This is a genomic window from Peribacillus sp. TE19612, from assembly GCF_056279465.1.
On sequence record NZ_JBWCCL010000011.1, the window covers coordinates 1 to 57,671 of the forward strand.

Genomic DNA, 57,671 nt, shown 5'->3' on the forward strand with positions numbered 1-57,671 from the left:
GGAGACCCCGCAGGCCCGCCGAGGAGGCTCCCCGACCGCCCGCGGAAAGCGAGTGCCTGAAGTGGAAATCTAAATTTTACACCGCCTCAAAAAAAACTCTGGACAAAAGGATTTCTATCTTTTAAAACAAAGTAGATTGGAACGGAAGGTACGAGACTCCTGCAGGAAAAGCGTGGCAAGGGGAGACCCCGCAGGCGCAAAGAGCGCCGAGGGGCACCTGGAACGCCCGCGGAAAGCGAGTGCCTGAAGTGGAAATCAACGTTGAACTATAAAATATATCCTTGTTTTAAATGAGGCCATTCCAAACTCCCTTTTCGACATACGGTACATCATGTTTCGGCACATCCATCTTTGGATGTGTTTTTTCATTTGCTTCCACACACTCAGTATTTCCTTAATTATCCTTTTCTCATCAAAAAGGTTCTCTTTAGCTCCTTTAAAACTCACTTGTTATTACAGCCATTTTTCGGTTATGCCATTTGGCTTTATCCGATCGATTTATTTATGGTAGAAGCACCCGGGAATACAGGAAAGTGCACTTTCTAAAGGTGACTTGCTTAATGAAAGATTTCTCAGCGCTAACGGAAGAATTCACCCCGATGATCCATCATATTATCCGCTCACTTTCCATCTATAAAAATAAGGAAGAATATTTTCAAGTAGGGTTGATCGCTTTATGGGAGTCATTACGGAATTTCAATGAAGAATACGGACAATTCTCCAACTATGCCTATACGGTAATCAAAGGCAAAATTCTGAACGAATTAAAGCATCATCATAAATATGAAATCCGTACCGAACCCTTTGATTCCTTCCTATTAGAGATGATTAAAGATCCTTTTTCAATGCATGAAGAGGCCTTTGCCATCGATAATGTATTAACCTACACGGAAGGATTGACACTGAATCAGCAACGCTGGCTTTTACAGACATACCTTGAAAATAAAACCGTGACTGAAATCGCTGAGATATATCAAGTTACTGCTGCAGCCGTCAAATCATGGAGAAAGTCCGCCTTAAATAAATTAAGGAAACAATTGATTTTTCCAATATAAATAATTTGGGGTGGCTCAATCATGAGCCACCCCAAATTATACATCCATCAACTTCTCGCTTCTTCTAAATACGTATAAATTATCACACCGTTATGTTGAGCATTCCCCCGAAAATGTTTAAAGTCATCCCTATTGACAAGAACCTCACGAAAAGCTAAAAATTCTTCTTTTGTTATCCGGAACTCTTCCATTTCCCGATTTGCCAATTTATCGAGTACTTCTTTTGCTTCCTCTGCATTCATATATTATCCTCCTTAATTATCGAATGTTCCATCATTTTCAGACAGGAGAAATTCCGTTTTCATTTTAACATAAGCTTGCCACTTAATATAAATTAGAATTTTTTGTTGCCCACTCACTACATTATTCTTTACGAATGCTTTAAAATAGTGCAAACTGTATATTAAAATATCATAATGTAAAATGATTGGCATTTTTTGTACATATAATTACATACTGGTACGCATAACTGCGTTTGCAAGATATACCAAATTATGCCACATTTTCACAACGCTCCATTACAAGAATCGTACCTCCTTTTAAAAGTTTAGCTTACTGTACCGACATAAGAGATAACTAATTCTCTTACTAGCACTTCCCACGTCAAAATCTAAACGGCAAGATGTTCGAATAATCCAATTACTCCATTGTTACTTTTTGATCATTGGAAACAAAATGGGAAAGGATGATTACCATGAAGAAAGCGGAAGTTGGAAATATCATTGAATTTAGAGAAGGCTTAAAAGGAATCGTCGAGAAAGTGAACGAGAACTCAGTAATCGTGGACGTCACGTATATGGAAAATTATCGTGATTTGGAGCTTGAACAAAAAACAGTCGTAAACCATAAAAATTATAAAATCATAGGATAATTCAATTTATCAAACGGGATGGTTACTAGATGACCATTCCGTTTTTCACTTTTTAGCAATCTTCCCATTCGATTCCCCCGCTTTTTGTAACCATTCCCATTTCACGCCGTCTAATTCATTAAAGGGCAAAGCACCTGTATGTGATGCAGGAATAACCAGTTTGAAATTTCTATCAGAAAGATGAGGGAAACACATGACTTGTTGGACACGTTATATTGGCAGTGTCGCATTCGCCGCTTTTCTGCTGACTGGCTGCGGTACGGCCACAGACGAAAATGCAGATGAGCCACAGGAAGATTCAATAAAAGAGGAGAACGGAGGCAATACTTCTCAAAGAGGCAACCGTAATAACCGAAGCGATAACAAAATAAGACTGATGGAGCAAAACCTGCAGTATACAATGAACGGGGAAGCAAAAGAAAAAACAGCATTCCTAAAAAAAAGCGATAATCAACCGTTCAGCCTCTATGTTTTGCAACAATTCAAGCTAAGTGCCGAAGAACCAGGAAAAGATATTGTGTTCCTGATTGAAGATGACTCCATTTATATGAGAATCGAATTGTTGAAGGCCGATGTCAGTTGGGATGAGGTGGAAGAAAATGTTCAAGCCCAGCTGAAAAGCATTTCAGAAACGATTAGGGATCCTTCACTCGATATCGAGAGCGGCACAGGATTTGAAGTGGAAAGTGGGGATGATGTCATCACTTCCATTTTGCTCAAGGATGAAAAAGCACCCGTCCGCTTAACTATGTTCACGAAAAAAGATAAAGATTACCGGGATGCTTTTCTAGAGATGGCTAAGACGCTGATGAAAGGGTGACCATTGATTTCCCCCCTGGTACGGAGGGCTAGGGGTCAGGCCCCCCGTTCTCCATTACTCCTTGCCCGCCTTGCTCTTCCAGACCAGCACTAAAAAAAGGAGGCTTATGTATCCAAAAACCGGATAAATATATCCTAGTAACCTTCCATATCCGAATTCACTAATGATTAAAGCTATTAAAAAGATCACGGCTATGATCAGCATGCTTGGCAATTTAATATAACTGCTGATTTGCCTCTGTAAGCCATATATGTTTCCGATGACCGAAGTGAATATCTCGCCGTATATCACCAAAATGAACATCCAATACAACTGACTGGCCGCCGTTCTCATAATAACTGCTGAAGGAATTTCATAACGATTCACGTCAGGAAGTGTCATAAGTGAAAAATGCCCCGTCAATAAAATGATGGTCAGGAATATCCCTCCAAGAATTGCTCCATGCTTAATGACCTTCTCATCTCGAACTTCATACGCAACCGGAACCAGCACAGCCTGTGCCAAAGCCAGGTTAAAGGCTGTATAGGCAAAGGGGGACAAAATCATTTTCACGGTGATCACTTCATCCGGAACTTTTGTAAGGGTCTTAAAGAAATCCACATTACCTAAAGTCGAGAAAAAAAGAATCACGCTAAAGCAGATCATGATTGGTACAACAAACGAGTTCACAGTGAAAACACCGCGCATGCCCATCATCAGGACCAAGGATGCCAGTATGATCGTAGACCAACTTCCAATACTTTTAGGCACGCCAAGTTGTTCTTCAAAAACGGCTCCTGAACCCGAAATCATGACAGCCGTCACCCCTAACAGCATGATAAGGAAAAAGAAGTTGATGATTCCTGCTATTTTCTTGCCAAAAAGAAATTGATTGAACTCCTCATAAGAAGATGCTCTGATCCTTGCGGAAATGAGCATGATTTTCGTGCCGGTGAAAATGAAAATATAACCTGCTATTAAAATCCCGATAAAGCCATAAAAACCATAACGGGTAAAAAACTCGACAATCTCTTTTCCAGTTGCAAATCCTGCACCGACGACTGTGCCTACATAAACCGCTGCAATCTGAAAACTCCCTGACCACCTTGACAGCATACTCTCCCCTCCTCCCTACATTTATATGTAAGGAAGAGACATTTAAGACAAGCCGAGCAATATTCCTTTCGTCAGCTGTTTTTTCCCGGGTTACATTCTCTCATCGTGCAGTCTGAAACCCCCTATGCATTTCACTGTGAAGCATCATTCCGAACGCATGAAAGATTTTAAAAAAACGCTTGGAATAATCTCCAAGCGTTCAGACTGTAAACTAATTAATAAACGCACCAGTTTATTCCAGAAATTAGCTCCCTTTCCGCTGACTGTCTTTCATGCCGCATAATTGCAAGCGCCTGTGAGGTCTCGGCTAGTCAGTGATTCGGCAGGAGTATCGCAAATTTCTTCAATCCAATAATGTTTCTTTCTATAAAAAAAGTGTTCATGAAGGATAACCAAGTCTTCTTTTATAATCATGGTTCGGAGTTAGATCATTTCATAATGCTTTATCATCAACAGTGGAGAGCCATTCGTCTATCACCTTCACAACGGACTGTACAGTACCGTCAACAAACGGGGATTTTAGATTCGCAGATTCAACGAGATCAAGGAAGGACTTGCTGCCTCCAAGTTGGCACAGATTCAAATAATCCTCCCAAGCCGTTTCATCTTTTTCAGTCGACCTTTTCCAGAATTGGAAAGCACAAATCTGGGCCAATGTATAGTCGATATAATAAAAAGGTGATTGATAAATGTGGCTTTGCCGCTGCCAATACCCGCCATTCTCCAAGAATTCGTTTCCTTCATAATCACGATGCGGCAAATATTCCATCTCGATCTTACGCCAAGCCTGCTTCCTTTCAACGGGGGAGGCATTAGGATTTTCATAGACAAAATGCTGAAATTCATCAACAGCTACCCCATACGGGAGGAATATGAGGGCACCGCTTAAATGGGAAAACTTATACTTTTCCGTATCTTCCTTGAAAAATAGCTCCATCCATGGCCAAGTTAAAAATTCCATGCTCATCGAATGGATTTCACATGCTTCATATGTAGGCCAATAATACTCAGGAATGTCAAGATCACGGCTGCGATACACTTGGAATGCATGACCTGCCTCATGTGTCAAAACATCAATATCCCCTGAAGTACCGTTGAAATTAGAAAAGATGAATGGAGCTTTATAGTCTTCTATAAAAGTACAGTAGCCACCGCTTTCTTTTCCTTTTTTCGCCACAAGGTCCATCAGGTCATTATCAATCATATAGTTGAAAAACTGATTCGTTTCAGGTGATAGTTCCTGGTACATCCTTTTCCCATTATCGATGATCCACTCAGCATCGCCTTTTGGAATGGCATTACCCGTTCTGAAATGAAAATTCTCATCATAATAGTTCAGGTTCTCCAATTCAAGACGTTCCCGCTGCCGTTCCTTCAGCCGGGTGACAAGCGGTACCACTTCCTCTTTCACCTGCTTGCGGAATGCAGCAACCATATCAGCATCATAATCAGTCCTTGTCATTCGATAATACCCAAGTTTCACGAAATTCCCATAACCCAGCGCTGTCGAAATCCCAGTCCTCACCTTGACAAGTTCATCGAATATACGATCCAATTCATCCTGCTTTTCTTCAAAGAAACCGTAATATGCCTCACTTGCATTTTTCCTTAACTCACGGTCCGAGGACTCCATAAAAGGCTGAAGCTGCGCAAGTGTTAATTCTTTTCCATCAAAGTGAATTTTTGCAGAGGCAATTAATTGTGAATACTCACTTGATAATTTATTTTCTTTTTGCATTTGTGGTATGATTTCGGGCGAAAAGGTTTTGAGTTGGGCCTCTGCCAGGTCAAATAGTTGAGTTCCCCATTTCTCCTCAAGCTCCTTACGGAATTTCGAGCGAACGAGTTCATTGTAAAATTTCGAGGTCAATTCTTCCATTTCAGGGGAGAAGTCATCTAAGTAATCATTCTCCGCTTTATAAAAAACATCATTGGTATCTATGGAATGCCGGATATAGACCAAATTAAACATCGTACCTACATAATTTCGAATTCCGTTTATTTCTTCCATGGCTTTTATTTGTGCATCGGCGTTTGCAGCGTCCGTAAACTTTTCCAAAGCTTTCATGAACCGGGTTTTAATTTCATCCATTTCAGGACGTTTATATTGATACTCATTAAATTTCATATGTAGGCTCCTTTTCGAATATAAAACATTTTTTCTGTATAAACCAGAGTGACGTTATCCAATCGGATTCGTTTCCAAGAAACATTCACCATTATCTTAATGTAATTTAATTCGCCACTGCGTTATTAAAAACCTTTTTATGTCGCTAAAACAAATTCATGTTTTATCAGACATAAAAAAACAGCACCTGTAGTCAAATCAAGGTGCTGGTTCTTTAGCTAATTTTGAGCGGAATACCCAATCTTTTTAAGCAATTCAATCACGGTCGCCTTTTCATCTTGCGTAAGTACACTCATGATATCATCGATTCTTTTTTCATGCTCAGGAAAAACTCCTTCAATAAAGGCCTTTCCTTTATCGGTTATCTTTGCAAAGGTTACACGGCGATCCTCTTTACATGCTATGCGCTGCAGATATTCCTTCTGTTCAAGTTTATCCACGACATAGGTAATGCTGCCGCTAGCTAGCAGGATCTTTCCGCCTATTTGCTGAAGAGGCTGATCCCCTTTATGATAAAGCAATTCCAGTACTGCAAACTCAGTTGGATTCAAACCCTCTTCAGCTATATGTTTATTAACCACATCATTAATGGATCGATGAGCTCTAGACATCACAATGAACAGTTTCAAAGACTGTTGGATGTTATTATTCTCCATAACTTCACAACCTTAAAAATTTTTAATTAAAATATCTTGAATTAAAAGTTATTATATGACATAAAGGATTTTTTGTCAATCTGCCCTGTTAGTATGCACTATTGTTTAATCAATCATTTTGATATACTTGAAAAAAAAGCTAAAGTAGTGACAAACATGAAAACGAGGCATAAATTCACCACATATCTACTTATTGTTATTTTACCATTAATTTTTCTCTCTATCATTTATTGGATGCATTTAGAACGTTCCCTTCTAAAAGAAAGACAGGAACAAGCTGAATGGGCGGGAACGGTTTATCAAGAATACATAGATCAAGTTATAAGGGAAACGAAGGAAAACCTTGAGCTGCTTAGCCTTAGCAGTTCCGTGCTTTATATGGATGACAAAAAAACCGAACTGCTTATGAACTGGATCAAAGATACAGATTCCAGGTATGCCGGAGTATATTGGCTAAATCGCGACGGTGTTTCCATTTCGGGTACGAATAAGAATTTCCATCATTACAATTTAATCGAACAAAATGATATGGAACGTGCAGTAAAAACTCAAAAAGCAGTTGTTGCAGGAACAAAGGAGCTTTATAACGCTCATTTTAATTATTTTTCCATTTTTGCTCCCATACTGGATCAAGATAAAAAAGTGCAAGGGTTTTTATTGGCACATATCAGGCTGGATCATATGGAAAAAATATTAAAAATGCTCAGCCCAGGTCATACCTTTATATTGGAAACAAAGGACAAAACCCGAATTTTAGATATAAATGCCGAGGGATTCAATGGACATTCAACATGGGTGGATGTTCCTTTGACCGAAGTCGATTGGACACTGTCCGTCAAAGTGCCCGACAAGATTAACACAAATAACATGAATGTTTTTTTAATGTTTGTTTTTTTCACCTTCTTTATTACTCACATGATTTATATCATCATGGATGAAGTGATCGTTCGCAGGCATGCCAAAAAACAAAAATTACTAAATGAAAATCAAAAAATAGATTTTGTCGGTACATTGGCTGCAAGTACTGCACATGAAATAAAAAACCCACTTACCGGCATAAAGGGGCTAGTGCAGTTACTGGTTGAAAAACACCCTGAGGAGCAAGATCAGTTCTATTACTCTGTCATCATGAAGGAAATTGAACGGATCAATAGCATCGTCAGCGAATTTTTGATTTTAGGAAAGCCAATGGTACAAACTTTATCCTTATATGATATTCGCAGTATCATTGCTGAATTGAGACCAATAATAGAATCAGAAGCACGTCACTTCAATATTGAAGTGGAATGGAATATCATAAAGGAGCCAATCCTGGTTCATTGTACAAAGGACCAACTCAAACAAGTCATTCTCAACATTGCCAAAAACGGTTTCGAGGCCATGGAAGTTGGGAAAAAGTTAAGGATTCGTATTCACCATGAAAATGAATGGGCTAAAATCATGATCATCGATAACGGGCAAGGATTGAATGAAAAAGATATAGGGAAAGTGTTCGATCCCTTCTATACATCGAAAAAAGAAGGAACGGGATTAGGGCTATTTGTGTGTAAACGAATCATTGAATCTTTTAACGGCACCATCGAGTTTTCAAGTAAACCTCTGGTCGGTACAACCGTTACAATCAGCTTGCCGCTTATAAAAGACCGCACTTAGCAATACTTTGAAGAGTTTTCGATTTTTTCATGAAGACTAGTAACGATCCCGATTTATTTAAGGTGTCATGCATACGGTGCATGCTTCTTGAAACTATTTATGGAATAGGTAAAAATCTTAATCAGGAAGAAGGATATATACAGATGGGAAGTATCGCTGCCATTAAAACAAAACCGCAAAAACAAGATATGACTCTGAAAATCATGATCATCATAGGCATATGCCATTTAATGAATGATTCTCTTCAGGCCGTCGTACCGGCCATGTTCCCAATCCTCGAAAAATCAATGTCGCTTTCGTATACACAGCTTGGAATGATTGCATTCTGCCTGAATATCGTCTCATCGCTCCTGCAACCGGCAGTTGGGTTCTATACGGATAAAAAACCATTTCCATATGCATTGCCCATTGGGTTGACCAGTACTTTAATCGGGGTCATCATTCTCGCAATTGCCCCAAACTATACCATTATCCTTGGTGCAGTCATCCTGATGGGCTTAGGGTCGGCCATATTCCATCCTGAAGGCTCCAGGGTTGCCTACATGGCAGGCGGACCAAAGAGGGGCCTGGCACAATCCATTTATCAGGTCGGCGGGAATAGCGGGCAGGCACTTGCCCCACTCATCACAGCCATCGTACTTGTTCCATTTGGTCAGAAAGGCGCACTCTGGTTTGCCCTGGTTGCCTTAATGGCCGTTATCCTATTGCTGTATATTGCCAATTGGTATTCCCAAAAATTAATTCACTTCCAGCCAAAGAAGCTTGCTGCAAAAATAATCAATAAAGAGCGGTCCCATAAAGTGGCCAAAGCCCTGGTATTGATTTTATTCATTATCTTTGCCCGTTCCTGGTATGTATCGTGCATGACGAACTTTTATAGTTTTTATTTGATCGATCAGTATTCATTCACGATAAAAGCCGCACAATTTTTCCTATTTGCCTTTTTGGCAGCTGGTGCTGTAGGTACATTTTTCGGAGGCCCGCTTGCTGATAGATTCGGACGTAAAAACATCATTTTCTTTTCTTTCGCTGCCAGCATGCCAATAACCGCACTTTTACCATTCGTACCTCCTACAGCCGCTTTTATCTTATTATTGATAGCGGGATTCATTATCATGAGCAGTTTTTCCGTCACGGTAATATACGCACAGGAATTGGTTCCGGGAAAAGTCGGTACGATGGCAGGCTTGACAGTAGGTTTAGCCTTCGGAATGGGTGCCATTGGATCCGTTTCATTGGGAGCCATTGCAGATATAATTGGAATTGAATCCATGATTAAGCTAGTGGGATTCCTGCCATTACTGGGGATCATCAGCATATTGCTACCGTCTGATCTAACATTGAAAAAATGGTATGCAGAAGATTGATGCAAAATGGTTTTTTCCAGGAACATATTCTTTATGTCTAAATACAATGAATTATTGTTTCACCCAAAAATTCGCAAAGAAGTAACGATAAGTACCTTACAAAGGAGAAATTTATGAGTGGAGTTTTATTAGGCAGCATCCTATCTGCTATGTCTACAGGGTTTGGTGCGTTACCGATCTTGTTCATTCAAGGTTCAATCACACATCGATTCAGAGACACGCTACTGGCATTTACCGCTGGAATCATGATGGCAGCTTCGTTATTGAGCCTGATCCCGGAGTCTCTGGCCACCGGAGGGTATATTCAGCTAGTAATTGGGGTTTTTCTCGGGGTAATGACATTAACGATCATGGAACAAAACATTCCTCATATCGATCTCAGCCATACGAAAAGTGGTATTCAGTTCGATGAAAAGGCTTTGCTCATCATCACTGCCATTACACTCCATAATATTCCTGAGGGGCTTTCTGTCGGGGTCAGTTACGCCTCTGATACAGCTGATACAGGTAACTTGATCGCTTTTGCCATCGGCCTGCAAAATGCTCCGGAAGGCTTACTGGTCGCCTTGTTTTTAATTAATCAAAAAATCGGTAAACTCACAGCATTCCTCATTGCAACCTTAACCGGCACCATCGAAATAATTACGGGCTTACTGGGTTATTATTTAACCTCTTACATTGGGTTCCTGGTTCCATACGGCCTAGCTTTCGCCGCCGGGGCCATGCTTTTCATCGTTTATAAGGAACTGATTCCCGAAAGCCATGGGGATGGTAATGAACGCACATCCACCTATTCCTTTATTATCGGCCTTTTGTTCATGGTCATATTATTGGAAGTTTTATAATTGCGGGACTTCCATGGCTGGCTCCAACAAGTGAGTCAGCTCTTACTTTTTATTTATCAGTGTAATCCATTCAGAAAAATTAAGACTTCTAAACCAATCCGATGCATGAAGGACACCTTCTGGTGGCCTCCCCTCGATATATACCCCAAATCCAAAGGAAATTCCAAAGATATATTCTTGTTTATATAAGTCTTTCTTTATTTGTTTTCAGATATTATTCATTTCACCAGAAATCACACAAAGCTGATTGTCTCTTGCCTGTTAATATAAAAAGTCATGGGCATTCCATTTCCTTCTAAAAGGAAATGTCATCATTAAAGGGCTGCTGTACAATAACAACCATTTCTTCTCGCTTATTTCTCACTTCCACTGATGAATGATGTTGAAGGATCAGGTACTCATTTATAAGTTTGTCAAGCTGCTCACTTTGGCGAAGGGTATACTCATGGCCAAGTCCATACATTTTCGCCAACTCCATCATTTCCCAACGCTTCATTCGAATCTCAGAACAAATTTCCGTTGCACACCTAGAATTCATAACTACATTCACTACTCCTGCCCTTTTAAAGTTACATTATAATAAAGAAGTATTACAAAATATGCCTTATATGTAAATAGATTCGCAAAAAAAGACAAAACTTCTTAAATTGCGATATGGCTTTGTCCATCAGCAGACAGGATATGACGGAAATTCCTAAGCATAAGCATCATTTATTGATCAGGAAGATTTCATATGAAGACAGCTCCGAAAATCGCTTTGAAAGATCCCCCCCATTTGGATGCTATTATTAGTTTTCGCTTATTCAATTCGAGCAAATAATTTCTCAATGATTTAAAAAGCAGGACAGCTCCTTAAGTGAAGCAAAAATATTTATCATTGTTACAACCCTCATTTGTAATCCCAGGCTAATAATGATGGAACAAAAAAAGGAATCCGATAAAGAATCCCTAGTGAAATATTGATGCTTTCCGTTAACTTAAAAAGGTATAGAGCATCCCCTTCTACGTTACTCGAATGGCAAATAAATATGAAAGCTCGTCCCTTTTCCCACTTCGCTTTCCACTTCTATATAGCCATTGTGTTCTTCAATGATTTTATAGCTGACCATGAGCCCCAGCCCTGTTCCCCTATCCTTCGTCGTATAAAAAGGTTCACCCAATTTTTTTAGCATTTCCGTTGAAATCCCCATGCCTTTATCGGTAATTGAAATGCAAACGTATTTCTCTGAAAATCGGCTTGTTTTAATGTGAACAGACCCGCCATCCGGCATGACTTCCAATGCATTTTTGATGATATTAATGAACACTTGCTTTAACTGGTTCGCTTCACATAAAACCTTACATTCATCTTCTTCAAAGTTTGTCTCGAATTGAATATTTTCCAACAGTGCCTGAGCGGCCAGTAATTCCAGTGTCTCTCTCAATATGGTATGAACATCCTGTTTGAAAATTTTTAGCGCCTGTGGCTTTGCCAGTACCAAAAATTCCGTGATAATGGTTTCGATTCGCTTAATTTCGGATGTAATCACATGAAAATATGTGGAAAACTCCCCTTTAACACCGTCCTCAAGCAACTGGATAAAACCTTTTAAGGCTGTCATTGGGTTCCTGATTTCGTGAGCAATACCTGCCGCCAATTCACCAACGACATTTAAAGTATCCGATTTACGGATTTGTTCCTGCATCTCGAGATTTTTACTCACATCACGGAAAATGCTTAAATTCAGGTTCGAATATAAATTTTTCCTCGTCAAAAATTCAATATGCTTAACTCTTCCATCTTCGAATGTTATCGGAATGATGGAGGAGTATACCTCATGCTTATAAACATTTTCAATATGTGCATTCAAGACTGGAGCATTTTCAGGAATTTTTTCGATGAATCCCTTTACAGATAAAGAAAGCAGTTTGCGCTTCGAAATCTCCAATATTTTCTGACCCGCTTCATTAATATCCGTGAACCCTTCATGATTCCATAAAATCAGGCCGTCTAATGTTCCCTCAAAAATCTTCCTGAACTTCTTCTCACTATCCCTTAATTCCTTCTCAATCAGCCAGCGCTCACTGACATTTCGAAAGATCGTTACGTTATATCCGTCACCTTCATGTTTTTTTGCAGTCAATTCTAGCAATTTAATTTGGTTATTAGGCATTTTATAAATCAGCTCACCCCGCACCTGGGTGTCTCTTTCAAATGTTTCCATCATCTGACTAAAATGGTGATTGTTGCTGTAGACGTATTTCCAGATATAACTGCCAATCAAATTCTCCCTGCTGGATTCGAATATTTTACATGCTGAATGATTGACCCGAAAAATGATCCCGTCATCATTCCAGAATATGATTGCATCCATGGACTGGTCGAATAATTCCGCAAAAATCCGTTCGCTCGTCTCTAACTTTTTTTCTATTATATTTGATTCTGTAATTCTTCGAAGCACAGACATATATAGTTCATTTCCTACCGTTGAACTTATAGAAAAAGTAAAATGATGCAGTTCATCCCCGACCTTTATCTCTACCTCCCCTTTATAGTTCGACTCATCAAAGGCTCTTTGTATGCTCTCATCCCAATATCCCCTATAATCTGGGGAGATGAGGTCCCTCATATTCTTACCGACAATCTTTTTTTTCGGAATGCCCAAGGCATGGATAAAGGCATGGTTCACTTCCATTATTATTCCTGAACTGTCGAATAGAACGATGCTTTCTATGGCTGTATCGAAAATGTCCAAAAACATCTGTCTTGACATCCCTGTTTCCCTTGACGAAGAAACATCCAATGTCACATCCCCCAAACGATAGAACTGCTGTCCTTCGGAAAGTGATCCCATTCGTATAAACTCTATTTGCTTAAGGGCTCCGGTATGTAGCTGGATAATTTGCCTTTCACTTTCATTCGAGGTTTTTAGGGTGCTTGACACTTCCTGGTTATTTAAAGGGATGACATCGAGAAAATCAGTTATCCTCATGGACTCCAGTTGATCTTTAGGTGTTTCCAGCAGGGCACAAGCGGCATCATTAGCATAAGTGAGACGCAGTTCCTCATCAACCCTGATATAAGGCTCTGACATTGAATCGAACATATTCAGAAACCCTTCGATCTGTTTATTCAATTTTAAAATTTCCTGTTTATATTCCGTTTCATTCTCATAACCGATATTCATATTAACCCCCCTCATCAAAACCCATACCTACCCAACTTTATTCGACATCCATCTTGATTTTCCTCGGTATTTTTCGAAAATCAGCGCAAACACCTTTATCCAAAATTAACCTATATATCAAATGATAGTATATTGAATGCTGTAAAACTTAGCGTTAAGCTTAATTTAAGGTTTTTATAATAAATTTAATAAATAATGATTTAGTACAAGGTATTTAGGGAATAAGAAATAACAATGCTTTCTAGCTACCTTAAAATTTATTAAATGGAGGCAATAATGAAACAACGTGATTTTTTCTTCGATAACGCCAAGTTCATTCTCATGGCATTTGTCGTCTTTGGTCATTTGCTGAATACGTATATACATGACAGTGAAACGATATATGCTTTATATAAAACCATTTATTCCTTTCACATGCCTGCCTTTATCCTTGTTTCAGGATTCTTTGCGAAAGGTTTTTATCAAAAAGGGTATTTGGGTAAAATTACCAAAAAACTGATTTTACCCTACATCATTTTCCAATTGATATATACCATTTACTATTATTTCTTATATGAACGTTCTGCCATCACTGTAGACCTGCTTGACCCCCAATGGTCGCTATGGTTCTTGATCAGTTTATTCTGTTGGAACATCATGCTGCTTGGTTTCTCAAAGCTAAAGCCATCAGTAGGCATAGGTTTATCTTTAATAATCGCATTATTGATTGGTTATATAGACAATATTTCCAATTACCTTAGTCTCTCCAGGACATTCGTTTTTTTCCCGATGTTTTTGATCGGGTACCATTTAAGCAAGGAACATTTAAAAAAACTATTCACTCCCAAAGTTCGTTTGGCATCACTTATTGTCATGTTAGTGATTTTTATCGGTTTTTATTTAAATACCGATATTAATTATAAATGGCTGCTCGGTTCGAAACCATATGCCGAACTTGAAGATGCGACAATCGTGTCCATGTTTAAACGCCTGGGATTTTATGGATTGAGCATCATTTCAGTGTTCAGCTTCCTTTCGTTCATCCCACGCAGACAATATTTCTTTACGAATTGGGGTAAACAAACCCTTTATGTGTATCTGCTGCATGGTTTCTTCATTCGTTTCTTCCGCGAAAGCACCATACAGGAATACTTCAGCAATACAGAGAGCTTTATCATGCTCGCCGGACTCTCTTTCTTGATTACCGTGTTATTATCAAGTGAAATGATCGCTTCCATGGCACAGCCGATCATCGAATTGAAGGCGACCAAAACAAAACGATTCATGACTAAAACGAAAGACTATATTAAACAAGCTTTTTAAATAAAACGGATGAAGCATTTCCTGCTTTATCCGTTTTTTCAAATTCGATTTCTTATCCGACTTTCAAGCAGAAAAGATTCCCCTTCAATACCATAACTCATTTTTCAAATGGAGCACGCTATGGTAAAATTACTCGTTAGTGCTTGTTGGCTTAAAAAGACATGTACACGAAAGGAGCCAGGCGTTTCTTTTACGCCCTTAACATGAATATAATAATCAGTACTCTTAACGCAAAATATATCCATACATCGCTATCCATCCGATATTTAAAAGCTTACGCCCAGCCTGATTATGATGTACAGCTGGCAGAATATACGATAAAAGATCCAATTATGAACATAGTTGGTGACCTTCATTCCAAAAAACCTGATGTCATAGGGTTCAGCTGCTATATTTGGAACATCGAGGAAACAATGAAAGTCGTAGCCATGCTAAAAAAAATCAACCCGGAATTGGTCATCATTCTCGGCGGACCTGAAGTCACCTATGATGTTGGGGAATGGCTTGATCAGATTCCCGGGGCTGATTTCATCGTAATCGGTGAAGGTGAAGTCACCTTCAAGGCCCTTTTATCTGAAATTGAAGGTTCGAATGACTATAAGAAGATCGGCGGCATTGCGTATCGACAGGATGGAAAAAAAATCATCCAGCCTCAGAACGGCAAGGTTGATTTAAAATCCCTCCCTTCTCCATATCGTTTGGAGGAAGACCGCGGCGACCTATCTAAACGTGTCACCTATATCGAAACTAGCCGAGGTTGCCCGTTCAGCTGCCAATTTTGCCTTTCATCGATTGAAGTGGGTGTCAGGTATTTTGATCGTGAAAAGATTAAAGAAGATATCAGGTACCTTATGGCTAATGGTGCAAAGACCATTAAGTTCGTTGACCGAACCTTCAATATCAGCCGAAGCTATGCCATGGAGATGTTTCAATTCTTAATCGATGAGCATCTTCCCGGTGTGGTTTTCCAGTTCGAGATCACGGCGGACATCATGCGTCCGGAAGTTATCCAGTTCTTGAACGACAATGCCCCTGCAGGACTGTTCCGCTTTGAAATAGGGGTACAATCGACGAATGATCATACGAATGATCTAGTAATGAGAAGACAGAATTTCGAAAAACTGACCAGGACCGTAACCATGGTAAAAGATGGTCAGAAAATTGATCAGCATTTAGACCTTATTGCCGGTTTACCGGAAGAAGATTATCATTCTTTCCGAAAGACCTTCAATGATGTTTTCGAGCTTAGACCCGAAGAGATGCAGCTTGGTTTCTTAAAGATGCTTCGTGGAACCGGCTTACGGATACGAGCCGATGAACACCAATATATATACAGCGAACATGCTCCTTATGAAATATTGGGGAATAATGTTTTATCCTTCGATGACATTGTCCGCATTAAACAAGTTGAAGATGTACTTGAAAAATACTGGAACGATCATAGAATGGATCATACTACGGAATATCTTGTCAAAACGGTATTTCAATCACCGTTCGACTTCTTTCAAGATTTCGGTACCTATTGGGATGAACAAGGGTGGTCACGAATCGGCCATCAGCTTGAAGACTTGTTCAGACGTTTACAGCAGTTTTTGGCTTCCCGGGAATCTGCCGAACTGAAAAACATTATCGGACTCATGAAATTGGATTATTTCATGAATCAAAAATACAAACCACGTAAACCTTGGTGGGAAGCTTCATTAGATAAAAGTGGTCGGAAAGAGATATATGAATATATTCTCAATAAGCCTGAACAGCTTGGCTCCTCTTTCACCGCTTTGGCCCTAAATGAAAAAGAAATACACAAACACACGTTGCTCGAGGCACTTCCCTTTGATTTGGAAACGTATTTAGCAGAGGGAACAATCGTCGATAAACCTTCATTCATGCTTGCCTATTTTGATCCGAGTGGTAAGGGATCAACGATTTTCCCTCTTTCAAAATCCGGCAGCATCATGCTTTAATAATAAGGACGGACCCAAGGCTGGGTCCGTCCTTTTTTACTTATCACTTTCACGTTTTTTATTTTCTTTTGCCAAAATTTCATAAATTTTAGTTGCGTTCATATCGCCGCTGAATTCGATTCCAAATTCAGTTCGTACATGTTCACCCATCTTTTCCCCGCTGTTCCGTTTTTCTTTATCCATTACTTCTTCCTTTTCTGCCTTGCTTTGAATTGCGGTTGGCACCTTTCATTGCATTTTCCTCCATTGCGAACTCATTGGAAAATTCATTTTCAGCTTGATTTCTTTTTGGCGTTTTACTTGCTTTGACAGCTCCATCCACATTGGCTTTCCGTTTCATTTTCATCCACCCTTTTTAATATAGTTTACCTTTTAGAATGGGGTAAAAATGCCGGAAATTATTCAGGGATAATATAGGGACAGACGAGAAAAATAACCTTAAAAAGAAAAGGGAGACACTACATGAAAAAGAAATTGGATTCACCAATTGTCAACGATACACAACCACACCAAATTAACGCACCAAGTTTTAAAGGGACCGGCATAAAACCACAGGCTCCATTCGTCAATGATTATGGAGTCGTCATTGGCGACAGTAAATATGCCTCTGAAAACTCACCACTCGAAAACTGGAGCAAAGATACAGACCCGGAAATCATGGCTGGAGACGAATGGGTACACCCCACCAATGATATAGGCTGGAATTCAACTGAAAACCGCCAACTATTAGAGTCTAAAATAGCGCCGCAGCCGCCTTTCATGCATCCAGATAAAGATGTTAGCACTGATACGGATTGAGGCGTGCTTTCTTTAGGGTCAAAGGAACAAGTGAAATCCTAGAAGGGGTGCATCATACACCCCTTATTCTCATTTAACCTGCAAAATCAACTTCCCTTTCGTTTGCCGGGCGTTCATTTCCTCATGAACGGCTGCTGCCTTTTCAATTGGGTAGATGCCCCCGATAGTTAACTTAAGCTCCCCAGACGCAACGTATGCAAAAAGGTCTTGAATGCTAGGCAACAGCAAATCCGGGTGTTTCATGATCTGTGGCAGGAAAAAACCCACGACGGATTGATTGCGCCTCATTAATTGCTGCGGGTTCATCGTATAAGGCTTACGACTTGCATTACCAAAAACAACAAGACGTCCAAAGGGAGCCAAACATTTCAATGTTTTATTGAAAATATCCCCTCCAGCCATTTCCAGCGCGACGTCTACTCCCTTTCCTCCCGTGACCTCACGGACTTTCATTTCCCATCCTTCTTGCGTGTAATCAATGAGTTCATCTGCCCCCATCTCTTTAGCCAGTTCCAACTTTTCCACTGTACTGGCGGTGGCAATCACTTTTCCAGCCCCGAAGATTTTGGCTAACTGTACGGCAATCGTTCCCACTCCCCCAGCAGCAGCATGGACCAATACCGTTTCCCCCTGTTGCATGCGTCCCATTGTCTTAAGAATATGATAGGCGCTCAGACCTTGGAGGGGCAAGGCAACAGCTTCATGGAACTGAATGGCATCAGGAAGCGGAATGGCCGAGAATTCATCAGAAAGGGCATATTCTGAATATCCACCAGATTCAATTAAGCTGACGACCCTTGTACCAGGTTTGATTTTGGTCACCTTTCCACCAACTTCCACCACTACGCCAGCTACTTCCGCACCGGGAATGAACGGAAGCGGCGTAGGAACTACATATTGCCCTTCCCTTCTGGCTGTATCTGCATAATTGACGCCTACACAATCGATTTCAATCAGAACTTCATGCCCTGTTGGCACAGGTCTTTCCATTTCAGTCAATTTCAGTACTTCCGGTCCGCCGTATTCTTCAAAATGAATAGCTTTCATCTTTATCCCTCCCTTATTAATTTCCTGTAAATTCCGGCTTTCTTTTTTCTTTGAATGCTGCTACCCCCTCCAGATGATCTTCCGTGGAAGCCATCAAGGTTTGCGTAATACGTTCCTGTTCCAGTATTTCATCAAGTGTAGCCGTAAATGAATGGCTGACGAGCTTTTTCATCATCCCATATGCTTTTGTCGGTCCATTGGCCAGTTTTACCGCAAGTTTCAATGATTCCTCTTCAAGTTGATTGAGTGGATATAAATAATTAATGACACCCAGCTGATATAAGCGGTCCCCAGAAATTGGCTCGGCCGAAAAGAAGAGCTGCTTTGCAAGGTGGGGCCCTACTAATTTAGGTAAAAAATACGAACCCCCTCCATCAGAGATCAGGCCTACCTGTGAAAAACTCATGGCAAATTGACTATCATCGGAAGCCACGATCAGATCACAGGCGAGTGCCAAATTGAATCCGGCACCAGCAGCAAATCCATGGACGGCAGCGATTACGGGAACCTCGGAAGCATCCAGAGCCAATATGCATTCATTCATTCTGCCAACATGATCATACAATTGACCTGCAGAGGCCTGCCCCATTGACTTGACGTCGCCTCCTGCAGTGAATGACCTTCCCGCCCCTTTGATGATGACTGCCCTTATATACGGTGTTTGTTTTACATCCTTAATCGCTTTCGTTAAGCTTGCAATCATATCCGGACTAAATGCATTCAAGCTTTCAGGGCGATTCAAAGTCAGGATCATTACATTATCGATTACTTCTTTCAATAAGTGTTCTTTTAACATTTACCCATCCCCTTTTTCTATTTGATCAACCAGCCGCCATCCACCAATAAATCCGTCCCAGTCATATAGGAAGCCTCCGGGGAAGCAGCAAAGGTAATGACATTACTTATTTCCTCCGCTTTCCCCACTCTTTCCAGTGCCGTGTTCCGTTGAATGGACTTTACGAATTTTTCATTTTGCAGTCCATCCTCCGTCAATGGCGTTTCAATGAATCCCGGTGATACGGAATTGACCCGAATGCCGACTGCAGCGAGTTCCAGTGCCAAAGATTTCGTTAAACTGATGACTCCGGCTTTAGCGGAGCTGTAATGCGGGATGAACGCTCCTGCCTGATGTCCTGACAGTGAAGCCACATTCACGATTGCCCGATTGCTGGAACCTTCATTTCCGCCACTAGCTCCTTCTTCCATCAATTTCCCCAAATACTTGGAAACTAGAAAGACACTTTTCAAATTGACATGTTGAATCATATCCCAATCAGCTGCAGATGTATTCAGGAGCTTTGAGGACTTTGAACCACCTGCGTTATTGATTAAAATGTGAAGGTCACGATATTTTTCCTTCACATACTTGGCCAGCTCCATTACCTCTTCCTCGACGGTAACATCTGCAGGGAAAATATCAGCAACCGGAATCGGGTGCCTGGCATTGATTTCTGCAGATGCTTCCTCCAGCTTTCCTTTCGTCCGCCCTACCAACAGCACTTTTGCCCCTTCGTCCGACAAGCGCATCGCCGTAGCTTTCCCAATACCAGAGCCTGCACCTGTAACCACCGCTATTGACTGCGAAAACCTCATCCCCTTCACTCCTTATCTGTATTTTTGAACTATGTTTCCTGCCTTTTCAATTCCGCTTCGATCCTTCCATCCACCAACTCTGGGACAAGATCCAACGAACCTTTTTGCGCCGCCAATTCCAAATCGGCGATCAAACTATGTTTGTCAAACAACTGTCCGACATACGATGATTTCAGGATATCAAAGGCATTTTCGCTATTCGTGCGATAAAGCGCATTGGCAGCCTTTGCTGCATCGTTGAGTATGAACGTACCTTGTGATCCAGCAATCAGGCAATCTATCAAATGGCCTGCACCGTAAAAGTCTTCCAGACTGAATTCACCTGAATTTCCCGAACAAACGATGAGGATCGTTTCTGTTTTATGATATTTTTTTATTTTTTCCGCAACAGACGGATTATTCAACAAAGAAGCAATATAAACCCTTTTGGCAGCAGCTGAATTCCTCAACGCGACCGTTCCATTAGTAGTGGACAATATTAAAGTTTTGCCGCGTACCAACTTACTCAATAGCGTTGGACTTGGATACATTAAATCATCAACCGGCTTTGCTTTTAGTTCTCCTGCCACTACAAAATCCCCATGGTCCAATTCCTGGCTTTTCACCAAGGCATCCAGTGGATCCATGACAGGTATCACCTGGCGTGCTCCATCATGAAGTGCTGAAATAATCGTGGTAGTCGCTAATAACACATCCAGGATGACCGCAACTTTCTCCCCTTCTTGAAGCTTTTCCACATCTATCTCTTCTTTTTTTAGTAGTAAATGAATGTTTTGAATATATTCCATTTTATTAAACTTCCTTCGCAGCTACATTTGCAGCATGAGTGAGTAAGCTTTTAACCGTTTTTCCAAGATTGGAAAAACGGGGATCATCAGTCTGGCCTTTTTTATATCGATAATAGATTTGCTGAAGGATGACAGCTAACTTAAAATAACCAAAGGTTAAATAAAAATCGACGTTGGTAACATCTCTGCCACTTCTTGCTGCATACGTCTCGATAAATTCCCTTCGAGTCAGGAAACCAGTTAAAGTCGTGACGGACGCTTGACCCACACCTATTTTGATAAGTTCCGGGTCACCGCTTTCCGTCCAGTAGCTTAATGCCACTCCTAGATCGGCTAGCGGATCACCAACGGTGGACATTTCCCAATCAAATAAACCAACCATCTCTGTAAGGTCCTGATTGAACATGGCATTATTGATCTTATAGTCATAATGGATTATTGAAGTCTGGCTATACTTCGGGATATTCTGTTGAAAATAATTAATAAGCGGACGAATTTCCTTGATTTCATCAGTCTTTGCTCTCTCATAGCGGGAAATCCATCCGTGTACTTGTCTTTCAATGAACCCTTCAGGTTTGGATATTTCGACCAAACCCGTTTTCTCATAGGGAATCGAGTGAAGATCAGCAAGCCGATTCACCATCACATATGAAAGCTGTCGGCACTTTTCAACAGTAGGCTCGATTCCCTTGGGAAATTCAGTATCTATTACAATTCCATGTTTCCTTTCCATTAGGAAAAAAGGGGCCCCCGCAACCGATTCATCATCCGAGAACAGAATAGGCTCGGGAGCTGCTTGGAAATATGGGTTGATTGAGGAAAGGATATGATGTTCACGCTTCATATCATGTGCCTTTGGAGCAACAGGGCCAAGCGGCGGCCTTCTGAGAACAGCCTCCCACTCACCAACTTTCAGCTGATAGGTCAAATTGGAATAGCCCATAGAAAATTGTTGTAATTCCAACGGTTCATTTGGAAGGTCCAATACATTTTTTCTTAGGAAACCTTCTAATGCAGCAATATTCAATTCCTCGCCGGGCCGAACAGGAATCGTATCGTCAACCATGTTCTTCCACTCCTTTAGACTTTGTCATTCTAATTATGAACAAGATGTGAAATGAGCTTTTCTTTAATAAATTCAGGAATAGGTTCACTTTTTTGTTTCAAAAAATTAAAACAGACTAAAACTGCGCTTCCTTTAGCAATCACTTCCCCAGTTTGTGAACAGAGGATATCATGGACCATATCACAGCTTTTCGTACCTACCTTTGTCAAAGATGTACGAATGGTCAAGAGTTGATTGAAATATCCCTGAGCAATAAAGTCGCATTTGGTGGAGGCTAACAAAAAATTCCAAGATTCTACATTTGTCGCTAGGCCTAAAGCTTCAAAAAATTTCATGCGTGCTTCTTCGAGGTATACGAAATAGCTTGTGTTATTGATGTGGCCCAAAGCATCCGTTTCGGAAAAACGGACGCTGACTTCCAATTCATGCATAAGACACCTCCTTGATTAACGATGTACGAAAGCAGGTTTACGTTTATCCAAGAAAGCGGAAACCCCTTCTTTAACATCTTCAGTTTGGAAGATTTCTTCAAAAAGATTCGTTTCAATCTCTAGACCTTTTTCAAGTGTTGCCTCACTTCCTTCATTAATCGCCTTCTTGATTCTCGAAAGTGCCTGAAGTGAGTGCCTTGTCATTCGTGAGGCCAAGATTTTCGCCTCCGATAAGCCGCTGCCTTGCTCAACGACTTTATTGATAAGCCCGATCTTTTCCGCTTCCGCGGCACCAAGCGGATCACCGGTAAATATAATCTCTTTTGCCTTTGCATTACCTACAAGTCTTGACAAACGCTGTGTACCGCCACCTCCAGGGAATAAGCCTAATTTCACTTCCGGCAGTCCGATTTGAACTTGTGTTTCAGCTACTCGCAAATCACAGGCCAGTGCCAGTTCGCATCCGCCGCCCAAGGTCAGGCCATTTAATACAGCCATCGTAGGTTTAGGAAACTGTTCGATTTTAGTTAGGACGGCATGACTTTCCTTTACCATTTCTTTCATATTCGGGTTCCCCATCATGCTAGGGAATTCTTTTATATCAGCCCCGGCCGCAAATGCGATATTGCCTGCACCGGTTATGAGTACCGCAACAGTTTCAGTATCTTTTGAAAGTTCATCGAAAGTTTCTCCCAATTCTCTGAATACTTGTTTGCTGATTACATTTAATGGAGGATTATCGATGGTGATGACCGCAAGCTTATTTTCCTTAACCACTTTAATTAATTTTGTCATCAATTCTTCACTCCTTGGTTTGGATAATCATACCAGCCTTTTCCTGTTTTCCTGCCTAAATGTCCTTTATTCACCTTTTCTTCTATACAAGCATTTGGCTTGTCTTCTGGATTTCCAGTTTCATTGAAACGCTGCTGCATAACAAAATACCCTACATCAATACCTGATAGATCCATCAGTTCAAAAGGACCAATGGGATGGCCTAAAGCTTTCCTGCAAATCAAATCGATATCCTTATAGTCAACAATTCCTTCTTCATACAAATATAAGGCCTCACGCTGCAACGCTCCCAAAATTCGGTTGGCTACGAATCCCGATATCTCTTTCCTCAACAAAACTCCTGTCCTATTCATATTCTCTGTGACTTCCATTGCAAGCTTCGCTGTTTCCTCGGATGTTTGGTCACTCATTACAACCTCAACACAATCCATTACTAGAGGCGGGAAAAAGAAATGCATATTAATGAACTTATCCGGACGATTCGTCACACTCGCAATCAGGCTATTGACAATCGTTGAACTATTCGTGGCAAAGATGGTTTCTGCTGGGGCCAGTTCTTCAAGTTTGGCGAAAACCTCCTGCTTCACATCAAGTTTTTCAACTACCGCTTCAATGATCAAATCAGCCCCACTGGCCGCTTTCTCAAGATCGGTGGTATATTGAAGACGGCTAAAAGCAGCCAATTTACGATCTTCAGACAATTTTCCTTTTTGAACCCATTTAGTCAAAATGACGTCCAATTTTTCTTGGGCTGCATTCAACGCGTTTTCATGAACATCCTGAAGAATCGTTTCGTAACCTCCTAGTGCAGCAAGCATCGCAATTTGGTGCCCCATCTGCCCAGCCCCAATAACGGTAATTGATTGAATTTGCTTGTTGGTCATGCCTTCTATCTCCCTTCTACTAACCGGTTAGTATGTAACCTGGTCACGCTTCAATTCCCTGCAGAATCATCCCCATAAAAATGGCTGCAACTTCCTGTTCGGTTTTTTCACCTTCTGGGTCGAACCAATGATAGCTCCAATTGGCAACACCCAAAATAGCAAAAGAGATGATGGATGCATCGAGATTGGAACGCAGTTCTCCGCTCTCGATGCCACTAATCAGAACTTGCTCGATTTTATTACGGAACTCATCCCGCTTAGGAAGGATTTGTGCAAGCTTATCGTCACTTAGATTCTTCATTTCACGGAAAAAGACCGTTGCGCTGGATTTTTTGGTTTTAATGCTCTTTAAAAGCATCAAGACCATATCGAAAAGTTTATCCTTGCAGCTTTTCCCAGGTTCCAACATGAATCTTTCCTGCTCACTAAGCAACTCGTCTATATAAGCTAGATGAATATCCATTAGCAACTGCTCTTTGCTCGTAAAGTAATAATAAAACGTTCCCTTCGTCACCCCGACCGATTCGACGATATCAGAAATCGACGTTTCACTAAAGCCCTTCTTTTCAAATAAGCGTATGCTATGTTCTGTCATTTTTTCTTTCATGTATGCACCCTCGCAATCTGTTAAAATTTCAGCTGAATTGATATCATACGCTTTCGTGCCATCAAAGCCCTCTTACTTCCTGGAAAGTTCTTCTCTTAAAGCCCGCCTTAAAATCTTTCCGACATTTGTTTTCGGTAACTCTTCACGAAATTCAACGAAATGCGGAACTTTATAAGCCGATAGGTTTTCACGGCAGTAATCGATGATTTCCCGTTCATTGGCCGTTTTATTATTTTTAAGTACAAGCACCGCTTTTACCGACTCCCCTCGGTAAGCATCTGGAACTCCGATGACAACCGCTTCCTGGACAGCTGGATGTTCATAGAGAACTTCCTCGACATCTCGCGGATATATATTATAACCACTTGCGATGATCAAATCTTTTTTCCTGTCGACAATATAGAGGTACCCATCTTCATCAACTTTGGCGATATCACCCGTATAAAGCCAACCATCCCTTAGGGTCACCGCCGTTTCCTCCGGCATATTCCAGTAACCTTTCATCACTTGAGGTCCTTTGACGACCAATTCCCCCAATTCGCCAGATGCCACTTCTTTCGTTCCGTCTCCCAGGTCCATCACCTTATATTCAGTCGAAGGGACACCAATCCCGACGCTCCCAGGTTTCCTTTTTGCAAATGCCGGGTTACAATGCGTTGTTGGCGAAGCTTCCGTAAGACCGTAGCCTTCCAATATCTTCGCACCTGATTTTCGTTCGAACTCACGCAGCAGTTCCACGGGCATCGGTGCACTTCCGCTGTTACAGACCTGAATGGAGCCCATTCCATATTCTTCTGCCTTCGGATGATTCGTCAACGCTACATACATGGTCGGTACACCAGGAAAAGTGGTCGGCTGTTCACGCTTAATCGTTTCCAGTACTTCTTCTATTTCAAATCGTGGCAGCATGATGGAGTCACCCGCGATATACACGGATAAATTCATTGCGGACGACATTCCAAAAACATGAAAAAGCGGGATGACCGACAGCGTTCTTTCAGTACCTATTTTTAATTCATGCTTGAAGAATTCATACGTTTGAACGACATTGGCCAGAATATTGCTGTGTGTCAGCATCGCCCCTTTTGAACGGCCAGTCGTTCCTCCTGTATACTGAAGAACGGCTATATCATTTTCCGGATCGATTGATACGGGATTGATTTTGCCGTCTCCTGTCTTCATGAATTGATCAAAAGACGCATCAGGCTGAAAATCTGCTTCCGAAGTCTGCAGGCTTACGACGATAATATTTTTCAAATTTGCATGTTGCTGCACACTTTTCACTTTCGGGTATAATCCATCCAATACAACGATCGTTTCTGCACCGGAGTCCTGTAAAATATGCTGCAGCTCCCTTTCAACCAGCATTGGGTTGATTTGGGTGATAATGGCCCCTGTTGTCAATGATCCATAATAAGCTATGACGTACTGCGGACAGTTAGGCAGCATGATGGCGACACGATCACCTTTTTGAACACCTTTTTTTTGCAAGGCTGAAGCAAAGGCTAGCGACGCATGAAAAAGTTCCTGATAAGATATCTTTCGGTCATAAAAAGTAATAGCTGTATTGTTTGGATGGGACTCACATGCATTTTGAAGGATTCTTTGCATCGGGAACTCAGGGACTTTTATTTCCTTTGAAATTGAATCAGGATAAACGGAAAGCCATTTTTTTTCATTCATCATTTCATACCCTCCAGCCATATTTACTTACCTTTCATTACTTTGCATGTGAACCCCCATCGACGATCAAAATATTTCCAGTCACAAAATCAGATGCCTTTGAGGCCAGGAAAACCGCTGCCCCTTTCAAATCATCATCACTCCCTAACCTTTTTAACGGCGTGGAATCCAGGATAGGATTCTTTCCTTGCTCAAGAACCCCTTTCGTCATTTTTGTCGGAAAGAAACCGGGTGCGATTGCATTAACATTGATATTATGCTGACCCCATTTAACGGCTAAATCCTTCGTTAAAGTAATGACCGCCCCTTTACTCGTATTATATCCGACCGTATCGAGCACCCTCGGGTCAGTACCCCCTAATCCGGCAACGGAAGCGATGTTTATGATTTTCCCATGTCCCTGCTCAATCATTACCCTGCCTGTTGTCTGGCTCATGATAAAGGTTCCGGTTACATTTACATTCATCACCTTCTGCCACGCTTCAAGAGGCATGTCGACGGCTGGTGCCCCCCAGGATGCCCCGCTATTGTTTACTAATATGTCGATGGCACCAAATTCACGGTAAGTTTCGTTAACGACTTCCTGTACATCTGACGGATTGGTGATATCACACTTGAAGGAAAGCGCCCTGACTCCAAGCTTTTGGATTTGCGAAGCAACTTCGTCACATGCTTCCTTCTTCCTTGAACAAAGTACGACATTTGCCCCAGCTTCGGCAAAGCCTGTCGCTATTTGTGCTCCCAACCCTCTCCCTCCACCGGTTATGATCGCCGTCTTTCCAGTTAGATCGAATAAGTCGGTAACTTTCATATTTTCACCTCATGCTTTTGTTGGTATTTTCGAAGTTCTATTTTAGCAACTTGTGAGCGATGAACTTCATCGGGACCATCAGCAAGCCTTAAAGTCCGTGCATTGGCCCAATGAGCAGCAAAAGGGAAATCATCGGAAATCCCTGCAGCTCCAAAGCCTTGGATGGCCCTGTCCAGCACATTCAATGCCATATTTGGTGCCACCACTTTTATCATCGCGATCTCCGCCTTCGCTTCCTTGTTCCCGACAGTATCCATCATATAGGCAGCTTTTAAGGTCAGAAGTCTTGCTTGTTCGATTTCAATCCGTGAATCAGCAACCCACTCCATGATTACACCTTGTCTCGCCAATGTTTTACCAAAAGCGACACGTTCTTGAATGCGCTTACATAATTCTTCAAGTGCTCTTTCAGCAGCGCCGATCAGCCTCATGCAATGATGTATCCTTCCCGGTCCGAGCCTTCCTTGGGCAATCGCAAATCCTTTTCCTTCACCCCATAGAATATTCGTAGCCGGGACCCTCACATTTTCAAACGTGATTTCGGCATGGCCATGCGGGGCATGATCATAACCAAACACAGGGAGCATTCTCTCGATTTTGACACCCGGTGTATCGAGCGGGACAAGAATCATTGACTGTTGTTCATGCTTGGCCGCCTCAGGATCTGTCTTACCCATGACGATGGCAATCTTGCATCGGGGATCGCCTGCTCCTGAAGACCACCATTTTCGGCCGTTGATGACATACTCATTACCCGTCCTTTCAATCCTGCATTCGATATTGGTCGCATCGGAAGACGCCACTTCCGGTTCCGTCATCGAGAAGCATGAACGGATTTCCCCAGCAAGCAAGGGCTTCAGCCAGCGTTCTTTATGTTCATCCGATCCATATCTCACCAACACTTCCATATTACCAGTGTCCGGCGCATTACAGTTGAAGATTTCAGGTCCTATCGTCGACCTACCCATGATCTCGCAAAGCGGGGCATATTCTAGATTTGTTAAACCCGCGCCATAACCGCTATCAGGTAAAAATAAATTCCATAATCCTTCTTCTTTTGCTTTTGCCGTCAATTCAGATAAAATCGGGGGAATTTCGCTCCAGCGGCTTTCCTGTGCTTCGAGCTGCTTTTTGTATATTGATTCATTTGGGTAAACGTGCTTCTCCATGAATTCCGTTAGTTTCTTTTCCAGATTTTTCACCTTTTCAGTATGTTCAAAGTTCAAATTGAATTCCTCCTTTTAAACTTACTAACCGGTTGGTATGTTATTACTTTTAAAGTATATACACAAGATTCTGATTTTTTCAACAATTAAATCTTTGTTTTCTTGTCATTCAAGATCCCGTATCTTGACCTTTTCGTTCTCACTATATTGCTTTTGTTGGACGGTTGGAAATATACAAACGATTTTCGTACCTTTTTTCAATTCACTTGTGATGAAAACTTTTCCTCCATGCTTTTCGATGATTCTAAAACAAACGGAAAGACCCAAACCCGTTCCTGATGTTTTTGTAGTGAAAAATGGTTCTCCTACTTTTTGAAGGGAGTTTTCCGGAATACCATCCCCTTCATCCAAAATGCTCAAAAAAACTTCCTCATTTTTTTCATTTATGCTCACAAAAATATTTCCGCCATTCGGCATCGATTCTATGGAATTTTTTATCATGTTTATTAGCACTTGCTTGATTTGGTTTTCATCAAAATACATAAAAATTGGTTCTGAATCATAATTTTTATGTATTTGAATATTGTTCAGTACGGCATTTGTCTCCAACAGCGTTACGGCATGGTTACAGCTTTCCTTTATATCCTTCTCAAGGATTACCGCCCCAGTGGGTTTCGATAGCAGCAAGAGTTCATTCAGCACTTTCTCGATTCGATTTATTTCCGAAAAAATAATATCGTAGTATTCCTGCTTTTCGGCACCGCCATCTTTAATCAGCTTCACGAATCCCATTATCGCCGTCATCGGATTCCTGACCTCATGTGCAATCCCAGCCGCAAGTTGGGCAGCCGTTGATAACTTGCTTGATGTGATTGCCAAATGTTCGTTTAGGCTCACAAGCTTTTCCTCTGCATGTTTACGTTCATTAATTTCCGATAATATGCCCGCTGTCCCGATGAATTTCCCAGCGTCATCGTAAATAAGTTTAACGAATGCCTCAACCCAGCTTGTTCCCTTTTTCGCATTTAGTTTAATGTCCGCACGAAAATATTTATCCCCTCGATGAAAGGAGTCCGCAAAGGCCTTTAATACGTCTTGATAAGAATTGTTATCCATATGTTTAGAAAAGTGAAGCCCCAGGGATTCATTCACGGATGCACCACTCATCGATTTCCATGCCGGGTTTAAGTACAACCATTTTCCTTTATCATCCGTTTGGAAAATAACCTCATTGAAGCTATTGACCAATTCTTTAGAGTAATTGGAGAAAATGCGATAACGCCCTTCGCTATCCTGCAATAAAGCTATCGTTTTCCGTTTATGATCATAGATGGCACCCAAACACCAGGCTATGGTTAAAATTACGATTAAATATATTCCTGCAAAGGCGGAAAACCTGCGTTCTTCATGACCCAGCCACCCTATATAGGGTAATATCAATACAAAAAAAAGAGCAGGGACAATGATCCTTCCAGTATATTTCTTCACATTCTCCACCTCCTTACCTAAATGATTTATACTTCATCCGATCGAATTCCAAGTAAGGGATCAAATTATGCATATTTGAAATGGTAGGACACTCACTTATAGGTAAATTTCAACATTTTATCCATGATTCCTGCAAACAACACAAAAAACCTTTCCACGAGTGGAAAGGTCACTGTTCAACTTAAATCATTTACCCAATGATGACGCGTTCTTTTGGATAATGGAAATTTTCCGTAACTTCTTTATGGCCTATGATATACAGGAGGGAGGTTATCCCAACACGGCCAATGAACATAATGATCATAATGACAATTTTACCGGTATTGCTGAGGTCAGGCGTGATTCCCATCGAAAGGCCGACTGAACCGAAAGCCGAACATACTTCAAAAATGATTTGCATCAAAGTGAAATTTTCGGTAATGGATAATATGAAGACCGCCATTATGCAAAGAAGCGATCCCATGATCATAACCGCTGTCGCTTTTCGGATATCATCGGGATGAATCTCCCGTTTGAAAACTTTTATGGAACGCCTTCCTCTCATGAAATTCCATAAAAATAGAATCATGATGGCCAGTGTAGTTGTCCGGATTCCTCCCCCGACTGAACTTGGGGAAGCTCCAATGAACATCAATATGCTCAACAATAAAAGGGTCGGTTCCGAAAAGTCACTCACATTCATGGTTGCCAACCCGCCGCTCCGCGTATTGGAGGACATAAACAATGAGTAAAAGAACGATTCATGCCAGTTCTTACCTTTAAAGAACCCATTAATTTCCAGAAGGTAAATCAGGATCGTTCCCCCAACGATAAGGGAAAAGAAAGTGACTGAGGTCAGCTTCGTGAACAAAGAAAAATGAAACTTATAAGTACGGGCCTTATTGGACAAAAACTCCTTCAGCTCAATCAAGACAGGAAACCCAATGGCTCCAAGGGTAAGCAGGATAATCGTAATGAACTGTACAAAATAATCGTCTTTAAATGGAATCATCGAAATACCGGTAATATCAAAACCAGCATTCGTGGTGGCACTTACGGCTAAAAATAAGCCATTTAAAAAGGCTTCTTTCCCGTCTGGAAAATAATTCAGAAAGTAAATGCCTAAAACGAGAGCCCCAATCATTTCAATTACGACAAATATCTGAATGATTTGGATCAATAATTTAACAAGCCCAGAAAGATTCGATTGGTTTTGATCTGTCATGATCAATTGTCTTTCCTTCAAGCCGATTTTCTTGCCCACTATAAGCCAGAAAAAGGTTCCGAGTGTCATGATGCCAATACCGCCAAATTGGAGAACGAACATGAGAATGAAATAGCCTACCTCATTGTACACTTCGGGCAAACTTACAACTGTTAGACCTGTTACACTAACTGCACTTACGGCTGTGAATAAAGCATCCATGAATCCAAATTCCACGCCTGGCTTAAGAGCGACCGGCAGACTCAACAGTACGGTCGAGATGCTGACTGCCAAAACATAATAACCGACGATAAGCTGAGCTGGTGTTAACTTTGATAATATTTTTTTGATAGCAAACATAAAGAGTTTCCTTTCTTGCTCCTTTATAGTTATGCAAATCACATAACCATTAAAAATCTAGTTTACCCTTTTTTCATTCTTTTTTCCATTCTCTTTTAAAACTGACTTACTTACAACAAAAAGGCAGGTTTACCAATAAGTTTGATGCTGCTCGTATAAGTAAAACTCCACATTCTACTTATACTATCATTACAGCGGCAAAAGCCGTTGAAAAAGTAAAGGGGAGATTCAAATGGCTAACAGCAGTAACAACCTTCTTGTTCCAGGAATCGAACAAGCATTAGAACAAATCAAATATGAAATTGCATCTGAATTCGGTGTACAATTAGGTTCCGATACTTCAGCACGTGCCAATGGTTCAGTTGGCGGAGAAATCACGAAACGTCTTGTACAACAAGCACAATCTCAACTTAAAGGTCAATAATTCACAATTAAATATCCATGGCTAAGAGTCCAGCTGCATGCTGGACTCTTTTTAATGATTATGTCCATTTCCGTTTCCATTATTGCCTTTACCCCTTTTCGACTTATCCCAATCTTTCTTATCTTGTTTATATTGCTTATCCTGTTTATCTTGTTTAACTTGTATTTCCTGCCTATCCTGTGCAACCTGTTTATCTTGTCTATCATGCCTATCCTGTTTATTTTGCTTATTTTTATTGTCGTGCTTTATAGAATCATCACTATCCTTTTCTTTGAGTGATGAAACTTTTTTTACATCGAACTTTTTCTCATTCTGTTCATTTTTCTGCTTGTCCTTTGATTGGTTGCTGTGATGGCTATCCGATTTCCCTTTTGACTCGTTGCTTTTTTCCTTATATCCATTTATCGCATTCCGTTTTCCACTTGTATTTTCCCGTTCGGTTTGTTCCTTAATTTTGGTAACTTCAATACCCGCGTTTTTCCGTTCAGTCGGTTTGGCTTCATTGGCCGGCTTTTGTTTTATTTCAATTTCATTATTCTCTTTTTTCTTTTCTCCATCCGATTTGTTTTCCGTACTTAGTATTACGCCCTTTTCTTTCGGAATAACAACGTTTTCCTCGACTTTTTTAACTGGCGCCGGGGCAGGCTCCCTCTTATTGACCTTTATCTTATCTTTATCTTCATTCAACTTCTTTTCGAGATACTTACCCGTGGATATACCTTGTTCCCTAGCTTGCTTCCGATCGCTTTTTGTTGCCTGGATCACTTTCATCTTTGTTTTGGAAACATTATCCTGCTCAGATATTTCTTTTATCTCCTCTTTTAAATTCTTATTCAGTTCTTTATTTTTTTTCATTAACGTTGTGGAAACGACTATTTGTTTATTTCCTTTCAAATAACCAAGTCGCTTCGTCGTTTCAACGATTCGGTTTGTAACAGCTTTTATATCCTTGCCTTTCCAGTCCTTCAGCTGACCGATCACAAGCTTTCCGTCTTCATTTAATCCGGTAAGCTTGAGAACTTCTAAATCATCATCAAGCTCCAATTCAATGCTTGGATTCACATCTATCGTCATATATGCCGACACAGGACCAGAGAAATAAGAAGGAAGAATTGAAAAGAGAATCAGGAAGGTGGAGGCAATGCTTAGCACGGCCGTTTTTTTGAAAGATGAATGAATATTGGAAAAGGCTAAAGTGAATTTTTGTTTTGCAGGTGAAAAAGTGATTTCCTCACCCACTTCATATTCCCTTTCCTGTCTTTTGGTTTTCAGAAATTCACCCTCGGGGGTCAATAGGGTTACAAATCGTTTATTAACTGAAAGAATAACTCCTTTTTTCATTCATCGATAGCCCCTTTTATATAATCATTCAAATACAAAAAATCTCCGTTTATTATGATTGCCACGGCAATGATGTATTTTCTGTTCCGTTCAATCGTTTTTCTGCTTACTTCCACTTTTCCCTCAAGCTGTTTTACGGGCAGCCGCTTTTTTGCAAACAGGATTTCCTTCAGTTCGTCATCTTCCATTAACAATTTAGCGATCATAATAGCTCCCTTCCTGGCATCTGCATGTTTGGGAGAGTTTTCAACTAAATCCTCAAATGACAGACCAAAATCCTCTAGATGGCTTATATAAAGCTGAATTTCTTCTTTTCTTCTTTCCGATTCCTTCTGCATTTCGTATTCATTGATGGAATTTTCATTATCGATATATATTTGGCTTTGATCATTATCATCATTCAGTGTTAAATCCAATAGGATTTCTTTTTGTTTGGACTGGCTTCTTAAATAATCTATAACCCTTCGTTTAACGAGGGTTTCGGCAAATGCCAATAAAGAACGGCCTTTTTCCGGGGAGTATTTTTCAATTGCCTCGTTAAAAGCAATCATTCCAATACTGAATTCATCATCTGATTCGTATATGTAACGTTTGCAAACCGATGAGACTGTTTTTGCAATAAAAGGTTTGAATGACTCTATAGTATCATTACGAAGGCTATTATCACCTTGTTGAATTTTCAATACGGTTTCTTCTAAAGAACGCTTTTTTTTGAATGCTGTAAACAACAAACCAAGCATTTGCTCACCTCGCTCCTGTTGAACATAAAATACGCATCAACATACTTATCTTAAGCGGAGGGAGTCTAAAAGACAGTACCAAAAGAACTATTTTTGCGATAAAAATGAAATCACACAATATATCAACATGATAAAATACTTAGTTTTTTCTCGTTTGTTACAGTGCAATTACAGTAAAATATCTTTTTCCGTTTTTTTGCCCAATACAATGGGACAATTGTCATTTTTATAACCGGAATTTAATATTCACATCTTTTAACATATCATTCGTAAACATACCTGCGCTTTTGAGGGTCATCTCCCTAAATACTTTAAAAAGCAAAAAAAATAGGCGTGACCGGCACGCCTGTTTTTTTACGCTTCCTGTATTTTTTTCTCTTCTTTCTCTTTTTTTTCTTTTTTGCTTGAAATGATCCATGCACCTGCTGCAATTCCAATCAATACAGTCCAGAAAATCGATTTCCAAAGAGTTGATTCAGGGAAATGATGATCAATGAAAGCAAGTGAAGGGTGTGCAAGTGTGTGTACCGCCAATTTCACGCCAACCCAACCCACAATCAAAAATGCTGCCGTTTCAAGTGAAGGACGGCGATGAAGCAGCTTAACGAATGCATTTGCTGCAAATCGCATAATGATCAACCCGATCATACCGCCGAGGAACATGACAGCGAATTGCCCTCCGTCAATACCGCCGACTTTCATCCAGCCTGTTGCAGGAAGTGTAACAGCCAGCGCGACGGCAGCCAACATGGAATCGATTGCGAAAGCGATATCAGCCGCTTCAACCTTTACCACGGTCATCCAGAAGCCGGATTGCTTTTTAGGTTTCGTGATTTCCTTCTCACCTTTACCAGCGTATTTTTTGTAAATGTGCTGAAAAGCGATGAAAAGTAAATAAATCGCACCGATTGCTTGAACTTGCCACACCTCGACAAGAAAGGAAATAAGGAATAGACTGGCAAAACGGAAAACAAAAGCTCCCATCAGACCATAAAACAAGGCTTTCCGCTGTTGTTCTTTTGGCAAATGCTTAACCATGACAGCCATGACGACTGCATTATCCGCAGCCAGTATCCCTTCTAATCCAACCAAGATAAGAAGGACCCAGCCATATTCCAATAACATTGATGCTTCCATCCATTCAACCTCCAATAGTAGTATTTCCTTCCTATTGGCATTGGCAAAATAAAAAGACCTCTGCCGTATAGGCAAAGGTCTTGCTGAACATGAAATCATGTCAACAAAGCCGATGAATGTTTAACATTCACGTAATGACGACTTTGTTTTAGGGCGAACCCTAACGCTACTCCCCTTTGAAAAGGAAAATCAGTTATTAAGTATATTAATAGTATACGCGCTCGTTATGAAAATAACAATCTTTTTTTATAAATGGATCTCATTTTCTGTTCCTTTTGGATAATTTTATCAACGATAAATATTCTTTGCCGAAACGAATCCAGTTCGGTTTGGCAGAAAAATAGTTCTGAAACAGCGATAAAAAACTCGTGTATTTCCCTTCATATGGATACCATTGTATTTCTGTATCGTTTTTACCTTTATCGATCATGATCGCTTTTTCATGGCAGAAAATCTTCAATCCATGCTCGCCATGATAGCGGCCAACCCCACTTTGTTTGGCACCGCCAAATGGTAAATGATGATTAGCAACCGTAATCAGCACATCATTGATCGTCACCGCACCGGTTACTAACCGTGACGCAATCCGACTTGCTTTTTCCCTATCCATCGTCCAAACGCTGGAATTGAGTCCATATTCACTTTCATTTGCCAGGGCGATCACTTCTTCCTCCGTATCGAAAGGCACAACAGGCAACACGGGTCCGAACGTTTCTTCTTTCATGATTTTCATGGAATGATCGACATTGGAAAGAATCGTCGGCGGAATGAAATGGGTCTGCCCCGTTTTCCACTCTTTCGGAGGTGTTCCGGTTTCAAGTACGGCCCCTTTATTCAGTGCATCCTCCAGCTGGTCAGCCACAATATCGACTTGTTTAGGAAAAGTCATTGAACCGATATCATCCTGCGATTGCACCCCCTGCCTCATGGACTTCGTTTTTTCTTTAAGAAGCATTAGGAATTCCTTATAAACAGGACGTTCCACATAAACCCTTTCAACACTCATGCACACCTGCCCACTATTTGTGAAAGCCCCCCAAAGAGCCCCGTTCACAGCCCGTTCCAGGTTAGCATCACGCAGAACGATCATCGGATCCTTACCGCCAAGCTCCAAAGTCGTTGGGATCAGGTCTCTTGCTGCAACCTCACCAATCATTTTTCCGGTCCTTACAGATCCAGTAAAAAATATATAATCTGGTTTTTGCTCAGTTAATGCCGCACCCAATTCTTTCCCTCCATGGGCAAACTGTATAGTTCCTTCTGGGAAACCAGCTTCAAGAAACAGATTTTCGATGCACACCCCAACTAAAGGAGTTACCTCTGATGGTTTGGCGATGACAGTATTTCCAGCTGCTAGGGCATTAAGAATGGGAACCATGGAAAGCTGCAGCGGATAATTCCATGGTGAAATGACGAGAACCGTTCCACGGGGCATATAATGGACATAAGATTTTTTACCAATTAACATGAGTGGAGTGGTGACCTTCCGTCCGGAAAGAGATTTCACTGCATGTTTCTCGATATGCTTGATTGCATCGATCGTTGGCATGATGTCAGCAACCAGCGCTTCAATTTTCACTTTTCCCGCATCTTTTGAAATGACTTCTGCTATTTCATCCATCCTTTCAACCATCAATAAACGGAGCCGTTTTAAATAGTGCAGCCGTTCCTTGATGGGAAGATTCGACCATAATTGGAACGCATGTCTTGATTTCATATATATATGAGGAATCGAATTCAATGGTGTTGGGACGATTTCCGCAATCTTCTCACCTGTTGCCGGAGAAAACACTTCCAACTTGTCATGTATTTCTTCCATAACTACTCCCCTTGCTTTATCTTATTTTATCGTTACTCCATATCATTTTTTATGCTTTAATAAAGATCGACCGAGGAGGAACCCCTCCTCTGAAATGCAGCAAAACTTCTCGGCAGCACTGCTGTCAAAACGCCCTTTTCAAATGAAATTAGGTTGCCAGGAAGAATTGATAAGAGAGCCTGAGCACTTTTCTTGAACAGTTATATGTTCATATACTTCACTAAACGTACGAAAATTCTTCCTGAACCCTCTTTATATAATGCCAGAGACGCAGCAGCCTGTATAATATAATCGCTTGGAACCAACTTCACCACCGGTTCCCTCTCTTCATAAGGTTCCTGACCGATTCCCTGCCACTTAATCGGTGTATTCCCCTTAAGATGAATTACACTAACAAATTCGTTTACAGTTTACAGTATCCACTGCATCACATCACGTTTTACAACTCAATTGGTGAAGCTCCATGAAATCCATCCTCAACGCAAATACCATTAACTAGTAATCTCCCAGACATGTTAGCACTTTAAAATGGAATATATAGTAAAATTTTTTCGTTATTAAAAGGAATATTCACGTTTGTTATCGAAGGTAAGTATAATAAGAATCGAAATTCTGATAATCCGGCAGACAAGTTTATCGGTTTTAGTGTTTAATACTGGGTAATGGAGGATAAATTCATATTATCGAATAAAAATTATTATCTATATAACCGATTTTCCGTTACTATATAAGAAGGCGATTTTTTCGCGCATACATATTTGAGGTGAGCGCACAAGTGAAAAGAATAATTAAAGCATACGACTTCCCTATTTTCATCGCTGTCGTATTACTCTGTTTGTTTGGTTTAGTCATGATTTACAGTTCGAGCATGATCACTGCTGTCGCTCGATACGGCTGGCCCATGGATTTCTTTTTTGAGAAACAAAAAACGGCCTTTATCATCTCTTTCCTGGCAATGATTGTCACGATGGTTCTTCCTTATAAGATGTACAAAAACAAAATGTTCTTGATGTCTATGATGTTTGGCATGGCCGGTATCCTTTTGCTGCTCTTTATCTTCGGCCATACAGCAGGGAATGCCACAAGCTGGTTCAAGTTAGGGACAGCATCGATACAACCTGCGGAATTTTCCAAGTTAGCCATAATCATTTATCTGGCAGCCATTTACGGAAAAAGACAGGATCGAATCAATAGTATTGATAAAGCCGTCATCCCGCCGATTTTCTTTCTGGTATTCATCTGCTTTTTAATCGGAATACAGCCTGACTATGGAACGGCAGCGGTCATTTTCCTGATTTCAAGTACCATGATCATTTCATCCGGGATGTCTTTTAAGAGTATATTCAAACTCTCTTTGATCACTGCGATATTCGTTGCCATATTTGCATTGGGGGTACTCGTGACAGGAAATTTCTCAGCCGTTCTTACTGAAAATAAGATGTCTCGTTTTACCGGGTTTGCAGACCCTTTCGGAAAGGCAGGAGAAAGCGGGTATCAACTCGTGAATTCCTTATTCGCCATAGGTTCCGGCGGCCTTACTGGAGTGGGACTTGGTGACAGTGTACAAAAATACGGGTATCTGCCTGAATCACATACTGATTTCATCATGGCCGTCATTGCAGAAGAGCTCGGGATATTCGGAGTGGGATTCGTTCTATTGACACTAGGTTTTATCGTCCTGAGGGGATTTGTACTTTCAGCCAAATGCAAAGATCCATTTGGAAGTCTTTTATTGATCGGCATCTCATCCATGATCGGCATTCAAGTCGGTATCAACGTCGGCGGAGTGACCGGACTTATCCCAATTACAGGGATCACCCTTCCATTTATCAGTTATGGAGGATCTTCCTTACTGCTGCTCATGCTTTCAATGGGCATATTCCAAAATGTCGTCATGCGAATGAATTTACTTGAACAGAAAGAAAAAGTCGTATCCATCCCAAAAGATGAGATCGCGTCTTCAAAATAAACGATCAAATACCCCTGGCATTTCTGTTCATGTCAGGGGTTCCCTTTCTCTGTAAGGTTATGGAAGTTCTCATGAAAAAACAGGCAGTCGAATCCGACCGCCTGTTTTTTTTCATTTATAATGGATACCGATTTTAGTAAAGCCAGAAATCAGGCTAAGCAAAGGACAAAGTAGGCAGAAAAATGCAAATGGAGCATATTCAAGGGTTGAAACACCCAATACCTGTGTCAGGAATACACCGCAGACACCCCATGGAACCAGAGGATTCACAACTGTTCCCGCATCTTCAAGCACCCTCGCAAGCGTTTTGGGCTGCAAGCCTAAATCTTCATATTTCTGCTGAAAGGCTTTCCCAGGCAGTATAACTGACAAATACTGTTCACCCACTAGGAAATTCACGCTGATTCCTGCAAATACAGTAGCGGAAATCACTTTCGCTACACTCGTCAATGAATCCTGGATTGCATTTAAAATAGAAGGAATGACTCCCAATTCAAACAATAGTCCGCCCATCGCCAATGCCAACAACACCATCGAAACGGAGAACATCATACTTTCAATTCCGCCCCGCGATAGGATTGAGTCAAGTTGTTCCATTCCACTCTTCAGTACAAAACCGCCGTATAAGATATCCGCTAGTTTTGCAACCGTCAAACTTGGGGTTTGTATGAAAGCAATGACAGCCGCCGAAATGATTCCTGCTGACAATGTCGGAATCGCTGACACCTTTTTCAAAGCCATGATTAGAACGATGACAAACGGAATCAAACTCCATATGCTTATATTCGTTTCCATTTCCAGAGCTTTGGTCATGGCTTCGATTTCCTCAACGCGAGCAACTTTGACATTCGGTGAAAGGAAGAAAAAGATGATAAGCGATATGAAAAAACCTGGAATCGTAGTCCAAAGCATATTATTAATATGTTCAAATAATGGTGCTCCAACCGTTCCCGATGCAAGATTGGTAGAGTCGGATAATGGAGACATTTTATCTCCAAGAAATGCACCGGAAATGATTGCACCGGCTGTAATCGCCAACGATAAATCCATCGCCGCCGCCATCCCTATCAAAGCAACGCCGATTGTGGCTGATGTTGTAAGTGAACTCCCGATACAGAGCCCAATTAGCGAACACACCAGAAATGTGATTGCATAGAAATATTCACCGGAAATCCAGTCAAACCCATAGAACATGATGGTAGGGATTGTCCCGCTTGCCATCCAGATCGAAATTAGCATTCCAATGAAAAAGAATATATAGATGGCTCCCATACCAGTGCCTGCACCTTTGACGATAGCCGCCTCCATAATTGAAAATGGCAGCTTCTTGAACTTTCCATAAACAAATAGAAAAAGGAGTGCCGCTATAATTGGAATATGGGGGGCAAGTCCATAATGAATGATACCAGTTGCAATAATTAAGAAAAGAATGGCCAAAACCCCAATTGCTTCAGGTAAGGAGAGTTTTAGCTTTGCATCTTCAAGACGCATGATGTATTTCCCCGCTTTCAATGTTGTATATTCTCTGAGGTAAGGATCGGACCTTTTCACTCCTCACAATTACTGAAACGCTTTTAAGCACTAAAGTACTAGCTAAATATAAAGGAGTTTCAGGAGATTGTCAAAGGAATAATTTAGTAGACATTGATTTTGATCAGTATCTTCATGTTCAATTCATTCCATCATAATGACTTTTATGTGATTGTATAATTATTTGGGCAAATTGCAATGTCTTTGTTGTCTCATTGATCAAACAGTTTTTTCATTGATCGATCAGGACCATGTAGCCTGTCTTTCGGAAAAAGGGCAGGGACTCTTCTTTGACTGAAGAAATTACCCCACATTCCCACGAGAAAAGTTCACTCATGCAGACGATACTTACTTTCGCTGCCATGAATTTAAAAAAGTTGGCCAAATATACTTGGCGAAGGGCAGAAATGGCTAAATGATGACCGTAAAGATGTACAACCATTCTCAATAACTGCTTCAAATCCAATAAAATCAAAAGGGTTTCGGAATGTAACCATTCCGAAACCCTTTTTGACTATAAACTAAAAGCCCGTGTATATAACACGGGCTTTCTTCATTATTTTAAATCCATTGGATTATATAATTCCACGTCAGGATTTTTATCTTGGAACCAACGAAGTGCAAACTCATTTTCAAATAAGAATGCATATTTATCAAACCGGTCCTTAACAAGGATGCTTCTTGAGCTATGAAGATTTTCATCAAGCTTTTCATCCTCAGCCCAGCGTGTAATCTTGCTGCCCATGCGCTCCATCACGACTTCAACATTGTACTCGTTCCTCATTCGATGCTCGAATACTTCAAATTGAAGCTGCCCAACCGCACCAAGCAGATATTCTTCCATCCTAACCGTTTTGAAGAGCTGAATTGCCCCTTCTTGTACAAGTTGGTTAATACCTTTATGGAAATGTTTCTGTTTCATGACGTTTTTAGCTGTTACCCTCATGAATAGTTCCGGCGTAAACTGAGGCAGCCTTTCAAACTGAAACATGTCTTTGCTTGTGGTAATCGTATCGCCAATTTGGTAATTACCAGTATCATATAAACCGATGATATCTCCGCTTACCGCTTCATTTACGGTGTTTCGATCATCAGCCATGAATTGAGTAGAGGAAGAAAGGTTGATCGGTTTCCCTGTCCTGCTCAAGTTGACGCTCATTCCACGCTCGAATTTACCGGAGCAAATGCGAAGGAAAGCGATTCGGTCACGGTGTTTTGGGTTCATGTTCGCCTGGATCTTGAAAATGAAACCGGAAAAATCATTGCTGACAGGATCCATTTCACCTGACGTTGTCATCCGTGCTTGTGGAGCTGGTGCAAACTTCAGATAAGCATCCAAAAACGTCTGAACACCGAATGTCGTTAAAGCACTTCCGAAAAATACAGGACTAAGTTTACCATTCGCGATATTTTCTTCAGAGAATTGGTTACCCGCTTCCGTCAACAGCATGATTTCTTCCAAAGTTTGCTCATATAACTGGGAATCCTTAAGTTTATGATCCACTTCGAGTTCACCATCTTCATTCAACGGAAGGAAACGCTCTTCCCCTTCAGTTTTGAACTGTTCAATCCGATTGTTGAACCTGTCGTAAATGCCCACGAAGTCTTTTCCCATCCCGATCGGCCAGTTCATTGGATATGTTTCTATTCCTAATACCTCTTCAAGTTCGGCAAGCAATTCTAGCGGTGTTTTACCTTGTCGGTCCATTTTATTGATAAAAGTGAAAATCGGTATACCCCTCATCCGGCATACTTTGAATAATTTAACCGTTTGATCCTCGATACCTTTTGCCGAGTCGATGATCATCACGGCGCTATCAACAGCCATCAGTGTACGATATGTGTCTTCACTGAAATCTTGGTGGCCCGGTGTATCGAGAATATTGACACGGAAGTCATCATAATCGAATTGCATGACTGAAGATGTAACGGAAATTCCCCGTTGCTTTTCAATTTCCATCCAGTCACTGGTTGCATACTTCCCTGTTTTTCTAGCTTTAACTGTTCCGGCATCGCGGATCGCGCCGCCAAACAGCAATAATTTTTCTGTCAAAGTCGTTTTCCCGGCATCCGGGTGAGAGATGATTGCGAAGGTCCGTCGGGATTGAACCTCGTCTTTTAAATTAGTCATAATATGTTCCTTTCATTATTGGAGTCATCAATAAAAAAATTTATAGGAGGTTTACTGTATTTTTTACATTGGAATGGCAACCTTTCTTTTTATGCAAAAATCCTGATCATACACAATATATGTAAGAAAAAATATATCATAAGGCTTAAGCATTGGCTACTCAGCATTCATTTCAATCAACCTTTCTATTTTAACACGATATGAAGGAAAGATGTAGAGGTGAATGAAACACCCATTAGGGGATTTGTTCAGATGGCAAAACAAAAGACGCTTAATCAGCGCCCCTTATCTTGATCCATATGATTACCGTTCATTTATTCATGGTTTATTTATTTACCTTGCAGTTTTAAACGATTTTTGATTCCGCTTGTTCTTCCAGCGTTTTTTTACTTCCTTGAATATGATTGGAGCAGCAAAAATGAGAGCCCTTTTTAATAATTTCTTCATTTTTCATCAGTCCTTTCTTTCTTATCCTATACCCGATTATTTTCGCAGAAAACTTTAATGCCAAATTGTTTTCCTGATTTCAACCATAAAGGCATTTCATATTGGACATGGAATCCCCCGTCAAATTTCAATCAAGGAAAATCCCGCGCGACAATACCGTTATATTTCCCCGTATAAAACCTGTCTAATATTATTTTCCCCAAATGGGAATGTATAAATTACTTCCATTTGTTTTATCCTTTATAAAGGTGGGTATATACTAAAAAACTGGAAATTGCTCCAGAGGTTATTGTGGTAATTTTTCCAGTAGGCTTTCACATATTATCAAGCATCGTCGTATGATAATTTTAACTTGAATGAGGGTGCTGGATAATGTGTGAAATTGATTTTTCCATCTAGGTAAAATCATCACCATTAATATTTTTTAACTTTTTAGGAGGATTCATCGAATGACAGTAACAGGTAAAGTGAAATGGTTCAATAGTGACAAAGGATTTGGTTTCATCGAAGTACCAAACGGAGATGATGTTTTCGTACATTTTTCCGCCATTCAAGGAGAAGGTTTCAAAAGCCTTGATGAAGGTCAAGAGGTTGAATTTGAGATCGAAGAAGGAAACCGCGGACCTCAAGCTAAAAACGTCGTAAAACTCTAAAGCATAGATACACAAACATAATTGATAGGCAATGCAAAAGGATGCCGCCCATATCGGGCGGCATCCTTTCCTTTATGTGTACATGCGAAATATTCACGTTATTTTTCATTAAAATGATCCAAAATGAAATCGGGAACATGTTCGCCAGAAAAACTCTTGATGTCCACATCTCTGCTTTCTTTATAATAAAAGGCAGCTGAATACTCCCCGCTCCAATCAATTTGGGCATTATCAATCGCTGTCTCGATTTCAGAAGCGGTCTTAATTTTCAAGCGATTTGGCTGTTGTTCAATCTGCTGTGCAAGTTCACTTTCAGAATTCGTGTGATAAATTTTCGAATCGGACTTCGCAACCAGGATATAAGAAATATCATCAGCCATTAACCGTGCTTGTTCCGATTGTCCGGTACTTACCATCCATTCTGAAAACTGAGGATATGAAGAGTCCCAATTCATATAAATGGTTTTGTTATTATTCAAAAGAATCTCTATGGAGGCGTAATCACCAAAAGAAGAAGTCATTTGTGCGAACGATTGATTATTCAGGTCCTCCGACAATGCCTTCACTGCAGCTTCCAGCTGTTGAAGGTCCGTGATCGTTATGGATTTGTCAACTTGGCCGCTCGCCGTTATCTTGATTTTAGAAACGTCTTGAGCGGAAACATTCAATACCTGATTAACCATTTTTTTATATTCATTAGACTCATATATTTTCGCCAATAATGGCATGTATGAGTCGTAATTCTGCAAATGATACTCTCTTGCTAACCGTTTCCCATTCTTGAGTTTATACATCAGAAATACGGATTGACCATCATTCCATTCACCAATGGAAACCTTTTTACCCTTATCGATGATTTCCTGATGCAATAACCTGATCGCTTCAATATTTTCCTTCTCTTTAAGATAATTGGAAGCATTATTCGACGTGTCATCGCCTTCAAAAAATATAGGAGAATCACCAATATAAATTTGGCTAATCATCTTTTCATCAGGAATCTTGGTCTTATACTGAAGGGGATCTATTTTTATAATGAGTGCCAGCACAATGACAGCCGCTATAAACGCTACATAACCTTTCAGGTTGACCCGTATTCGCCAAGTCTTTTGCAGGACGATTTCCCCTAAATAATATCCAAGCAAAGAACCGACGGTATATCCGAAAAAAATCCACCCAGGTTCGCCTGTCGTTTCGCTAAAATAAAGCCCTGTAAACAGCATCATGCATAATGTCAGGCCGAATTTAAACACTGGCTTAATCTTCGGGTAAACAAATGCCTGCGACACATGCTCCAGCTTTCTCCTCTCATAGAGAAAAAGAGAGCTGATCAGAAAAAGAAAGGTTAATATACTATAAATTAATGTATTAATAGAGAAGAAAGTGATTTTTTCCATCTCCGTTGCTGCTAATAATGGGGAGATGCCATTCATATTGGCACTTAGATAATAATCTGCAGAAAATCCTGCTATCAAAAATTTCACATTAGCTGCAAACAAAACAAAAAGCCCCACCGGCAAAGTAAGAAAAATATAGGTCAGCACTCCTTGAAAGGCTGATAATCCCGTAACCATTCCAAGTAAAACGGCAACAGAAAAGATCAAAGCTTCCAAAATAAATGTAGTCCCCATCCAAGACCATATATCCGTCATGGTATATAGCCGTTCTATATCAATTGCCGAGTGAAATAATATCAATATTGAACCTGTAAGTAAAATCGGCAAACCCATGAAGCCAATTCCCGTTCCAATCATATGAGCGTAGATGCTGCGTCTCGTAATCGGTAAACTATGAATGAAGACTGAGGCTTGTTTCATTTGTAAAAACCGAAAAAGGAAGATGGCAAGTAATACTGGAATAACGATGACCAAAACAAACTGTATCATCTGCTGACAGGAAAAAAGGTTTTCGAATTCCACATATTCATTGTTCCCATTCAAGATAATCGCTAACATTTCCAGAGGCAGCGCAAATATGAGGCCTACAAGATATAGGAAACCAATCCAGCCAGTGCTTCTGAAAATATAGATAATCAGTTCCCTATTAAACCAGGTTATTCTGGATGACATAACCGATATCCCCCATTTCATAAATGAATATCTCCTCAAGAGTAAGGGGGAGAATATCTAATATTTCTGGCTGAAACTGGTTAAAATGCGATTTAATCATGGCTTCACTACCTTTAACGATACAAACGATCACGCTGCCGCGTCTTTCCTTGTTAAGGATTTGAATTCCACGGTATAAACCATGGGGAATTTTATGCTTAAAGGCAATTTGCACTTTATGTACATCAGCTTTCAAGTCATTCAAAACCTTTTGGATAACAAGCTCACCCTTATGCAAAATCCCTACATGATCGGCTAAATCTTCAATTTCCAGGAGATTATGGGACGATAGTAAAATCGTCATATCCCTTTCCGAAACATCCTGAATCAACAACTGTCTCACATTTTTTCGCATGACCGGATCTAATCCATCAAACGGTTCATCCAATATTAGAACTTCCGGCATCGTCGAGAGTGCTAGCCAAAAAGCAACCTGTCTCTGCATCCCCTTCGATAGTTTATGTATTTTATTTTGGACGGGTATCGGGAATACTTCCTGTAATTGATAGAAACGTTCTTGATTCCACTCGCTATAAATATGGCTATAAAAACCTGCCATTTGCGTGATCGTATAGTTAGCCAGGAAATAAGGCGTATCAGGAAGGAAGAAACAACGATTTTTCACTTCACGGTTTTCAAACACATATGATCCATCAATAAGAACTTCACCTGCATCCTGTATCAGGTTGCCTGAAAGCATTTTTAATAGAGTCGTTTTCCCCGCCCCATTTGAACCTAATAACCCGAATATGGAGCCTTTTGGTATAACCAAGGTGACGTTTTTGATTGCTTCTTTTCCTTCATATAATTTACTCACCTGTTTTATTTCAATCATGAATCCCCCCCCCCTTTGCCAATGGACTGATTTCCTTTATTATTCTATAAATTTCATGTTTATCGATTCCGATATACAGAGCTTCAGCGAGTACCTTTGAAAGCTCGTTTCTGATTTCTTCTTCTTTCAATGAATTTTTGAAGGATTTAGGAGGTGCCACGAAATTCCCTTTGCCTGGTAAGGTATATATAAACCCGTCAGACTCAAGCTGCTTGTACGCTTTCTGGATCGTATTTGGATTGATGGTCAACTCCTGAGCCAATATTCGTATGGATGGGAGCTGATTATGTTCCTGTAAAACTTCATTGATCATTAGTTCCTTTAACTTATCCATCAATTGCTCATATACCGGCTTTCCACTTTGAACATCCAACTCAATCATCATAAACCCTCCTTGCAATGGGTGTATTACATCTCCTAATACAGTACATTATAAAACAATATCTTCCAATTTAAAACCAATTTAATACCATTTTCAAACAATACTCGCTTTCATTTTGTTTAACAAGACTTACAGCAGGGAAGTAATGATAGTAAGAATGAATAAAGGAGTTGTTTTCATTGAAACCATTATATACAGCTACAGTTACCGTACACGGTGGTCGTGAAGGACATATTAAATCAGAGGACGGGATTCTGGATTTCGATGTGAGGTCACCGAAGGAATTAGGTGGTTCCGGTGAGCGCGCCACAAACCCTGAACAGTTATTCGCAGCCGGTTACGCGGCATGTTTTGACAGTGCCTTGAATCTTGTACTGCAAAAAGAAAAGAAAAAGGTCGATACGTCCGTGACGGCAAATGTAACGATCGGTAAAGATGAGGAAGACGGCGGTTTTAAATTGGCTGTAAGGTTGGATGTTTCGATTCCCGACCTAAGCAGGGAAGAAGCCGAAGACTTCGCCAAAAAAGCACACATGACCTGCCCCTATTCAAAAGCAACACGTGGAAACGTCGATGTCACCTTGATTTTGGTATAACGTTTAAGCAAGGGACTGGATACGGCATTAAGGCCGGCTCCAGTCCCTTTTTCTTATTTCACTTCTTCCAATCCCTTCAGTTTCAAAAGAAAGCCAAGACCTATTATCGCCATGATGATCAATGACCCTAATGCCATCCGGCTCGCCAATGTACCGAGGTCATGGAATATCAACGTTATCGTTCCATATAATAACGGACCGATTATTGAAGAGACTTTTCCAGAGAATGCAAATAGTCCAAAAAATTGCCCCCTCTTCTCATCTGGAGTCAATTCAATGATATACATCCGTGATGTCACCCACATCGAACCTAGCGAAATGCCGAACATACTCCCTGCAACCCAGAACCAAAGGGCGGTTTGTGCGAAGACCGCTATAAATAATGCGACCAAGAGCAGAACTCCCACATATGTCACAGCCAGCCGCGGTCCCTTCGACTGCGTGACGTATCCAAACAGAAACGCTCCGGCAATGCTCGATACTGTCGATACCAAGTAAAGCAAAATGAATCCGCTGGAGGAAAATCCAACAACAGTCTTGGCATAAACGGCCATCATGCCGATAGTGGTCGCAATTGCATCATTTAAAAAGAAATAAGCAATCATGAATGTGAAAACCGATCGATAGGATCGCATCTCTTTAAATGTTGATTTAATTTCCTTATAACCAGATAAAAAAGGTTCTTTCGCTTTTTGCTGTTTTGGAGACTCTTTTAAAAAAAAGAATAAGGGAAGGGAAAAAACCAGAAATAAAATGGCCGTGGGAATGAAGGCTTCATGTGAACTCCCTTTACTAATGAATGGATAGATTGACAGTCCCACCAACGTTCCAAGGTAGCCTACCGCCACGCCAAACCCTGATATAAGCGGCAATTGCTGTTTCGTGCCTAAATCACTCATCATCGTATCATAGAAGACAAGACTCGAATGATAGAAAAACTTTGCTATCACAAATAAAAGAATGACGATCGCCAAGGAAACGGGAATCCCCAGAATCTTTCCATCCAACGGCATCCCTCCGAATACCCCCATTAAAAATGTACATACAACGGAAATAAGTGTGAAAATCATAATGTATTTTTTCATTTTTCCCGTTCGATCGATCATGACACCGAACAGCGGGGAAAACAAAACAAGAAACAAACTGGCAATCGCATTAGCGTAGGAGATGAAGGTACTCGCAATCTGATCAAGAACGGCATTTTCCCCAATCTGTTCCTGGAGGAAGAATGGAAAGAAAATCGTATTGATATTAGAAGAAAAAATCGTATTGGCAAAATCGTAAAACGCCCAAGAGAGAATGGGTAGGGAAAAATATAAACCAAAATTCCCTTTCCATTTTTTAGACTTCGGTTTCACCTGCAATTCCATCTGCTTTCCCTCCTTATTGATACTTAAATTATATGTATTCCATACCTTTCCAATAAATCCTTTAAGTCGGATTATAACATTGTGTAAAACATGATTTTTTCCTGCCTAACATGTAATATTATGAAATGAGACTGTCCTGCTAACTTTTAATCATTGTGCCTGATAGGAGTGTGAAAGATGACCGCATTTTTTCTTATTATCGTGATAACCATGCTTGTCCTGTTCGCTCTCTACGCTAAAAGATCAAAAAGTGATTTCCCTAAAAGCTTAATAATGCAGCATTCCCCCATTAAAATTGGACATCGAGGTGCATCTGGATACTGCCCCGAGAATACAATGGCATCTTATAAAAAAGCAATTGAATTGGGAGCTGATTTCCTGGAAGTGGATATCCACCTCAGTAAAGATGATGTCCTTGTGGTTCATCATGATCCCACCTTGGATCGAACCACAAACGGCAAAGGGAACCTCCGTGATTACACGGCAGCCGAATTAAAGGAACTGGATGCAGGAAGCTGGTATCATTCTCGCTATAAAAACGAAAGGATTCCTTTACTAAGGGAGGTATTGGAGAATTTCGGGTCTGAAGTCGGCATTTTAATCGAATTGAAACATCCCTCTGCTTATCCCGGCATAGAAGAGAAACTTGCAGAAGAATTAGGTGAATTCCAAGAATGTTCAACGAGTAAAAATAAGATAATGGTTCATTCGTTCGATATAGAATCCATGAAAAGGTTTCATCAATTAATGCCGGACATACAAGTGGGCGTTTTGATAAAACGGCGAATCAATGACCAAAAATTAAAAGAGATTGCCGAGTTTGCATCATTTTTGAATCCAAAACAAACGATTTTGAGTACGAAGCTGCAAATGCGAATCCAAAAGCACGGGATGAAAGTATTCACATGGACCGTCAACAATAAAAAACAAATACACATGTTCAAAATGATGCAGGTAGATGGTATCATTTCCGATTTTCCGGATTATTTTTTGGATTGAAACTTTGAATGATAAGTGAAAAAATGAAGATAACTAGTTCTTTACACTATTCAGGGTGAGACCATTCCGAATCCCTTTTAAAATTCCCTTTGAAATTTCGATTAAAGGTTAAGAACAAAAGACTGTAGGCAAAAACATAGTTGATTGGAGCGGGTGTGCGAGACTCCTGCGGGAATAGCGAATCCAAGGGAGACCCCACAGGCGCAAGTGCGCCGAGGGCGGACCGCCCGCAGAAAGCGAGTGCCCTACGTTCCAATCAACTTCCAAATTTGCACAAGCAAAAAAAATGTAGACAAACTCGATTTTCATCGAGTTTGTCTACATTCTGAACAATCCGCAAATGCGGATTGTTTTTTAATAACAATGAAAGAACTGTATTTCATGCGCGTCCGTTCCATAATAAGCCCATCGCTGTTGACTTCGTCTCCATCGATAACCTGCCACTGAATTATATCCGACATATGTTGGGTAAAACCAAAATGAACGGCCATTCTTAAGCCAAATATAGGTATGTTTGTATAAGCACCCTTTCATTGACCCAGTGTCCATTGCCTTATACATTCCTTCATGAAGTTGTGGAGTGAATAATGGCGGAGCTATATGAGGCGGTCCTCCTCCGTGCGGCGGCCGTGGTGGCGGCGGCTGGCCCCCTCCATAGGACGGACCAGGCGGGCCAGGAGGAGTCCTTACATCCATCATCTGATTTTCTAATGGATATGGCGTTGCCAAGAAATCTATGCCCATATTTCGGAGATGTGCATTTTGATCATTACCGTTATGGTCGTTCTGTTGATTCAATGAATCGTATGGTTTCATACCTTTTCACCTCATAATTGAACTTCCTTTTATCCGTATGTAGTCGAATGACCATTTGTGCATTCTTTGCTCTGAACAGTCTCGAAATTGGTTTCTATTTGATCTATTCCTGAAAATGATTCATCAGAAAATATTCCCTGTTTATTTTTTGAATAAATCCCTATATTTTTTAGCTTTCTTGCCCTAGAATTGATATAGTGTTGTTAATGATTTAAACTCAATATGGTCAAAAGTCATTTAGGCCCTAAATCATTTTTGGACAAATTTAATTATCTTGGAAAAAACGAGGGATTCCTATGTGGGAATTATTATTAGAATTCGATTATCAAACCGTTCGCCATGCGGTATGGGCAGGTTACTTATTTACCTTTGTCTTTCCACTGGCCGCGTTTTACTTCTTAAATAAAAAGCAATCACTCTTGAATGACAAATATCAAGCTTCCGTTCATACAGATAAAAGTAAATCCCCTGTTCATGCAGGCAGCATTTTCGACTGGCGCGGTGCACAGCGCTTTTTCACCTTTATCCGGCAAAAGGATTCACCAGATGATTCCGATGAGCCAAGCCTCCTTCTAGTTGTTTAAACATTAACAATTCGAGGAGGAAATTATATTGAAGAAGAAAAATACGTTTTTAATTGCCGTCCTATTTTTGGCAACGACCCTTTTGACTGGTTGCTCAGCAGCAACGAGCGGTCCATTTCATACAGCATTGGTTAACCCCATGACAAAAATGCTAGAATTCAATGCTGATTTATTTAATGGCAACTATGGTTTAAGCATCATCATGATGACATTTTTGATTCGCCTTGTTTTGCTTCCACTGACTGCCAAGCAATATAAAACACAGCTTAGCATGAAGACGAAGATGAATGGGCTGAAACCGGAAATGACAGCAATCCAGCAGAAAATCAAAGAGACGAAAGATCCAGCTAAACAAAAGGCCCTCCAGCAGGAAATGATGCAGCTTTACCAAAAACATGGAGTCAATCCTTTAAACATGGGCTGTCTGCCGCTCTTGATTCAAATGCCGATCCTAATGGGCTTTTATTACGCGATACAAGGGTCCCATGAAATTGCAACCCATAGTTTCCTTTGGTACAGCCTAGGCCAGCCGAATATTGCCATGGCGATTATCGCCGGTGTCATTTATTATTTCCAATCGGTCATTTCCGTGAGACAAATGCCGGAAGAACAGCAGAAACAAATGAAGATGATGAGCTTACTCTCACCAGCAATGATTTTATTCATTTCTTTCTCCGCTCCTGCTGCATTGCCACTATACTGGTCAATCGGAGGTATATTCATGATTGTTCAGTCAATCGTGCTTCAGCGAATATATAAAAAAGACCATGCCGCTGTCCCGGCTGCAAATGAAACGGTCATGAAAAAAAGCTAATCCACTTGGATTAGCTTTTTTCATACTTTCATTTTCCACTTGCGCTGGAAATTGATGGGATTTACAGGGTGAGATCACTTTGTTTTATTTCTTCGGCAATGGATTTGTTGAAACTTTTTCGAAAAATCTCTCTACATATTCAAAATCCGTGTAAAAGAACAATAATAGGTCACCCGGTTGTGATTTCTCCCAGGCTTTTATGAATGCGTCCAATTCATTAGGTTCGATGAATGTCCGATCTTTATGTAACCCAGCTTCTACCGCAGCATCCTGAAGGAGCCCGGCTACTTCTAACGGCTCCCTTCCCCGCAAATCATCGTCTTCTTTAATGATGAACAGATCGGAATTAATGGCCGCTACCTTGGAGAGTCTGATAAGTTCTTCATCAATACGGTCCCCCGGCCCTGCCAAAACAGTGATAAGATGATTTTTGTTATAGGCACTGACCGTTTCGAATATGGCCTTCAATCCCGCTTCATTATGGGCATAGTCGATGATGATCGTGCGCTCTTTCAACTTTTTCAAATTGAACCGTCCTTTGGACAAATTCGTATCAGGCATAAATGTGGCAGCCTTCCTTCTTAGTTCTTCCATGGTAATGCCTTGTGTTTCGGCTGCGGCTAACGCCTGAAGTAAATTGGCGATATTATGACGTGCCATGCCGGAAATCGTTATTGGAACCATGGTGCAATCCATAAATGGATGGATGTCTCCATCAGCTGAATGACAAATGACGCCTTTTTCATTGACGTACCAAACTTTACATCCCTTATCTATCGCAGCTTTCACGTGAGGCTGGGTGGCATCTGTAGAGGTGTAAATGACCTCCCCATCTGTATAAGCGTTCATGGCAGCTACATTCGGATCATCTGCATTCAGTACACAATAGCCTGTTTTCATTACGACTTCGGCTACCAGCCTCTTTAATTTAATGAGATCATCCAATGTATCGATTCCATCTCGGCCGAGGTGATCCTCACTTACATTGGTGATGATCCCCACATCACATTTACGAAAAGCCAGACCTTCACGCAGAATCCCGCCCCGGGCCGTTTCCAAAACGGCAATATCGACTTCAGGATGGGCCAATACCATTCTTGCACTGACGGGGCCACTGCAGTCACCGTGATCCAATACCTCATCGCCGATATATACTCCATCAGAATTTGTCATACCAACTTTTGTTTTTTCATTAGTAAGAAAATAATGAATCAAACGGGTTGTTGTCGTCTTTCCATTTGTTCCGGTCACTGCGATGATCGGTATAGCCGCCTCTTCCCTGGTCGGAAATAAATAATCGACAATGGCTTTGCCTACATCCCTTTTTTTCCCTTCACTTGGATAATGATGCATTCGAATTCCCGGTGCAGCATTCACTTCAATAATTGCAGTCCTTGAATGTTCGATCGGTTTTGATATATCCTCACAAATAAAATCTATTCCGGCGATATCCAAACCGATCGCTTTCGCAGCAGCAACAGCCATATTATTAATGGTCGGATGAACCTGGTCCGTTACATCGATTGCCTTTCCGCCAGTCGAAAGATTTGCATTGCCGACAACTTGAACCAATTCCCCTTGATTCGGAATCGTATCGAGCGTCCGATTCGACTTTTCCAAGTAACACGTCACGGTATGTGTAAGTGGGATTTTTGACATCGGCTTTTCATGACCATCTCCCCGCAAATCATTACCATTTTCCTTTTCTATTAAACTGCGTATCGTTTCCTTGCCATTGCCAATAACATAGGGAGGAAGCCTCAAACTGGCGGCGATAAGTTCTCCATTAACTATCAGTAACCGATAATCATGTCCTTCAATATGCCGTTCGACAATGTACTTCTCCACATGCAACTCCAAACAATTGATTACATTGAATAGCTCATCCTTATTTTTGATATGGGTGATGACACCCTGACCCTGTCTCCCATTATACGGTTTTATGACCAGTGGAAAACCCAGCCTGTCCGCCGAGGCAAAGATATCTTCAATGGAATGGGCAACTTCCCCTTCAGGTACAGGGAGGCCACAGCCTCTTAAAATGGATTTGGTCAATGCTTTGTCACAGGAATTCTCAACCGCAATATTCGAAGTCTGGCTAGAGATTGTCGCCTGGACATACTTCTGCCTTGCACCTGTTCCTAAACGCAGTAAGCTTTCATCACCCATTCGCTCGACAGGGATATCTTTTGCTTGTGCTGCCTTAAAAATGGCTTCGGTACTTGGCCCCAGTTTATTTTTATAATATAACTGCTCTATTTGTTTTACATAAGATTGTACATTTATAAGTTTTTCACCATTCAGGATGGCTTCCGCGATATCTTTCGCTGCTAAAAAAGCTTGAAGACCTGAGTGAGGCTCCTGATAGTCAAAGGTAACATAATAAAAACCCTTCTTTTCCATCATTATCGTTTTTCCGCGAATGGCTTCGATTCCGGCCAAGTTTTGAAGCTCAATCGTCATATGCTCCAATATATGTCCCATCCATGTTCCTTTTCTCAGCCTTTCAGCGAAACCGCCTCGATACCCTTTTGAACATGTATGGCTTCCCAAGTTCGGGAGAGCCTTTAACAATTTTTCATTGAATCCAGGGATTGAATCAGATGGTTTCTGTTCCAGTTCCCCTATATCCAATTCAATGCAAATCGTAGGTGTATAAGCAAAATAATTAGGTCCTTTTAAATAACGGACTCGATTGATCTTCATTGTTGGATCCCCTTTTTCATCAACAATTTCCTGGTAAGCAGGTCAAAACGGTATCCCCTGGTTAGTGCATGAAGGTTAAATCCCGAAAGAGTCAACTCTTCACTGCCATTATCAGAAGATGTGATATTGATATAATCACTGGTGCTGCCATCAAGAACCAATACTTGATGTTGGCCGACTACTTCAAAATGACCGTCTTTAACTAAAATTGCTGTATTTTCATCAATGCCAATACCCATAATTTCTTTTTTCCCTGCTATTGCACTTAACAGACGGTCAAATCGGCCACGCTGGGAAAAATGTTGATCGATTATCAGTCCGTCCAGGAAGCCGAAACCTAAGCCAATTTCAACCTTTAACTTATTGTCATTCAGCATCGTGTCAGCCGCAACGATCATATACTTACCTAAAATCGAAGCACCAGCACTTGTCCCTGCTATCACCATTCCTTCATGCCATGCTTTAGAAAGGGCATCGTGAAACTTTGTTTTTCCAATCAGTTCAGACAATCGGCTTTGGTTTCCCCCTGAAATGAAGATGGCGGAAAAGGATGCAAGCTGTTCACAAATTGCCGGATCGTCTGCATCCCGCCTTGAATCCAGCTTGATCACTTCCACCCTGTCCACACCTAAATCCCTGAAAATCTTAATATACTCTGTACTCACTTCCTCAGGAATTTCACTCGCTGTAGGCAATATTCCTATTCCGCCATCGCTATGGGCTGCAAGCTCGACAAATTTATTTAATACTTCACCTTCAAGGCACTTATCCTCTGCCCCGCCAATGATAAGTAATTCACCACAATTCATTCATCATACTCACCTTTACAAATGGATTCACATCATGAAATTGCTCTAAACAGAACACATAATGACTAGTATGGCAACTTCTTTCAGTATTCATTCATAAAAATGGCAAACTGCATAATTTTGTTTAACTTAATGAAAAAAGAGGAAAAGTAATAGAGTAAAAAATAAAAGGAGTGTGTAAAAAATGAGCCAAAACCAAATAAAAGAAAAAGTATTGAACATCATCCGTGATCATAAAATAGGAGTTTTATCTTCTGTTGAAAACAACAAACCACATTCACGCTATATGACATTTTTTAACGATGATTTAACTTTATACACACCAACGAGCGGAAAGACGGAAAAAATCGATGAAATTGAAAAGAACCCTAATGTTCATATCCTGATCGGCTATGATAATGAAGGATTGGGCGATTCTTACCTGGCAATCTCAGGTACCTCGAAAATAAACGATTCACAGGAACTGAAAGATAAATTATGGAATGAATCATTTGAACAGTGGTTCGAAGGTCCGAAAGATCCAAATTATTTAATTCTGCAAATTAAGCCGGAAAGCATCCGGTTGATGAACAACAATGGTGAACCTCCACAAGAATTATCATTATAAATCTTTATTTTTTGTACTTACGCCAATTGACGAGTATTACGCTCAAACTCACGAGTAAATGGCCAAAATTCACGAGTAAAACACCAAAACTCACGAGTATTTGATCGAAATTCACGAGTATTACTCCAAATCACGAGTAATGACCGAAATTCACGTGCATTTCACTAACTCAGTACTATACTAAAAATAGCGCTATAAAACAGTTAAAAGCCCGCACATGAGTGCGGGCTTTTCTCACGATTATACCAACTCTGATTGGATATAATGTAAAATCAGATTGGCTGTATGCTTTAATGAAGAGACATGTGTCCGCTCGAAGGCATGTGATGCATCGATTCCCGGTCCGATCAGGCCATGGACGACATCATATCCTGCCCGGATGGCAGCGGAAGCGTCCGATCCGTAATATGGATAAATATCGACGCGGTAGTCGACAGCATTTGCTTGGGCAAGTGAGACCAGATGCTGACGCAGTTTATAATGATAAGGACCCGAGGAGTCTTTTGCGCAAATGGAAACGCTGAATTCATCCGTCGTTTGTCCATCACCGATCGCGCCCATATCGACAGCTAGATATTCGACTGTTTTCTCAGGGATATTGGAATTTCCGCCATAGCCGATTTCTTCATTGTTGGAAATCAGGAAATGGGTCGTATATGCCAATTTTATCTTTCCTGCGGAAATGAGGTCAATGATATGAAGGAGGATACCCACACTAGCTTTATCATCCAAATGCCTTGATTTCAAAAAGCCTGTATCCGTCACTTCCACTCTCGGTTCAAAGGAGACAAAATCTCCAACAGAAATGCCAATGGCCTCGGTTTCCGCTTTAGTTTTCACGATAGCATCTATCCGGACCTCTATTGTCTCATCATCACGCTTCGCATCGCCGGCATTTTTATATACGTGGACAGAGGTCTGATTGATTAAAATGGTCCCGGTGATGATGGCTCCGTCAGCTGTATGGATTTTACAATACTCCCCTTCCACTGAGTTCCAGCGGAAACCGCCGATCATCGTCAATTTAAGGCGGCCATTCGCCTTGATTTCCTTTACCATGGCTCCCAGGGTATCGACATGGGCAGTCAGCAAGCGTTGTTTGTCATCATCTTCGCCTTTTAATGTAGCAAGCAATGCCCCTTTATTCGTGATGTTATAAGAAACCTTCCTCTGCTCCATGAAATCGGCCGCGTATTTAATGGCTTGTTCAGTATAGCCGGAGGGGCTGGGTATG

Annotated in this window: 54 protein-coding genes (1 of these 54 running past the window's edge); 17 read left to right on the forward strand and 37 right to left on the reverse strand. The window is 40.8% G+C overall.

What is annotated here, in order from left to right:
• Positions 1-560: 560 nt before the first annotated feature.
• Positions 561-1,055, forward strand: coding sequence for a sigma-70 family RNA polymerase sigma factor (locus tag ACZ9AO_RS18785; protein ID WP_476109823.1), 495 nt, complete (start codon positions 561-563; stop codon positions 1,053-1,055).
• A gap of 47 nt (positions 1,056-1,102) precedes the next feature.
• Here ACZ9AO_RS18785 and ACZ9AO_RS18790 read toward each other — a convergent pair whose 3' ends face one another.
• Positions 1,103-1,297, reverse strand: a complete 195-nt coding sequence (locus ACZ9AO_RS18790) for a hypothetical protein (protein WP_048678216.1) — start codon at positions 1,295-1,297, stop codon at positions 1,103-1,105.
• A 452-nt stretch (positions 1,298-1,749) separates the two neighbouring features.
• On the opposite strand from ACZ9AO_RS18790, the gene ACZ9AO_RS18795 reads away from it, so the two are divergent.
• Together ACZ9AO_RS18795 and ACZ9AO_RS18800 are read left to right on the forward strand one after the other, a co-directional pair.
• Positions 1,750-1,926 (forward strand): YkvS family protein, encoded by a 177-nt coding sequence (locus ACZ9AO_RS18795; RefSeq protein ID WP_064505160.1) that lies wholly within the window; start codon positions 1,750-1,752, stop codon positions 1,924-1,926.
• A 193-nt stretch (positions 1,927-2,119) separates the two neighbouring features.
• Positions 2,120-2,746, forward strand: a complete 627-nt coding sequence (locus ACZ9AO_RS18800; protein WP_476109826.1) for a hypothetical protein — start codon at positions 2,120-2,122, stop codon at positions 2,744-2,746.
• 54 nt (positions 2,747-2,800) lie between these two features.
• Here ACZ9AO_RS18800 and ACZ9AO_RS18805 read toward each other — a convergent pair whose 3' ends face one another.
• The 3 genes from ACZ9AO_RS18805 to ACZ9AO_RS18815 all read right to left on the reverse strand — a co-directional run bounded on the left by ACZ9AO_RS18805 (position 2,801) and on the right by ACZ9AO_RS18815 (position 6,625).
• The gene (locus tag ACZ9AO_RS18805) at positions 2,801-3,841 is read right to left on the reverse strand and encodes a YkvI family membrane protein (RefSeq protein WP_063596369.1); all 1,041 of its coding nucleotides are present in this window, start codon (positions 3,839-3,841) and stop codon (positions 2,801-2,803) included.
• A gap of 433 nt (positions 3,842-4,274) precedes the next feature.
• Positions 4,275-5,969, reverse strand: a complete 1,695-nt coding sequence (locus ACZ9AO_RS18810; protein ID WP_476109828.1) for a M3 family oligoendopeptidase — start codon at positions 5,967-5,969, stop codon at positions 4,275-4,277.
• Between the two features lie 218 nt (positions 5,970-6,187).
• Entirely contained in the window at positions 6,188-6,625 is a 438-nt protein-coding gene (locus ACZ9AO_RS18815) for a MarR family winged helix-turn-helix transcriptional regulator (protein WP_034314147.1), read from the reverse strand.
• Between the two features lie 156 nt (positions 6,626-6,781).
• On the opposite strand from ACZ9AO_RS18815, the gene ACZ9AO_RS18820 reads away from it, so the two are divergent.
• The 3 genes from ACZ9AO_RS18820 (at position 6,782) to ACZ9AO_RS18830 (ending at position 10,490) form a co-directional block, all read left to right on the forward strand.
• Positions 6,782-8,278 carry an ATP-binding protein gene (locus tag ACZ9AO_RS18820; RefSeq protein ID WP_476109831.1) on the forward strand — a complete coding sequence of 499 codons (1,497 nt, stop codon included), beginning with the start codon at positions 6,782-6,784 and terminating at the stop codon, positions 8,276-8,278.
• A gap of 143 nt (positions 8,279-8,421) precedes the next feature.
• Positions 8,422-9,645, forward strand: coding sequence for an MFS transporter (locus ACZ9AO_RS18825; protein WP_476109969.1), 1,224 nt, complete (start codon positions 8,422-8,424; stop codon positions 9,643-9,645).
• Between the two features lie 113 nt (positions 9,646-9,758).
• Positions 9,759-10,490 carry a ZIP family metal transporter gene (locus ACZ9AO_RS18830; protein WP_048678228.1) on the forward strand — a complete coding sequence of 244 codons (732 nt, stop codon included), beginning with the start codon at positions 9,759-9,761 and terminating at the stop codon, positions 10,488-10,490.
• A gap of 295 nt (positions 10,491-10,785) precedes the next feature.
• Here ACZ9AO_RS18830 and ACZ9AO_RS18835 read toward each other — a convergent pair whose 3' ends face one another.
• Together ACZ9AO_RS18835 and ACZ9AO_RS18840 are read right to left on the reverse strand one after the other, a co-directional pair.
• On the reverse strand, positions 10,786-11,028 hold the full coding sequence (locus ACZ9AO_RS18835; protein WP_053534263.1) for an aspartyl-phosphate phosphatase Spo0E family protein: 243 nt from the start codon (positions 11,026-11,028) through the stop codon (positions 10,786-10,788).
• 469 nt (positions 11,029-11,497) lie between these two features.
• Positions 11,498-13,657, reverse strand: coding sequence for a PAS domain S-box protein (locus ACZ9AO_RS18840; protein ID WP_476109833.1), 2,160 nt, complete (start codon positions 13,655-13,657; stop codon positions 11,498-11,500).
• 276 nt (positions 13,658-13,933) lie between these two features.
• On the opposite strand from ACZ9AO_RS18840, the gene ACZ9AO_RS18845 reads away from it, so the two are divergent.
• On the forward strand, positions 13,934-14,959 hold the full coding sequence (locus tag ACZ9AO_RS18845) for an acyltransferase family protein (protein WP_476109835.1): 1,026 nt from the start codon (positions 13,934-13,936) through the stop codon (positions 14,957-14,959).
• 203 nt (positions 14,960-15,162) lie between these two features.
• A complete protein-coding gene (locus ACZ9AO_RS18850; protein WP_095391730.1) occupies positions 15,163-16,923 on the forward strand; it encodes a B12-binding domain-containing radical SAM protein in 1,761 nt (586 codons plus the stop codon).
• Between the two features lie 36 nt (positions 16,924-16,959).
• Here ACZ9AO_RS18850 and ACZ9AO_RS18855 read toward each other — a convergent pair whose 3' ends face one another.
• Together ACZ9AO_RS18855 and ACZ9AO_RS18860 are read right to left on the reverse strand one after the other, a co-directional pair.
• The gene (locus ACZ9AO_RS18855) at positions 16,960-17,106 is read right to left on the reverse strand and encodes a hypothetical protein (RefSeq protein ID WP_164468810.1); all 147 of its coding nucleotides are present in this window, start codon (positions 17,104-17,106) and stop codon (positions 16,960-16,962) included.
• Positions 17,099-17,263: a hypothetical protein gene (locus tag ACZ9AO_RS18860; RefSeq protein ID WP_057278994.1), complete on the reverse strand. Its 165-nt coding sequence runs from the start codon at positions 17,261-17,263 to the stop codon at positions 17,099-17,101. Before ACZ9AO_RS18860 ends, ACZ9AO_RS18855 begins: the two co-directional genes overlap by 8 nt.
• 122 nt (positions 17,264-17,385) lie before the next feature.
• Here ACZ9AO_RS18860 and ACZ9AO_RS18865 point away from each other — a divergent pair, with 122 nt between their 5' ends.
• Positions 17,386-17,721 (forward strand): DUF3905 domain-containing protein, encoded by a 336-nt coding sequence (locus tag ACZ9AO_RS18865; RefSeq protein ID WP_476109836.1) that lies wholly within the window; start codon positions 17,386-17,388, stop codon positions 17,719-17,721.
• A 69-nt stretch (positions 17,722-17,790) separates the two neighbouring features.
• Here ACZ9AO_RS18865 and ACZ9AO_RS18870 read toward each other — a convergent pair whose 3' ends face one another.
• The 14 genes from ACZ9AO_RS18870 to ACZ9AO_RS18935 form a co-directional block, all read right to left on the reverse strand.
• Positions 17,791-18,768: a quinone oxidoreductase family protein gene (locus ACZ9AO_RS18870; protein WP_048680433.1), complete on the reverse strand. Its 978-nt coding sequence runs from the start codon at positions 18,766-18,768 to the stop codon at positions 17,791-17,793.
• Between the two features lie 16 nt (positions 18,769-18,784).
• Positions 18,785-19,564 (reverse strand): enoyl-CoA hydratase/isomerase family protein, encoded by a 780-nt coding sequence (locus ACZ9AO_RS18875; RefSeq protein WP_251538817.1) that lies wholly within the window; start codon positions 19,562-19,564, stop codon positions 18,785-18,787.
• Between the two features lie 17 nt (positions 19,565-19,581).
• Positions 19,582-20,361, reverse strand: coding sequence for an SDR family NAD(P)-dependent oxidoreductase (locus tag ACZ9AO_RS18880; protein ID WP_251538815.1), 780 nt, complete (start codon positions 20,359-20,361; stop codon positions 19,582-19,584).
• A gap of 29 nt (positions 20,362-20,390) precedes the next feature.
• A complete protein-coding gene (locus ACZ9AO_RS18885) occupies positions 20,391-21,149 on the reverse strand; it encodes a 2-phosphosulfolactate phosphatase (protein ID WP_226990422.1) in 759 nt (252 codons plus the stop codon).
• Between the two features lie 4 nt (positions 21,150-21,153).
• Entirely contained in the window at positions 21,154-22,215 is a 1,062-nt protein-coding gene (locus ACZ9AO_RS18890; RefSeq protein WP_406594756.1) for a phosphotransferase family protein, read from the reverse strand.
• A gap of 29 nt (positions 22,216-22,244) precedes the next feature.
• Positions 22,245-22,646 carry an acyl-CoA thioesterase gene (locus tag ACZ9AO_RS18895; protein ID WP_048680441.1) on the reverse strand — a complete coding sequence of 134 codons (402 nt, stop codon included), beginning with the start codon at positions 22,644-22,646 and terminating at the stop codon, positions 22,245-22,247.
• Between the two features lie 15 nt (positions 22,647-22,661).
• Complete coding sequence (locus ACZ9AO_RS18900; protein WP_063596380.1) at positions 22,662-23,441, reverse strand: enoyl-CoA hydratase; 780 nt, start codon at positions 23,439-23,441, stop codon at positions 22,662-22,664.
• Positions 23,441-24,325, reverse strand: coding sequence for a 3-hydroxyacyl-CoA dehydrogenase family protein (locus ACZ9AO_RS18905; RefSeq protein ID WP_252269113.1), 885 nt, complete (start codon positions 24,323-24,325; stop codon positions 23,441-23,443). Before ACZ9AO_RS18905 ends, ACZ9AO_RS18900 begins: the two co-directional genes overlap by 1 nt.
• A gap of 43 nt (positions 24,326-24,368) precedes the next feature.
• Positions 24,369-24,932: a TetR/AcrR family transcriptional regulator gene (locus tag ACZ9AO_RS18910; protein WP_289349376.1), complete on the reverse strand. Its 564-nt coding sequence runs from the start codon at positions 24,930-24,932 to the stop codon at positions 24,369-24,371.
• 72 nt (positions 24,933-25,004) lie between these two features.
• A complete protein-coding gene (locus ACZ9AO_RS18915; RefSeq protein ID WP_476109971.1) occupies positions 25,005-26,615 on the reverse strand; it encodes a long-chain-fatty-acid--CoA ligase in 1,611 nt (536 codons plus the stop codon).
• A gap of 37 nt (positions 26,616-26,652) precedes the next feature.
• The gene (locus ACZ9AO_RS18920) at positions 26,653-27,426 is read right to left on the reverse strand and encodes an SDR family oxidoreductase (protein WP_289349375.1); all 774 of its coding nucleotides are present in this window, start codon (positions 27,424-27,426) and stop codon (positions 26,653-26,655) included.
• Positions 27,423-28,652 (reverse strand): acyl-CoA dehydrogenase family protein, encoded by a 1,230-nt coding sequence (locus ACZ9AO_RS18925; RefSeq protein WP_063596382.1) that lies wholly within the window; start codon positions 28,650-28,652, stop codon positions 27,423-27,425. Before ACZ9AO_RS18925 ends, ACZ9AO_RS18920 begins: the two co-directional genes overlap by 4 nt.
• A gap of 105 nt (positions 28,653-28,757) precedes the next feature.
• Positions 28,758-30,080 carry an ATP-binding protein gene (locus ACZ9AO_RS18930; protein WP_476109843.1) on the reverse strand — a complete coding sequence of 441 codons (1,323 nt, stop codon included), beginning with the start codon at positions 30,078-30,080 and terminating at the stop codon, positions 28,758-28,760.
• 190 nt (positions 30,081-30,270) lie between these two features.
• Positions 30,271-31,680 (reverse strand): TrkH family potassium uptake protein, encoded by a 1,410-nt coding sequence (locus tag ACZ9AO_RS18935; protein ID WP_286676049.1) that lies wholly within the window; start codon positions 31,678-31,680, stop codon positions 30,271-30,273.
• A gap of 175 nt (positions 31,681-31,855) precedes the next feature.
• Here ACZ9AO_RS18935 and ACZ9AO_RS18940 point away from each other — a divergent pair, with 175 nt between their 5' ends.
• Entirely contained in the window at positions 31,856-32,047 is a 192-nt protein-coding gene (locus ACZ9AO_RS18940) for an alpha/beta-type small acid-soluble spore protein (protein WP_034314196.1), read from the forward strand.
• Positions 32,048-32,098: 51 nt separating this feature from the next.
• On the opposite strand, the gene ACZ9AO_RS18945 is transcribed toward ACZ9AO_RS18940, so the two are convergent.
• The 4 genes from ACZ9AO_RS18945 to ACZ9AO_RS18960 form a co-directional block, all read right to left on the reverse strand.
• Complete coding sequence (locus ACZ9AO_RS18945; protein ID WP_476109846.1) at positions 32,099-33,388, reverse strand: anti-sigma factor domain-containing protein; 1,290 nt, start codon at positions 33,386-33,388, stop codon at positions 32,099-32,101.
• Positions 33,385-34,128, reverse strand: coding sequence for an RNA polymerase sigma factor SigI (gene sigI / locus ACZ9AO_RS18950; protein ID WP_241637110.1), 744 nt, complete (start codon positions 34,126-34,128; stop codon positions 33,385-33,387). Before sigI ends, ACZ9AO_RS18945 begins: the two co-directional genes overlap by 4 nt.
• A gap of 354 nt (positions 34,129-34,482) precedes the next feature.
• Entirely contained in the window at positions 34,483-35,265 is a 783-nt protein-coding gene (locus ACZ9AO_RS18955; RefSeq protein WP_048689105.1) for a TerC family protein, read from the reverse strand.
• 259 nt (positions 35,266-35,524) lie between these two features.
• Positions 35,525-37,084 carry an aldehyde dehydrogenase family protein gene (locus tag ACZ9AO_RS18960; RefSeq protein WP_427671252.1) on the reverse strand — a complete coding sequence of 520 codons (1,560 nt, stop codon included), beginning with the start codon at positions 37,082-37,084 and terminating at the stop codon, positions 35,525-35,527.
• A gap of 775 nt (positions 37,085-37,859) precedes the next feature.
• On the opposite strand from ACZ9AO_RS18960, the gene ACZ9AO_RS18965 reads away from it, so the two are divergent.
• Positions 37,860-39,053 (forward strand): FtsW/RodA/SpoVE family cell cycle protein, encoded by a 1,194-nt coding sequence (locus ACZ9AO_RS18965; RefSeq protein WP_476109848.1) that lies wholly within the window; start codon positions 37,860-37,862, stop codon positions 39,051-39,053.
• Positions 39,054-39,164: 111 nt separating this feature from the next.
• Here ACZ9AO_RS18965 and nhaC read toward each other — a convergent pair whose 3' ends face one another.
• From nhaC to ACZ9AO_RS18980, 3 genes are all read right to left on the reverse strand, one after another.
• The gene (gene nhaC, locus ACZ9AO_RS18970; protein WP_063596389.1) at positions 39,165-40,544 is read right to left on the reverse strand and encodes a Na+/H+ antiporter NhaC; all 1,380 of its coding nucleotides are present in this window, start codon (positions 40,542-40,544) and stop codon (positions 39,165-39,167) included.
• Positions 40,545-40,815: 271 nt separating this feature from the next.
• Complete coding sequence (locus tag ACZ9AO_RS18975; RefSeq protein WP_063596390.1) at positions 40,816-41,025, reverse strand: hypothetical protein; 210 nt, start codon at positions 41,023-41,025, stop codon at positions 40,816-40,818.
• Positions 41,026-41,139: 114 nt separating this feature from the next.
• Complete coding sequence (locus tag ACZ9AO_RS18980) at positions 41,140-42,714, reverse strand: peptide chain release factor 3 (protein ID WP_034314233.1); 1,575 nt, start codon at positions 42,712-42,714, stop codon at positions 41,140-41,142.
• Between the two features lie 896 nt (positions 42,715-43,610).
• On the opposite strand from ACZ9AO_RS18980, the gene cspD reads away from it, so the two are divergent.
• Positions 43,611-43,814 carry a cold-shock protein CspD gene (cspD, locus tag ACZ9AO_RS18985; RefSeq protein ID WP_034314240.1) on the forward strand — a complete coding sequence of 68 codons (204 nt, stop codon included), beginning with the start codon at positions 43,611-43,613 and terminating at the stop codon, positions 43,812-43,814.
• A 98-nt stretch (positions 43,815-43,912) separates the two neighbouring features.
• Here cspD and ACZ9AO_RS18990 read toward each other — a convergent pair whose 3' ends face one another.
• Genes ACZ9AO_RS18990 through ACZ9AO_RS19000 form a run of 3 tightly spaced genes read right to left on the reverse strand, consistent with a single transcriptional unit; the run spans position 43,913 to position 47,136 of the window.
• Positions 43,913-45,880, reverse strand: a complete 1,968-nt coding sequence (locus tag ACZ9AO_RS18990; protein ID WP_476109852.1) for a DUF6449 domain-containing protein — start codon at positions 45,878-45,880, stop codon at positions 43,913-43,915.
• Positions 45,855-46,754: an ABC transporter ATP-binding protein gene (locus tag ACZ9AO_RS18995; RefSeq protein WP_251538795.1), complete on the reverse strand. Its 900-nt coding sequence runs from the start codon at positions 46,752-46,754 to the stop codon at positions 45,855-45,857. Before ACZ9AO_RS18995 ends, ACZ9AO_RS18990 begins: the two co-directional genes overlap by 26 nt.
• The gene (locus ACZ9AO_RS19000; RefSeq protein ID WP_476109855.1) at positions 46,747-47,136 is read right to left on the reverse strand and encodes a GntR family transcriptional regulator; all 390 of its coding nucleotides are present in this window, start codon (positions 47,134-47,136) and stop codon (positions 46,747-46,749) included. Before ACZ9AO_RS19000 ends, ACZ9AO_RS18995 begins: the two co-directional genes overlap by 8 nt.
• A 179-nt stretch (positions 47,137-47,315) precedes the next feature.
• Between ACZ9AO_RS19000 and ACZ9AO_RS19005 the strand changes: the two genes are divergently transcribed.
• A complete protein-coding gene (locus ACZ9AO_RS19005) occupies positions 47,316-47,732 on the forward strand; it encodes an organic hydroperoxide resistance protein (protein ID WP_034314249.1) in 417 nt (138 codons plus the stop codon).
• Between the two features lie 53 nt (positions 47,733-47,785).
• Here ACZ9AO_RS19005 and ACZ9AO_RS19010 read toward each other — a convergent pair whose 3' ends face one another.
• The gene (locus ACZ9AO_RS19010; protein WP_476109857.1) at positions 47,786-49,102 is read right to left on the reverse strand and encodes an MFS transporter; all 1,317 of its coding nucleotides are present in this window, start codon (positions 49,100-49,102) and stop codon (positions 47,786-47,788) included.
• Positions 49,103-49,279: 177 nt separating this feature from the next.
• On the opposite strand from ACZ9AO_RS19010, the gene ACZ9AO_RS19015 reads away from it, so the two are divergent.
• Positions 49,280-50,101 (forward strand): glycerophosphodiester phosphodiesterase, encoded by an 822-nt coding sequence (locus ACZ9AO_RS19015; RefSeq protein WP_476109859.1) that lies wholly within the window; start codon positions 49,280-49,282, stop codon positions 50,099-50,101.
• Positions 50,102-50,455: 354 nt separating this feature from the next.
• Here ACZ9AO_RS19015 and ACZ9AO_RS19020 read toward each other — a convergent pair whose 3' ends face one another.
• Positions 50,456-50,917 carry a hypothetical protein gene (locus ACZ9AO_RS19020; RefSeq protein WP_406593388.1) on the reverse strand — a complete coding sequence of 154 codons (462 nt, stop codon included), beginning with the start codon at positions 50,915-50,917 and terminating at the stop codon, positions 50,456-50,458.
• A gap of 296 nt (positions 50,918-51,213) precedes the next feature.
• On the opposite strand from ACZ9AO_RS19020, the gene ACZ9AO_RS19025 reads away from it, so the two are divergent.
• Together ACZ9AO_RS19025 and yidC are read left to right on the forward strand one after the other, a co-directional pair.
• Positions 51,214-51,501, forward strand: a complete 288-nt coding sequence (locus tag ACZ9AO_RS19025; protein WP_048687259.1) for a hypothetical protein — start codon at positions 51,214-51,216, stop codon at positions 51,499-51,501.
• Between the two features lie 28 nt (positions 51,502-51,529).
• Positions 51,530-52,315, forward strand: a complete 786-nt coding sequence (yidC, locus tag ACZ9AO_RS19030; RefSeq protein ID WP_251538789.1) for a membrane protein insertase YidC — start codon at positions 51,530-51,532, stop codon at positions 52,313-52,315.
• An 84-nt stretch (positions 52,316-52,399) separates the two neighbouring features.
• On the opposite strand, the gene cphA is transcribed toward yidC, so the two are convergent.
• Together cphA and ACZ9AO_RS19040 are read right to left on the reverse strand one after the other, a co-directional pair.
• A complete protein-coding gene (gene cphA, locus ACZ9AO_RS19035) occupies positions 52,400-55,021 on the reverse strand; it encodes a cyanophycin synthetase (protein WP_476109861.1) in 2,622 nt (873 codons plus the stop codon).
• Positions 55,018-55,830, reverse strand: a complete 813-nt coding sequence (locus ACZ9AO_RS19040) for a cyanophycinase (RefSeq protein ID WP_476109863.1) — start codon at positions 55,828-55,830, stop codon at positions 55,018-55,020. Before ACZ9AO_RS19040 ends, cphA begins: the two co-directional genes overlap by 4 nt.
• Positions 55,831-56,014: 184 nt before the next feature.
• Between ACZ9AO_RS19040 and ACZ9AO_RS19045 the strand changes: the two genes are divergently transcribed.
• A complete protein-coding gene (locus tag ACZ9AO_RS19045; protein WP_476109864.1) occupies positions 56,015-56,437 on the forward strand; it encodes a pyridoxamine 5'-phosphate oxidase family protein in 423 nt (140 codons plus the stop codon).
• Positions 56,438-56,677: 240 nt separating this feature from the next.
• Here ACZ9AO_RS19045 and ACZ9AO_RS19050 read toward each other — a convergent pair whose 3' ends face one another.
• Positions 56,678-57,671, reverse strand: partial view of a M42 family metallopeptidase gene (locus ACZ9AO_RS19050; RefSeq protein ID WP_318292378.1) — the 3' portion only. It continues 53 nt past the right edge of the window; 994 of the gene's 1,047 nt are visible here — the last part of the coding sequence; the start codon falls outside the window, past its right edge; it ends in the stop codon at positions 56,678-56,680.

Excerpts from the sequence above, each read along its gene's own strand:
- ACZ9AO_RS18785 (WP_476109823.1), top strand. The coding sequence starts at position 561 with ATGAAAGATTTCTCAGCGCTAACGGAAGAATTCACCCCGATGATCCAT.
- ACZ9AO_RS18790 (WP_048678216.1), bottom strand. The coding sequence starts at position 1,297 with ATGAATGCAGAGGAAGCAAAAGAAGTACTCGATAAATTGGCAAATCGG.
- ACZ9AO_RS18795 (WP_064505160.1), top strand. The coding sequence starts at position 1,750 with ATGAAGAAAGCGGAAGTTGGAAATATCATTGAATTTAGAGAAGGCTTA.
- ACZ9AO_RS18800 (WP_476109826.1), top strand. The coding sequence starts at position 2,120 with ATGACTTGTTGGACACGTTATATTGGCAGTGTCGCATTCGCCGCTTTT.
- ACZ9AO_RS18805 (WP_063596369.1), bottom strand. The coding sequence starts at position 3,841 with ATGCTGTCAAGGTGGTCAGGGAGTTTTCAGATTGCAGCGGTTTATGTA.
- ACZ9AO_RS18810 (WP_476109828.1), bottom strand. The coding sequence starts at position 5,969 with ATGAAATTTAATGAGTATCAATATAAACGTCCTGAAATGGATGAAATT.
- ACZ9AO_RS18815 (WP_034314147.1), bottom strand. The coding sequence starts at position 6,625 with ATGGAGAATAATAACATCCAACAGTCTTTGAAACTGTTCATTGTGATG.
- ACZ9AO_RS18820 (WP_476109831.1), top strand. The coding sequence starts at position 6,782 with ATGAAAACGAGGCATAAATTCACCACATATCTACTTATTGTTATTTTA.
- ACZ9AO_RS18825 (WP_476109969.1), top strand. The coding sequence starts at position 8,422 with ATGGGAAGTATCGCTGCCATTAAAACAAAACCGCAAAAACAAGATATG.
- ACZ9AO_RS18830 (WP_048678228.1), top strand. The coding sequence starts at position 9,759 with ATGAGTGGAGTTTTATTAGGCAGCATCCTATCTGCTATGTCTACAGGG.
- ACZ9AO_RS18835 (WP_053534263.1), bottom strand. The coding sequence starts at position 11,028 with ATGAATTCTAGGTGTGCAACGGAAATTTGTTCTGAGATTCGAATGAAG.
- ACZ9AO_RS18840 (WP_476109833.1), bottom strand. The coding sequence starts at position 13,657 with ATGAATATCGGTTATGAGAATGAAACGGAATATAAACAGGAAATTTTA.
- ACZ9AO_RS18845 (WP_476109835.1), top strand. The coding sequence starts at position 13,934 with ATGAAACAACGTGATTTTTTCTTCGATAACGCCAAGTTCATTCTCATG.
- ACZ9AO_RS18850 (WP_095391730.1), top strand. The coding sequence starts at position 15,163 with ATGAATATAATAATCAGTACTCTTAACGCAAAATATATCCATACATCG.
- ACZ9AO_RS18855 (WP_164468810.1), bottom strand. The coding sequence starts at position 17,106 with ATGGATAAAGAAAAACGGAACAGCGGGGAAAAGATGGGTGAACATGTA.
- ACZ9AO_RS18860 (WP_057278994.1), bottom strand. The coding sequence starts at position 17,263 with ATGAAACGGAAAGCCAATGTGGATGGAGCTGTCAAAGCAAGTAAAACG.
- ACZ9AO_RS18865 (WP_476109836.1), top strand. The coding sequence starts at position 17,386 with ATGAAAAAGAAATTGGATTCACCAATTGTCAACGATACACAACCACAC.
- ACZ9AO_RS18870 (WP_048680433.1), bottom strand. The coding sequence starts at position 18,768 with ATGAAAGCTATTCATTTTGAAGAATACGGCGGACCGGAAGTACTGAAA.
- ACZ9AO_RS18875 (WP_251538817.1), bottom strand. The coding sequence starts at position 19,564 with ATGTTAAAAGAACACTTATTGAAAGAAGTAATCGATAATGTAATGATC.
- ACZ9AO_RS18880 (WP_251538815.1), bottom strand. The coding sequence starts at position 20,361 with ATGAGGTTTTCGCAGTCAATAGCGGTGGTTACAGGTGCAGGCTCTGGT.
- ACZ9AO_RS18885 (WP_226990422.1), bottom strand. The coding sequence starts at position 21,149 with ATGGAATATATTCAAAACATTCATTTACTACTAAAAAAAGAAGAGATA.
- ACZ9AO_RS18890 (WP_406594756.1), bottom strand. The coding sequence starts at position 22,215 with ATGGTTGACGATACGATTCCTGTTCGGCCCGGCGAGGAATTGAATATT.
- ACZ9AO_RS18895 (WP_048680441.1), bottom strand. The coding sequence starts at position 22,646 with ATGCATGAATTGGAAGTCAGCGTCCGTTTTTCCGAAACGGATGCTTTG.
- ACZ9AO_RS18900 (WP_063596380.1), bottom strand. The coding sequence starts at position 23,441 with ATGACAAAATTAATTAAAGTGGTTAAGGAAAATAAGCTTGCGGTCATC.
- ACZ9AO_RS18905 (WP_252269113.1), bottom strand. The coding sequence starts at position 24,325 with ATGACCAACAAGCAAATTCAATCAATTACCGTTATTGGGGCTGGGCAG.
- ACZ9AO_RS18910 (WP_289349376.1), bottom strand. The coding sequence starts at position 24,932 with ATGAAAGAAAAAATGACAGAACATAGCATACGCTTATTTGAAAAGAAG.
- ACZ9AO_RS18915 (WP_476109971.1), bottom strand. The coding sequence starts at position 26,615 with ATGAATGAAAAAAAATGGCTTTCCGTTTATCCTGATTCAATTTCAAAG.
- ACZ9AO_RS18920 (WP_289349375.1), bottom strand. The coding sequence starts at position 27,426 with ATGAAAGTTACCGACTTATTCGATCTAACTGGAAAGACGGCGATCATA.
- ACZ9AO_RS18940 (WP_034314196.1), top strand. The coding sequence starts at position 31,856 with ATGGCTAACAGCAGTAACAACCTTCTTGTTCCAGGAATCGAACAAGCA.
- ACZ9AO_RS18945 (WP_476109846.1), bottom strand. The coding sequence starts at position 33,388 with ATGAAAAAAGGAGTTATTCTTTCAGTTAATAAACGATTTGTAACCCTA.
- sigI (WP_241637110.1), bottom strand. The coding sequence starts at position 34,128 with ATGCTTGGTTTGTTGTTTACAGCATTCAAAAAAAAGCGTTCTTTAGAA.
- ACZ9AO_RS18955 (WP_048689105.1), bottom strand. The coding sequence starts at position 35,265 with ATGGAAGCATCAATGTTATTGGAATATGGCTGGGTCCTTCTTATCTTG.
- ACZ9AO_RS18960 (WP_427671252.1), bottom strand. The coding sequence starts at position 37,084 with ATGGAAGAAATACATGACAAGTTGGAAGTGTTTTCTCCGGCAACAGGT.
- nhaC (WP_063596389.1), bottom strand. The coding sequence starts at position 40,544 with ATGCGTCTTGAAGATGCAAAGCTAAAACTCTCCTTACCTGAAGCAATT.
- ACZ9AO_RS18975 (WP_063596390.1), bottom strand. The coding sequence starts at position 41,025 with ATGGTTGTACATCTTTACGGTCATCATTTAGCCATTTCTGCCCTTCGC.
- ACZ9AO_RS18980 (WP_034314233.1), bottom strand. The coding sequence starts at position 42,714 with ATGACTAATTTAAAAGACGAGGTTCAATCCCGACGGACCTTCGCAATC.
- cspD (WP_034314240.1), top strand. The coding sequence starts at position 43,611 with ATGACAGTAACAGGTAAAGTGAAATGGTTCAATAGTGACAAAGGATTT.
- ACZ9AO_RS18990 (WP_476109852.1), bottom strand. The coding sequence starts at position 45,880 with ATGTCATCCAGAATAACCTGGTTTAATAGGGAACTGATTATCTATATT.
- ACZ9AO_RS18995 (WP_251538795.1), bottom strand. The coding sequence starts at position 46,754 with ATGATTGAAATAAAACAGGTGAGTAAATTATATGAAGGAAAAGAAGCA.
- ACZ9AO_RS19000 (WP_476109855.1), bottom strand. The coding sequence starts at position 47,136 with ATGATTGAGTTGGATGTTCAAAGTGGAAAGCCGGTATATGAGCAATTG.
- ACZ9AO_RS19010 (WP_476109857.1), bottom strand. The coding sequence starts at position 49,102 with ATGGAATTGCAGGTGAAACCGAAGTCTAAAAAATGGAAAGGGAATTTT.
- ACZ9AO_RS19015 (WP_476109859.1), top strand. The coding sequence starts at position 49,280 with ATGACCGCATTTTTTCTTATTATCGTGATAACCATGCTTGTCCTGTTC.
- ACZ9AO_RS19020 (WP_406593388.1), bottom strand. The coding sequence starts at position 50,917 with ATGAAACCATACGATTCATTGAATCAACAGAACGACCATAACGGTAAT.
- ACZ9AO_RS19025 (WP_048687259.1), top strand. The coding sequence starts at position 51,214 with ATGTGGGAATTATTATTAGAATTCGATTATCAAACCGTTCGCCATGCG.
- cphA (WP_476109861.1), bottom strand. The coding sequence starts at position 55,021 with ATGAAGATCAATCGAGTCCGTTATTTAAAAGGACCTAATTATTTTGCT.
- ACZ9AO_RS19040 (WP_476109863.1), bottom strand. The coding sequence starts at position 55,830 with ATGAATTGTGGTGAATTACTTATCATTGGCGGGGCAGAGGATAAGTGC.
- ACZ9AO_RS19045 (WP_476109864.1), top strand. The coding sequence starts at position 56,015 with ATGAGCCAAAACCAAATAAAAGAAAAAGTATTGAACATCATCCGTGAT.